The sequence below is a fragment of the Pandoraea commovens genome, from assembly GCF_024704525.1.
Lineage (GTDB): Bacteria > Pseudomonadota > Gammaproteobacteria > Burkholderiales > Burkholderiaceae > Pandoraea > Pandoraea commovens.
This window is the reverse complement of record NZ_CP102780.1, coordinates 2,241,065-2,298,735: the sequence shown is the minus strand read 5'-3', so window position 1 is coordinate 2,298,735 and position 57,671 is coordinate 2,241,065. Positions and strand designations below refer to the sequence as shown.

Sequence of the window (57,671 nt, the reverse complement as noted above, 5' to 3'; positions counted from 1 at the left end):
AATTACGATCACGCTTGGCCTGAGCACGCGCTTCGATACGCGCCTCGACCGACGCACGCACCGCGTCGCCATCGCCCGCCTCATCGCCGCCCGTCGCCCCTTGCAGGAACGACTGCGGATCGCGGCCGAGCAGGCCCAGCGTCGCCGCCAGCCCCTGCAACTGACGCACCAGCACAGGATTGCGCTGCTTGTTGATTTCGCCTGCCAGTTCGAACAACACCGCAATGGCAACCGGCGTGTTGAAGTCGTCGTTCATCGCGGCGGCAAATCGCTGCGCGAACGGCTCGTTCCAGTCCAGCGGTGCACCGTCGCTCGCCGCATCCTTGAGCGCCGTGTACAGACGCGTCAGACCGCCGCGCGCGTCATCCAGATGGGCATCGCTGTAGTTGAGCGGGCTGCGATACTGGGCGCGCAGGATGAAGAAACGCACAACTTCCGCGTCGAACTTCGCCAGCACTTCACGAATGGTGAAGAAGTTGCCGAGCGACTTGGACATCTTCTCGTTGTCCACGCGCACGAAGCCGTTGTGCATCCAGTAATTGACGAACGTCTCGCCCGTCGCCCCTTCGCTCTGCGCAATCTCGTTCTCGTGATGCGGGAATTGCAGATCCGCGCCGCCACCGTGAATGTCGAAATGGTTGCCGAGCAACTGGCAGCTCATGGCCGAGCACTCGATGTGCCAGCCCGGACGGCCAGCGCCCCACGGCGACGCCCACTTCGACTCTTCCGGCTCGGTGTCCTTTGCGCGCTTCCACAACACGAAGTCGAGCGGATCCTGCTTCGCCGTATTGGCCGCCACGCGCTCACCCGCGCGCAGGTCCTCGATGGACTTGCCCGACAGGTGGCCGTACGTCGCGAACTTGCGCACGGCATAGTTCACGTCGCCATCTTCGGCCTGATAGGCGTAGCCGTTGCGTTGCAACGTGCCGATCATGTCGACCATCTGCGGAATGAAGTCGGTAGCACGCGGCTCATGGTCGGGACGCTGAACGCCGAGCGCATCGGCGTCTTCGTGCATCGCAGCAATGAAGCGCGTGGTCAGCTCACGCATCGTCTCGCCGTTCTCGACCGCGCGCTTGATGATCTTGTCGTCGATATCCGTGATGTTGCGCACGTACGTCACACGATAGCCGAGCGTGCGCAACCAGCGCTGCACCATGTCGAACACCACCATCACGCGCGCATGACCAATGTGACAGTAGTCGTACACCGTCATCCCACAGACATACATGCGAACTTCGCCGGGAACGAGGGGTGCGAACGACTGTTTATCTCGCGCGAGCGAGTTGTAGACACGGAGTGAATCCATAGATATGCGCTTGACCGGGCGGCAACAGCGCTGGACGCTGCGACGATATCCCCGTGTGAGACGAGAGCGATATCGCGAGGCGGGCTGCGCGCCGTGCGGTAGAAAAAACGAACCTGCGAACCGCCTCCACCGCCACATCGAGAAATGGCGCGGGCCGGGCGCAGGTGTTTTGTTAGAATGCGGCCGAGTATAGCATCTCTTGCGCACCTCTCAGGTATCCCAAGCACCCACTATGACGCAACGAAGCCGGTCACTTTTGTCTCCCCTGACGCACGTTCCTTCGCGCCTTCTCTCTCATGTGCGCCCGCTCGCCGCTGTCACGCGCAGCACACGCGCACTTACGCTCGCGGCCGCCACGCTCGGCGTGGCCAGCGCGCTGTTCGCGCTGCCCGCCGGCGCGCAGGCGATCACCGATCCGCCCCCGCCCGCGCCGCTGCAAACGCCGCAGCAAGCGAGCGAGTCGGCCATCAACAAGCTGGTCGAAGCGGGCAAATTCAACGATGCTCTGACCAAAATCGACGAGCATTTGAAGCAGTACCCGCGCGACGCGCAGGTGCGCTTCACGCGCGGTCGTGTGCTGATGGAAATGGGCCGTAATGCGGAAGCCATCGACGTCTTCACGGCGCTCACCCAGGACTTCCCGGAACTGCCCGAGCCGTTCAACAACCTGGCCGCGCTCTACGCGCAGGCTGGTGAGTACGACAAGGCCCGCGCCGCACTCGAGAGCGCGATTCGCAACAACCCGAACTTCGCCGTCGCGTATGCGAATCTGGGCGACATCTACGCCAAGCTCGCGCAGCAGGCTTATCAGAAATCTCTGAAGCTTGCGCCGACGGCTCGCGTGTCGAACCGCGAAAAGCTGCTGTCCAATATGCTGACCCCGCAACGCGCCGCGCCTGTCAGTCAGACGCCGTCGCCGCAAAAGCCCGGTGAGGACGCCGCCGTGAAAAACATCGGCAAGTCGGGCAACTAAGCCGGCTGCCGCGACTCGAACTCCGTTCCACCTTCCCCCTTCTCATCGATATAGGGAGACACGCATGTCCTTTCCGAATCGCCTGCGTCGCGCCATGCTCGGCGGCGTTGCCACCGTGGTGGCCGCCGCCGCCCTGACGGGCGCGAGCCTGCCGGCCTTTGCGCAAAATGCGCAGCCGCAGGTGCAATTCAAGACGTCGCTCGGCAATTTCGTGGTCGAAGTCAATCCGAAGGCAGCACCGAAGACGGTCGAGAACTTCCTTCAGTACGTCAACGATGGCTTCTACAACGGCACGATTTTCCATCGCGTGATCAACGGCTTCATGATACAGGGCGGCGGTTTCACCCCGAACATGGACCAGAAGCCCACGCGCGCCGCGATTCCCAGCGAATCGAAGAACGGCCTGAAGAACACCATCGGCACCATCGCCATGGCCCGCACCTCCGATCCGAACTCCGCGACCGCGCAATTCTTTATCAATGTGAAGGATAATGCGTCACTGGATTACCCCAACCCGGATGGCTTCGGCTATACGGTATTCGGCAAGGTGGTGTCCGGCATGGACACCGTCGAGAAGATCAAGGGTGTGGCCACGACCCGCAAGGGCATGTATTCCGACGTGCCCGCCACGACGGTCGTGATCGAATCGGCCAGCGTCGTCAAACGCTGAAAATCCTCCGGCCCGCCGGGATCATTTCATTAGAAGGAAAGCATCATGGTTGAACTGCACACCAATCACGGCGTCATTCGCATCGAACTCGACGCAGCCAAGGCACCGAAGACGGTCGAGAACTTCCTCAACTACGTCAAGAACGGCTTCTACGACGGCACGGTGTTCCACCGCGTCATCAACGGCTTCATGGTCCAGGGTGGCGGTTTCGAAGCCGGCATGAAGCAAAAGCCGACCGAAGCGACCATCGAAAACGAAGCCAACAACGGCCTGAAGAACGACAAGTACACGCTGGCCATGGCCCGCACGAACGATCCGCACTCGGCCACGGCCCAGTTCTTCATCAACGTGAACGACAACGACTTCCTGAACCACAGCTCGCCCACGCCGCAAGGCTGGGGTTACGCCGTGTTCGGCAAGGTCGTCGAAGGCCAGGAAGTGGTCGACGCCATCAAGGGCGTGAAGACCGGTTCGAAGGGCTTCCACCAGGACGTGCCGGTTGAGGACGTCGTGATCGAGAAGGCTGTGATCGTCGCCTAAGCTCGCGTAAGCGCCCTCAAGCGAACTGCGACACTCGATGCCAGTATCGACTGCGCGGTGCCCGCAATGCCCCGTGACACCACGGGGCGACGGGCCCGCGCTTTTCATTTCCGATCTTCACCTCTCACCGGCCCTGCCGCAGACGGTGCAAGTCTTCGAAGACTTCCTGCGCGGCCCCGCGCGTGAAGCGTCCATCCTTTTCATCCTCGGCGATCTGTTCGAATACTGGATCGGCGACGATATGCTCGATGCCGACCGCGACACCGGAAACGTGCCTGCTTCGGCCCCGCCTGCCAGCGAACCGCTCGGCGAGTTCGCGCGCCGCATGACGGCCGCGATGGCGGAACTCTCGGCCAGCGGTGTGCCCATCGCGGTGATGCGGGGCAATCGCGACTTCCTGCTCGGCAAGCGCTTCGCGCGAGCGGCGGGCGCGGTCATGCTCGACGATCCCTGCGTCTTCTCGTTTCTCGGTCAGGCACTCGTGCTCAGCCACGGCGACCAGTTGTGCACCGACGACGTGGGTTATCAGCGCTTTCGCCGCGTCGCGCATTCGCCGCTCGGCAAAGCCTTTTTCCTGACGTTGCCGCTGCGCGTGCGCATGGGGATTGCGGATCGCATCCGCCGACGCAGCGCCGCCAAGGGCGCACATCGCATGGCCTACGCCGATGCTAACGCCAATGCCATCGCGGCGCTGCTCGACGCTGCGGGTGAGCGCACGCTGGTGCACGGCCACACGCATCGTCCTGCACGCCACGTCGACGGGCGACGCGTACGCTGGGTCCTGCCCGACTGGGAATTCGATGTGGACCCGCCACGCGGCGGCTATCTGCAATGGGACACGCATGGCTTACGGGCCGTCGACCTCGCGCCCTCCGCGACATAAGCGTTGCGATGTAAAAACGGCTCGTTGCTGACGAGCCGTTTTTGTTTGGATCCGCGACGACGACGATTCGCCGTCATCGCCCCACCACGTCACATATCCTGAATTTCCTTGCCCAACTTGCGCAACTCGGCGGTATCGATCTTGCTCGCACCGAGCGCTTCGAGATGCGCGCCGAGTTGGTTGAGCGCCGCCACCATGACATCGATTTTGTGCGACTGATCCGTCGCGTTCTCGATCAGACCATGAATCGCGAGCGAGACTGGGTCATCGGCGTTGGGCGTAATGCCGTAGGCCGAGAACTCCGGCTTACACTCGCCCTCACCCACCTTTACGCCTTCGCGCGGCGCCCCGGGACGCACGACGCGCGCCGGGTTGCCCACCGCCGTGCCACCCGCCGGGACCGGTTTGACGACGACCGCGTTTGAGCCGATCTTCGCCCCCTCACCCACCGTAAAGCCGCCGAGCACCTTCGCCCCCGCACCGACGATCACCCCCGCCTCCAGTGTCGGATGACGCTTTGCGCCGCGCGCGAGCGACGTGCCCCCGAGCGTCACGCCCTGATAGATCGTGCAGTCGTCGCCGATCACCGCCGTCTCCCCGATCACCACGCCCATGCCGTGATCGATGAACACGCGTCGGCCGAGCGTCGCGCCCGGATGAATCTCGATGCCGGTCAGAAAGCGAGCGTATTGCGAGATGTAGCGTCCGCTCCATTTGAAACCCGACGTCCAGCAGCGATGCGCCACCCGATGCAACATCACGGCATGCAGACCGGGATAGCAAGTGAAGACTTCCCAGTTGCTACGGGCAGCGGGATCTTTCTGACGAATGGCGGCGATATCTTCGCGAAGACGAGTAAACATAAGCCTGAGTCTGTCCTGTCGTGCGGCGTCCGGCCGTCTTGGGGACGGATCGTCGCGTATTAGCGGGTAATTCCGGGAGTGCAGGAATTCAGCGATGTGCAGTGCGGCGGCCGAGGCAGGCGCCGCATTGCGAAATGGCGAAGCGGTGACGCACGCCGACGAGGCAATGCGTCACGCAGGTCAGCGCAGGGCTAACAACAGTGGACGTGGTAAGGCAGAGAGGCGGCGCAACGCTGGCGCAAACGATTCATATCCGCGAAAGGCGTATAAGCATATGACAGCCGATTGTAGGGCGTTTTCGCGATATTTGCAGCAATCAGCGTCGCACCTTGCGCTCCAGAATGTGCTTCGAGATGCCCCGCAGGATGTTGACCTCTTCGCGCTCCAGATGGCTCTTCGCGAACAGACGGCGCAATCGCGTCATCAGCTTCTTGGGATTGTCGGGGTCGAGAAAATCGAGTTCGACGAGCGCGCGCTCCAGATGTGTGAGCATGCCTTCGACGTCGTCGCGTGTCGCCAGCGCGTCATGCGAAGCGGCATCGGTGACGGGCGTCGCCACCGTCACGACCTGTGGCGCGTCACCGCGCGCCTGCGCCAGACACGCCATGCGCATTTCCCAGGCGATCAGTTGCACGGCCTGCGAAAGGTTGAGCGAGCTATAGACCGGGTTCGCGGGAATGTGCACGAGTGCGTTACACCGGTCCACGTCTGCATTCGACAAACCGGTACGCTCGCTGCCGAACACGAAAGCCACCGCTTCTCCCTGCCCCGCGTGTTGCACTGCGATGGCCGCACTCTCGCGCGGCTCGGCGTTCGGCGGCCCGTACTCACGTGAGCGCGCGGAGAGCGCCACCGCCCAACTCACACCCTGCAAAGCAGTGACGAGATCGGGCACGATCAGCGTGTTGGCGAGCACGTCGTCGGCGCCACTGGCAAGCGCGATCGCTTCCGGATCGCGCAGCACGTCTGCCCCCGCACGCGGCGCGGCAAGCACCAGTCGGCCAAACCCCATCGTTTTGATCGCACGCGCGGCCGAGCCGACGTTGCCCGGATGACTCGTCTCGTTGAGTACGAAACGCACCTGTTCGAACAACGGCGACGGGGAATGGGGAGCGGACGGAGCAGACTGGGACATGAGACGGCGATGGACGGGAATCGGGAATCGGGAATCGGAAGCGGGAGCGGAAACGGCAGCGGCAGCGGACAGCGCAGCACAGGAACCTGCGACGGCGCACAACGGCGCTATTTTGCCTGATTCGGCGCGACGCAGGGCCAAGGCGGGATGCCACGTCGCTGAAATGCCCGGCAAACACCCACCGACAGTGCTACGAACGATGCATGGTGTGCGGCAAAAACTGCAAAAAGGGTCAGAACACGCAGGTTCTGAAGCGCACCCGCCGCATTTTTGCTAAAATACGCGTTTTCGCCCCTGCAAACGAGCCGCCACACAGTGCGCGGCGCTTGTCGGGGCATCGCTCTTGCTCAATTTGTTCGCTTTGTCTGCCACGCTTGCCGACCGGCCCAATGGGGGTCGCGCGTCACGCCAGCGATGGCCTTAACAGGAATCTGTCATGCAGCATCCCATGCTCAATATCGCGGTGAAAGCCGCGCGCCGCGCCGGCTCCATCATCAGCCGAGCCTCCCTGGACATCGAGAAAGTCCAGGTCAGCAAGAAGCAGCACAACGACTTCGTGACGGAAGTGGACAAAGCGGCAGAGCAAGCGATCATCAGCGTCCTCCTCGAAGCCTATCCCGACCATGCCATCCTCGCCGAAGAATCGGGCGAAGAGCACGGCAATTCCGACTCGGAATTCCAGTGGATCATCGATCCGCTCGACGGCACCACCAACTTCATCCACGGCCTGCCCTACTACTGCACGTCGATTGCCCTCGCGCACAAGGGCGTCGTCTCGCAAGCCGTGATCTACGATCCGACCCGCAACGAACTGTTCACCGCATCGCGCGGTCGCGGTGCGTTCCTCGACGGCAAGCGTATTCGCGTCTCGCGCCGTGATCGTCTGGCCGACGGCCTGATCGGCACGGGCTTCCCGTTCCGCGATCTGCAAGGCGTGGAAAACTACCTGAAGATGTTCGGCACGATGACCGAGCATTGCGCGGGTATCCGTCGCCCGGGCGCAGCCGCGCTGGATCTGGCCAACGTCGCCGCTGGCCGCATGGACGGTTTCTTCGAGCAAGGCCTGAACCCGTGGGACATGGCCGCCGGTAGCTTGCTGATCACCGAAGCCGGTGGTCTGGTCGGCAACTACACGGGCGAGTCGGACTTCCTGTTCGAAGGCGAAATCCTCGCGGGCAACCCGAAGATCTACGCACAGATGGTCAAGCTGCTCGAGGGTTATTCGCTCACGAAGCGCCCGGCCCCTTCGGCCAAGTCGGGTACGCTCTCCGTCTCCGCGGAAGGCGGCTCGCAGGCGTAAATACCTGCAAAGTATCAGGGATGCAGCACTCGCGGCGTCCCCAGTAAAAAACCCCGGCGATGCTCACGCATCCCGGGGTTTTTTGTGTCCGGCGCCGCCGTAGCTGCGCCGGAATCTCGTGCGGTGACGTCGAACCGGTCAGGCCGCCAGACGCGCCAGCACCGCATCGCGGCCCAGCAGCTCCAGCACGGCGTCGATGGCGGGCGTGTGCGTGGTGCCCACGACAAGCAGACGCACCGGCATCGCGAGTTGCGGCATCTTCATGCCGTGCTGCGCAAGCGTCGCCTTGAACGCCGGTGAAATGGCTTCCTTCTTCCATTCGGGCAGTGCGGCCAACGCAGCCGCCAGATCCTTCACGGCGGCGCGTGCGGCATCGGTCATGTGCTGCGTCATGTCTTCCGCCGACGGGGCGGGGGCACGGTAGAACATCTCGGCGCTCGCCGCGATGTCCTTGATCGTGTTGGCGCGATCCTTGAACAGACCGACGACACCAGCCAGCGACGGCCCCCCCTCGATCGACACGCCCGCCTTTTGCAGGAACGGCTCGGTCAGCCCGGCCAGACGATCGTTGTCCGCCTGCTTCAGATACTGGTTGTTCAGCCACTGAAGCTTTTCCGGGTTGTGCTGTGCAGGCGACTTGCCGAGATGCTCCAGATCGAACCACGCCACGAACTGCTCGCGCGAGAACACTTCCGCGTCGCCGTGCGCCCAGCCCAGACGCGCCAGGTAGTTCACCACAGCTTCGGGCAGATAGCCTTCTTCGCGGTACTGCACGACGCTCATCGCGCCATTGCGCTTCGACATCTTCTCGCCCTGGTCGTTGAGCACCGTGGGCAAGTGCGCGTACACGGGCCACTTCTTGCCCAGCGCTTCGAAGATGTTGATCTGACGCGGCGTGTTGTTCACGTGGTCGTCGCCACGAATCACGTGCGTGATGTCCATGTCGATGTCGTCGACGACCACGCAGAAGTTATACGTCGGCGTGCCGTCGGGACGCGCAATCACCAGATCGTCGAGTTCTTCGTTCGAGATTTCGATGCGGCCCTTGACCGCGTCTTCCCACACGACGCTGCCGGTCAGCGGATTCTTGAAGCGCAGCACCGGCTGCACACCGGCCGGCGGCTCCGGCAACACCTTGCCCGGCTCCGGACGCCAGCGGCCGTCGTAACGCGGCTTTTCGCCACGCACGCGTTGCTGCTCGCGCAGTTCGTCCAGTTCTTCCATGCTCATGTAGCACGGATAGACGTGACCGCCCGCCTTCAGTTGCTCCAGCACTTCGCGATAGCGATCCATGCGCTGCATCTGATAGAACGGACCTTCGTCGTAATCGAGGCCGAGCCATTCCATGCCTTCCAGAATGACGTCCACGGCTTGCTGCGAGGAACGCTCAAGGTCGGTGTCTTCGATGCGCAACACGAACGCGCCGTTGTTGTGACGCGCGAAGGCCCACGGATAGAGAGCGGAACGGATGTTGCCCAGATGGATGAAACCGGTCGGGCTAGGCGCAAAGCGGGTGCGGACAGTGGTCATGGTTTGGCTTCGGTGCATCGCGTCGGCGACAAACAAAAACGCCCGCAGCGGAGGGATTCGCGCAGGCGGGTCGCCAACATTTGGAAGCCGTCATTATATCAGCCGAGTGCGTGCATTCGCGGCACAGTCCGAGACGGAACTCGGAATTTCCTGAAACCTGCATCGGACGTCGCCCCCGCGCGCGCCCGATGCAGGCCAACGACTCAGGAAAAGCGGGACGGACAGCCCGTCAAAGCTTAGCGAGCGACACCTCGGTGGCCTTGACCAGCGCCACGACCTCGGAGCCTATATCCAGACGCAGTTCGTCGATCGAGCGCGTAGTGATGACCGACGTGACGATACCGCTCGGCGTCTCGACGTCCACTTCCGAGAGGACCGGGCCGCGCAGGATCTCGCGAATACGGCCTTTGAACTGGTTACGCACGTTGATGGCGGTGATACCCATGATGAACTCCTGTGTTCGAAAAGATGTGATCGAGAGGTTGTTGAAAAGCGCGTCGACGCGCGACTAGATCGCCCACCGCACAGCGGCCGCAGGCCACAGCGGCTCGGACACCGGCACATGCGACGACGGCGCGACTTCGGTTTGCAGCACGCGTGCGAGCACCTGGGCTTCGAGCCCGGCAAATTCGACGCTGCCGCGCGCTCGCGGGCGTGCCAGCGACACTGACTGATCGAGCCCCAACTGCCCTTCCTCGATGAGCACGACGCGATCGGCCAGCGCTACCGCCTCCTGCACGTCGTGCGTGACGAGCAGCGCCGTGAAACCGTGCGCGCGCCACAGGCGCTCGATCAGCGCATGCATTTCGATGCGGGTGAGCGCGTCGAGCGCACCGAGCGGCTCATCCAGCAGCAACAAATCGGGTTGATGCACCAGCGCACGCGCCAGTGCCACTCGCTGACGCTGACCGCCCGAGAGCTGACTCGGCCAGTCGTCGGCACGCTCGGCCAGCCCCACTTCACGCAGCACGTCGAGCGCCTTCGCATGCGAAGACTTCGGCAAACCGATGGCGACGTTCTCCAGCACGGTGCGCCACGGCAGCAGACGCGCGTCCTGAAACATGATGCGCGTAGCCACCTTGCCGGAGGCGTCGCCCAGCGCGTGCCCGTCGAGCGTGATGCGCCCGGCGTCCGGCGTCTCCAGCCCGGCGATCAGACGCAGCAGCGTCGACTTGCCGCAACCGCTGCGCCCCACGATGGCGGCGAATCCACCGCGCGGAATCGTCAGTGAGAAGTCCGACAGCACTGAACGTGCGCCGTAACGCTTGCCCACGGCGTCGACACGCAATCCGCCGGACACTTGCGCGTCACTCGCCGGATGCACGACTTTAAGATTCGTCCCCACCGCGCCACGTTGCGCAGCCACGTTCGCCCCGAGCGGCAACCGCGTGCCGAACGGATCGACCTGCGGATCGAGCGACAGCCGGTGTGCGTGGCCGGTGGCGCGCTGCTCGGCCGTCCATTCGGCTTCGATGTCGGCACCCGCGACCGGGGCCAGTTGTTGTGCGCTCATGCGGCGGCTCCTCGTTGAAACGCCGGATGCCAGCGCAACCAGCGAAATTCCAGTTCCTTGGCCAGCACGTCGGCCAGCTTGCCCAGCAGCGCGTACAGCAGAATCCCCACGAGCACGATGTCCGTTTGCAGGAACTCGCGAGCGTTCATCGTCAGATAGCCGATGCCCGATTGCGCCGAGATGGTTTCCGCCACGATCAGCGTCACCCACATCAGGCCGAGCGAAAAGCGCACGCCCACCAGAATCGACGGCAACGCCCCGGGCAGAATCACGTCGCGATACAGCGCCCAGCCGCGCAATCCGTAGCTGCGCGCCATCTCGACCAGCGCCGGATCGACGGCACGAATCCCCGCATACGTATTGAGATACATCGGGAAGAACACACCGATGGAGACGAGGAACAGCTTGGCTTTCTCGTCGATACCGAACCACAGAATCACCAGCGGAATCAGCGCCAGGTGCGGGATGTTGCGCAGCATCTGGAACGACGAGTCGAGCGCCGTTTCCGCCACGCGCGACAGCCCCGTCAGCATGCCCAGCAGCAGCCCGAGACCGCCGCCGATGAGAAAGCCGATAACGGCGCGTCCGGTCGATACACCGATGTCGCGCCAGATCTGCCCTGTGATCGCGAGTTGCCACGCGGCTTCCACGACGGCGGACGGTGCGGGCAGCACCCGCGTCGACAGCCAGCCCTGTTCTGCGGCGAGCTGCCAGAGCGCGACGAGAACGACAGGCACGGCCCACGGTGCAAGGCGGCGAGCGGCACTGCGTCCGTAGCGTTGCAACGTGCCGGGTGCCGCAGCACCGGTAGCGGCGTCGGTGGTGACCCCGGTGGACGAAGTCGTCAGCGTAGATTGGGTCATGCGAATTTCCCCAGGGGCAGCGCGGCCCCAATTCCGTTCAATCCAATGAAGTCGATGTGTATCGGCTGTAAGGTGCGCGAATCAGCTTTGCGACGCCTGCGGCACGATGTTGTTGGCCATCACTTCGCCAATCGGCCCGGACAACGGACCGCGACCGTTGCCAAGCTTCTCGCGTACCTCGCGCGGCAGATGCGGAAACACCAGTTCGGCAAAGCGATACGCTTCTTCGAGGTGCGGATAGCCCGACAGAATGAATGTGTCGATGCCAAGATCCGCGTATTCGCGCAGACGCTGGGCCACGGTCGGGCCATCGCCCACGAGCGCCGTGCCAGCGCCGCCGCGCACGAGTCCTACACCGGCCCACAGGTTCGGTGCGACCACGAGCTTGTCGCGACGTCCGCCATGCAGTGCGGCCATGCGTCGCTGCCCCTCCGAATCCATCTTCGAGAACTGTGTCTGCACACGCGCGATGGTCTCGTCGTCGAGCTTGCTGATGAGCGAGTCGGCGGCGCGCCACGCTTCGTCTTCCGTCTCGCGCACGATCACATGCAAGCGTAGACCGAAGCGCAACGTGCGTCCGAGTTTGGCGGCGCGCGCACGCACGTCCGCGATCTTCTCGGCGACCTCGGCCAGCGGTTCGCCCCACGTCAGATAGACGTCGAGCTGCTCGGCCGCGATCTGACGCGCAGCCTCCGAAGACCCACCGAAATACAGCGGCGGATGCGGCGTCTGCACCGGCGGATACAGCAGCTTTGCGCCCTTCGCACGCAGATGCTCGCCATCGAAATCGACGCTCTCGCCGCGATGCGATTTCTCCAGAATCGAACGCCAGATGCGCAGGAATTCATCCGTCACTTCGTAGCGCTCTGCATGGTCGGCAAAGAAGCCGTCGCCCTCGAGTTCACCGGCATCGCCGCCCGTGACGACGTTGATCAATAGCCTGCCCCCCGACAGGCGATCGAACGTCGCCGCCATACGTGCGGTGAGCGCAGGCGATGCGATGCCGGGGCGAATGGCGACGAGAAACTTCAGGTTACGGGTCCCGCCGATGAGGCTCGACGCCGTCACCCATGCGTCTTCGCAGGAACGTCCCGTGGGCAGCAGAACGCCTTCGTAACCCAGGGTGTCGACCGCGCTGGCGATCTGTCGTGCATAGTCGAAATCGAACACGCGCCCACCGTCGGACGTGCCGAGATAACGGGCGTCGCCATGCGTCGGAATAAACCAGAAGACTTGCATACGGACTCCGGCGCTCAGGCAGCGAGCGTCGCGCTGGCGGCGCCCACACCGTGAGCTCCGCGTGCATTGCGGAGGCCTTCGGCCACCTTACCCGGCCACTGGCGGATCACCTCGCGTTCATGCAGCCATTGCGAGAGCTGATCGACGGTCGCGCCCAGACGTTCGGCGATGGCGGCGTCGAGCGTCGCGCCCTCCTCCTTCGGCACTTGCAGATCGACGGCAAACACGCCTCGCAGGATATGCTGCGCACCGAGCGCCGAAAGCACGGGCTTGAGCGCGTAGTCGAGCGCGAGCAGATGCGCGGGACTGCCGCCGGTCGCGAACGGGGCGACGAGCTTGTCCGCGAGGCCGTCTTGCGGCAGCACGTCGAGGAAGGCTTTCAGCAAACCGCTGTAGGCCGCCTTGTAGACGGGGGTGGCGACGACGACTGCCTGCGCACCGGCCACTTGGGCGAGCGCGTGACGCAGATCGTCGTGGGAGGTATCGGCAGCGAGCAGCGCTGCGGGCGAGAGTGCACGGATATCGATGCGGCGTACCTCGATACCAGCCGAAGCCAGATCGGATTCGACGAAACGCAACAACCGGGCACTGCGTGAGGCAGCCGACGGGCTGCCGGAAATCGTGACGGCGTATGTCATACTTCCCTGCCAAAGACGGGCCGTGGCCCTGTGGAATCGAAGCACTCCGCAGACGCGTGGACGATGCACGCAACGCCTGCGATGCCGACCGGAGGCGTCGATGAGTACGCGCCGTCGGCCACTGGTGAACCAGTGTAACGAGGCGCTCCGCGCGCCCGAACCAATCAATCCGGGATAGCTTTGCGCGTTTTCTCATAACCTGAAGTCATGCACCTTCGCCGCCTTATTCCTTCTGGCGGTGATAATCGCGCCACCTCATTACCATGTCCGCCCCGATCCTCGAGCTTCGCGAGTACCGTGCCACCGATAGCACCGACACACACGACTTCCATCAGGTCGTGATCGGACTGTCCGGACGCATGTCGCTCTCGCTCGATGGCGACGCCACCCAGCACGGACGCGTGGGCGCACGCAACGGCGTGGTCATTCCGGCAGGCGTGCGGCATGGCTATCGGGGCGACGGACCGAACCGGCAGATCGTGCTGGATGTCCCCGCCGCAATTGCCAACGCCACCGGCACGGCACGCACCTTCTCGCGTGAAGCGTTCTTCGCGCTGGATGCCGGGCTGCTGGCGCTGGTGCATCGGGTGAGCGCCAGCGTGGATGCCGGACGTCCGCTCGATGCAGACGACCCCGTCGTGCGGGAATGGCTTGCCGCGCTCACGCCCCGGCTGGCACCGGCACGTCATGCCTCGCGCACTGTGCGACTGGATCTGTCGCAAGTCGACGCGCGCCTGCAAGCCGATCTCGCCACACCGCTCGACACCGCCACGCTCGCGCGGGAAGCGGGCATGAGCGTGCGACATTTCCACGACTGCTTCGTCGCGATGACCGGCGAGACGCCTCATCGGCATCTCATCCGCCTGCGGCTTGCCCGCGCCGCTTCGCTGCTGCTCGATGAAGCGGCGCCGCTCGCCGACATCGCGCTGGACGTCGGCTTCAACGATCAAAGCGCCCTCACCCATGCCTTCCGTCAGCATTTCGGGCTGACGCCCGCCGCTTGGCGACGCGCCCGGACTGCCAACTGACAGCCCTTACGGACCCTCTGCCGACGCTGTCTGCCGGATTTCACAAGCCATTCCCACGCGCGACGCGTTACGCTCCTCTGTTCCTTCCCCCATCGCATCGCGAACGGAGCAGCAAATGACGGATTCCGCACACAAGACCGAGACCCCGAACACCATCGAATGGCAAGATTTCGAGAAGATCGAGCTGCGCGTGGGCACGGTCGTGTCGGCGCGCGTCAATGAAAAGGCGAAGAAGCCCGCGTATGTGCTGGAAGTCGATCTGGGCGAGCTGGGCGTAAAGACATCGAGCGCGCAGATCACGGTGCACTACACGCCGGAGGCCCTCGTCGGCCGACAGGTACTGTGCGTGTGCAATTTCGGGCCGAAGCGCATCGCAGGCGTCGTGTCCGAGGTGCTGGTGACCGGCTTTGCCGACACCGACGGCGCCATCGTCCTGGCCGGTGTGGAGCGCAAAGTGCCCAACGGCGCACGCTTGCACTGATCTTCAGTGACATTCGCCACAACAAGTTCCTGAGTCATTTCGGAATACCGAACGGCATTCGTCCCAAAAATAGCGTCCCCACGACACCAAATACGCGAACTGCGGTCGAAGCTGCGATCTAATTGCTGCCATGCTCGGTCGGGCCACCCAAGGCCCCCGTGGCAGCAATCGACAGACACGCCCTGACGTGTCGGCAGCTTTGGGGGATGACCATCTTGAAATCACTGTTTTATCGCCTCGGGCTTGGGCTCGGCGGACTCGCCCTGTTCTGGGCGCTTGGCATGCTCAGCGCGAACGAGTTCGGCAAGAGTGCGGCGATCATGGCAACGGCCCTGCCGGGACTCGGCGGCCTGTGCCTTCTGCTGCGCGCGAGACCTGCATGGCTCAGCGCTACCACGCTGGGCGTCATCGCCGTGTTCTTTCTCGATGCGGCAACCAAAGGATTCCTGCGCGATTATTTCGGTCTGCGTCCGAATCATCTGCTTGTGTTGCAGGCGGTGTTCAACACCAATCCGGCCGAGACGAGCGAGTTCTTTCGCCATAACTGGCGCGACGTGGCCGAAGCCAGCGCCGTCTTCACGATTCTGATGACGGCAGTGGTCGTGCTGGAGCGCCTCCTGCCGCGCGCGGCGGCTCACCGTCCGCTGCGACGCCGCAGCAAGGTCGCTGTGGCCACACTCTTCACCGGCTTCGTCGCGCTGCATCTGAACCCGACGATGGCCAAGGAAAATCCCGTCCTTTACTGGCCACTTCGTTACCTCGACTACAAGGGACAGTTGGCGCACGCCGACGAATTGCAGCGTCAGCTCGATCGCAACATGGCGCAGCGTGCCGACTGGCATGTGCAGTATCGCGGACCGGAGCAAAAGACGGTGGTGTGGGTGATTGGCGAGAGTTCGAACCGCAACAACATGTCGCTCTACGGCTACGCACGCAACACCACACCGATGCTCGACACGATGCGCGACGATCTCATCGTGTTCCGCGATGTCGTGTCCTCGGAACCGGCGACGATGGCTTCGCTCATGAAGATGCTCACGCCCGCAAACCTCGACGACCCCGACGCCTGGACGAGCAAACCCGACCTCGTGATGCTCGCCAAAGAGGCTGGATTCCGCACGTATTGGATCTCGAATCAGATGCCCAACGACGGGTGGCTCGGGTTAGTCGCCAACCGTGCAGACGAGCGTGTCTTCATCAATAAGGGCGCCGGACGCGGCGAGAACAACTACGACGGCAATCTGCTGCCGGACTTCGAAGCGGCGTTGGCGAGCGACGCCCCGCGCAAGCTCATCGTCGTGCACTTGCTGGGCGCGCACCCGACCTACGATATGCGCTACCCCGACGAGTTCGCGCGTTTCGACAATACCGACGACAGCGTGATGGCCACGCTCGAAGCGCAGGGGCGCTCGCTCTGGGTACGTCATGCGCGAAACGACTACGACAACGCAATCGCTTACAACGACTTCGTCGTCTCCAGTCTGATTCGAAAGACGATGGCTGCAACAGGATCGTCGGACGCGAGTCTGCTGTACAGTTCAGACCACGCGCAAGAGGTCGGTCACACGCGCAATCACTCGGGCCAGTCGGTGGCCGACGCCTCCGGTTACGAGATTCCGATGCTCGTCTGGTCACGCAACGCCGTCGATGCGAAAGCACGCCCGGCGCTGGAGCAGCGACCGTATCAGACCGACCGTCTGGACCACACGATGCTCGGCCTGCTCGACATCGACACGCCGTACTACAACGCGTCGCACGATGTGTTGAGCGATGCATTTGTGCCCACGCCCCGCCGCATCAACGGCCGAGCCTATGTGCCGTCAGGGGTACCGTCAGGGGTACCGTCAGGGCACACAGCCCTCGCGGCCGACGCGGGCTAACAGCGGGGAACGTCAATTCAATAGCAAGAACCGGAGCGTCTGCCAACTCGGATCTGCCTAGACTCCCTTCGTGATATCGATCTCGAAGGGACTTCCATGTCAGACGCTCGACCGCCGCTCTCGCCCTGCCCGACCGCCGCCACAGCCGAGGCGGATACACCCATCGCACCCGACACCGCGTCGCCCGACGAACGCGTTGTTTCGCTCGTCACGTCGCTCTCGCGTGCGAATCTCGCCGCACAGTTCAGTGAACAGATGACGTTGGCCGTCATTCCGATTGTGGCGGTGATTGCGTTGCAGGCGTCCGCAGAGCAGACGGCCTCGTTGCAAGCCGCAACGACGCTGCCCTTCTTGCTGCTCTCCCTGCCTGCAGGTGTGCTCGCCGACCGCTACCGGCGCAAACCGCTGATGATCGCCACAGAGCTGCTGCGTGCCATCGCATTACTGCTGCTGTTCGCGCTGTTCCAGATGAAGTGGCTGTCGCTCACGGCCCTCGGTGCACTGGGCTTCGCGATGGCCTCGGGGACGGTCGTCTTCGGGGCGGCGGCGCCATCGCTTGTGGCCATGCTCGTCGGCCCCGCGCATCTGCTCGCCGCGAACCGGCAGCTCGAAACCGCGCGCAGTATCGCCTTCACCGCAGGGCCAGCCATTGGCGGTGTGCTCGCCGGTGTGGCGTCGGGCATGTTTGCGTTTGCGGCGGCCTTCGCGTTATCGCTCGGCAGCGCGTTCTGGCTGTCACGTCTGCCTGAAGAGGCGCCCCGCGCGCCGTCGCATCGCGACTTCAAGCGCGAACTGGCGCAAGGCATTCGCTTCATCGCGACAAATGCCTATCTGCGATCGATCGTCGCAACGGCCTTCGTGTTCAACACGTCGTGGTATCTACTGCTGGCGATCTTCGCGTACTACGCCATCGACGCGCTCGCATTCTCTGCGCAGGCCGTTGGCGCAGCATTGGGCGTGTACGGCTTCGGGATGGTGTGCGGCGCGATGGGTTACGCGCGCATCGCGCAACGGCTGTCGTTCGGACGACAGATCCTTTTGGGGCCGGTTTGCGCCGCTGGCGCGGCATTGTTGATGGCGTCGACTTCGATGCTGGCCGTCGGCGATAGGCACGGTGTTGCCCACGGGCTGGTCTTCATCGCGTTCTTTCTGTTCGGCTTCGGCCCGATTGTGTGGACGATCTCCACGACCTCGCTGCGCCAGGTGGTCACGCCGGGCGGCCTGATCGCGCGCGTGTCGGCCGCGACGATGACGGCGACGTTCGGTGCGCGTCCGCTCGGCGCTTTTCTGGGTGCGTGGGTCGCTTCGTCGCTCGGCATCAAAGCGTGCCTGATCGCGATGGCCTTGGGTTTCGCGCTGCAACTCACGATCATCCTCCGCTCGCCTGCGGCGCGATTAAGATCGCTCACATCTCTCGTGAGCGTTGCGAGCGGATCGAATGGATCGTCGTGACGCTTGGCCGCTTGGTTGCTTGGTTGCTTGGCCGCATGACGTAGGGAACGCCGAAAAGCAAATGGGGGAAGGATGCGACATCGCATTCTTCCCCCATCGTTTCGTGCAGACGGCAATTGCATCGTCAAACAGATGTGCGCTTGTCGCGCTCATCGCGCTTATCGCGCTTATCGCTTACGCGCCGAGCACTTCCTTCAGCGCATCCGTCAACGCCTGACACTCGCTCTCCGTTCCCACCGTAATTCGCAGGAACTGGGCAATGCGCGCGTGCTTGAAGTGACGCACGATGATCGAACGCTCACGCAACGACGCCGCCAGTTGCGCCGCGTCGTGCGACGGATGACGCACGAACACGAAGTTCGCCGTCGACGGCAGCACGTCGAAACCGAGTGCCGACAGCCGTGCTGTGAGCGCATCGCGGCTCGCGATCACGGCCTGACGCGTCTCGTTGAAATAAGCTTCGTCTTCGACGGCCGCAACGCCCGCCGCTTGCGCAAGGCGGTCGAGCGGATACGAGTTGAAGCTGTTCTTCACGCGCTCCAGTGCTTCGATCAGATCCGGATGACCGATGGCAAAACCCAGCCGCAACCCCGCCAGCGAGCGCGATTTCGAAAGCGTTTGCACAACGAGCAGATTCGGATATTTCGCGATCAGCGTCGCCGCCGTCTCACCACCGAAGTCGATGTAAGCCTCATCGATCACCACCACCGAATCCGGGTTGCCTGCCAGCAGACGCTCGATCTCGCCCGACGCCAGCGCACGCCCGGTCGGCGCGTTCGGATTCGGGAAAATGATGCCGCCGTTCGGCTTGAGGTATGCATCAACGTCGATCTCGAACGTGTCGGTCAGCGGCACGTTCTCGAACGCCACGCCATACAGCCCGCAGTACACCGGATAGAAGCTATACGTGATGTCCGGATACAGGATCGGCTTGTCGTGCTTGAGCAGGCCCTGAAACACGTTGGCCAGCACTTCGTCCGAACCGTTGCCTACGTGAACGTTAGCCACTTCCAGACCGAAACGCGTCGCGATGGCCTGCTTGAAGCGGCGTGCATCCGGGTCCGGATACAGCTTCAAGGCATCGGCATCGGCGCCCAGCGCGTCACGAATGGCGGCGAGCACGCGCGGCGACGGACCGTACGGATTCTCGTTGGTATTGAGTTTGATGAGCCGCTGCATCTGCGGCTGCTCACCGGGGACATAGGGCGTCAGATCGGCGACGCCCGCACTCCAGAATTTGCTCATGACGTGTTCGATCCGCTCAGCTCACGAATCCGCGCGCCAGATCGGCCTGAATGTCGGCCGGCGACTCCAGACCGACGGCCAGACGGATCAGCCCTTCGGTGATGCCCGCTGCGGCACGCGCTTCCGGCGTGATACGGCCGTGCGTCGTGCTGGCCGGGTGCGTGATGGTCGTACGCGTATCACCGAGGTTACCGGTAATCGAGCACACACGGGTGTTGTCGATCAGACGCCATGCGTTCTCGCGCTGCTCGGCAGGCGTCGCGCCCTTGAGTTCGAAGGCGACAATCGCACCGCCCGCCTTTTGCTGACGCTTCGCAAGTTCGTATTGCGGATGCGACGGCAGGCCCGGGTAGTACACACGGCCGATCTGCGGCTGCTTCTCCAGCCATTGCGCGAGTTCCAGCGCGTTAGCCGATTGCTTCTCGACACGCAACGACAGCGTTTCCATGCCCTTGAGCAACACCCACGCGTTGAACGCCGAGAGCGTCGGGCCCGCGCTGCGCACGAACGTGAAGACCTTGCCCATGATGAAGTCCTTCTTGCCGACGATCGCGCCGCCCAGCACACGGCCCTGACCGTCGAGGTACTTCGTTGCCGAGTGCACCACAACGTCTGCTCCGTACTCGATCGGACGCTGCAACACCGGCGTGCAGAAACAGTTGTCGACGACGAACAATGCGCCCGCGTCCTTCGCGATCTTGCCGATGGCTTCGATGTCGGCGATGTCGGTGAGCGGGTTGGACGGCGTCTCCAGGAAGAACATCTTCGTGTTCGGACGGATCGCGGCGCGCCAGGCGTCGAGGTCGGTCGGATCGACAAAGGTCGTCTCGACACCGAAGCGGCTGAAGATCTGCGAGAACACGTTCAGCGTCGAGCCGAAGATGCTCTGCGAACTGACGAGGTGGTCGCCCGCCGACAGGGCCGTCATCACCACCGAGACGATGGCGCTCATGCCCGACGCCGTCGCCATGCAGGCCTCGCCGCCTTCGAGCGCGGCCAGACGGTCCTGGAACATCGATACGGTCGGGTTGGTGAAGCGCGAGTACGTGAACCCTTCTTCCGAATGGGCGAAGCGCTCGGCGGCCTCGGCCGCGCTCTTGAATACGAAGCTCGAGGTCAGGAACAGCGCCTCGGAGTGTTCACCAAACTCGGAGCGTTGCGTGCCCGCGCGCACCGCCAGGGTATCGAAGTCGAAGGAATCCATCGTGTGTCTCGTCATTGGGTCGGCGCACTCGCCGGCCAAAAAAAGAAAAGCCCGTTTCGCTTGTCAGCAAAACGGGCTCGAAATCCATCTGTCTAGGCCTCGCTTTAGCTGTTTCGGGGATATTCCCCCACGTCCGCAAGCTGAAATCAAATCGACGTGAGAAGCAGTGTAGCACGTTGCCGGAGGAGAAGGAAAAACTCCGCCGACCGCTCCGGTGGCCTCGGCAGCCCCGGCCTGACAAGCCTTCCGGCCATGTCAGACCCGGCTGCGCATGGCTCAGAGGCCCAGTTGTGCGCCGCGCGGCTCGCCTTCATCGCCTTCGCTCGCTTCCGCTACCGGCGCCTTCGGTGCCTTGCGTTGCTGCTCCAGACGATTCAGGTACTCGGGCGTGACGTCGCCGGTGATGTAGTTACCGTCGAAGCACGAGGCGTCGAAGTCCGACAGCGCCGGGTTGATATCGCGTACCGCGGCCTTCATGTCCTCGACGTCCTGATAGATCAGTTCGTCTGCGCCGATGATGCGAGCCACTTCTTCGTCGCTGCGATCATGGGCAACCAGTTCGCTGCGCGTGGGCATGTCGATGCCGTACACGTTCGGGAACTTCACGGGCGGCGCAGCCGAGGCGAAGATAACCTTGCGGGCACCGGCGTCGCGCGCCATCTGCACGATTTCCTGGCTGGTCGTGCCGCGCACGATCGAGTCGTCGACGATCAGCACGTTCTTGTCCTTGAACTCGACGCGCATCGCATTGAGCTTCTGACGCACCGACTTCTTGCGCATCGCCTGGCCGGGCATGATGAAGGTACGGCCGACGTAACGGTTCTTGAAGAAACCTTCACGGTAGTTCAGACCCAGACGCTTGGCGACTTGCATCGCAGCGGGACGGCTGGAATCCGGGATCGGCATGACGACGTCGATGTCCTTGTAATCGATCTCGCGGCGAATCTTCTCGGCGAGGTAGTCACCCATGCGCAGACGGGCGTCGTAGACGGGCACGCCGTCGAGCACCGAATCCGGACGGGCCAGATACACGAGTTCGAAAATGCACGGATGCATCGACGATTCCGGCGCGCATTGCTGCGACGTCAGTTCGCCGTCATTGCTGATGAAGATCGCCTCGCCCGGCTTGACGTCGCGCTCGAACGCGAAGCCCATGCCTTCGAGAGCTACCGATTCCGATGCAATCATCCACTCCGTGCCGTTCGGGCCGTCGAAGCGGCCGATACACAGCGGACGAATGCCGTGCGGGTCGCGGAAGGCGAGCAGACCGAAACCGGAGATGATGGAGACGATGGCGTACGAGCCGCGCAGGCGGTTGTGCACCTTGCCCACGGCCTGGAACAGCGAGTCGACGGAGAGGCCGTCGCGCGAGCTTTCCTGCAGTTCGTGCGCGAGCACGTTGAGCAGCACTTCGGAGTCGGACGTGGTGTTGATGTGGCGACGATCGACACGGAACATCTCGTCCTTGAGCTGTTCCCAATTCGTCAGGTTGCCGTTGTGGGCGAGCACGATGCCGTACGGGGCATTCACGTAGAACGGCTGGGCCTGTGCGGCGCTCGACGAGCCTGCGGTCGGATAGCGCACCTGACCGATGCCCACCGTGCCCGGCAAGTCGCGCATGTTGCGCGTGCGGAACACGTCGCGCACCATGCCGTTGCCCTTGTGCATGTAGAAGGACTGGCCATCCGTCGTCGCGATACCTGCGGCGTCCTGGCCGCGGTGCTGCAACAGCAGCAGACTATCGTAGATGAACTGGTTGACCGGGGATTTGGAGACTACACCGACGATGCCACACATGGCATGAATCCTTCAAAAAACATCGAAATCTGCATCAAACGGACTGTATTATCCGTCATTCGGAAACCTTGTGCAGGCCGGTCGATGGCGTGGGCGATCCGTTCGATCCGCCACTGCGCATTCCCCATCCCTGCTGCTGACCATTCGCCGCGTCGCCCGCACCCTGCGCGCTCAATCCTGTCCCCGCGCCACCCATCAGGTTCGACAATCGGGTCGAGACGGCCTTCGTAGCGCCAGCCTTCACTTCATTCACCACTTCGGTCGTCACGCCGCGTGCTACCTGATCGATAGCACCATTCGACGCACCGCTCTGTCCATTCTGTCCGCCCGACGGCTGGCCCGGAGTGCCGGGCTGCACGCCCTGACCACCCTGCCCGCCCTGACCGCCTGACTCAGGCGCGCCGCGATAAGGTTCCATCTGTGGCAAGGGAAGCGTCTTTCCCAATGGATTAACGCTCGGCACGGCGGCGTCAGGCTTGCGCAGGTAGTACTGCACCGGCTCCGGCAGATACGGCATCAGCCGCTCCAGACCTGCCTCGACCCACGGACGCGTCACCGAATGCTGCCAGACCGGTTGTTGCGGCAATGTCGTTAACTTGGCGGCGACCATCAACAACATCAAGAGCAAAATGCCGCGAACAATGCCAAAAAGCATGCCCAACCCGCGATCCGCCGGACGCAGGCCGATCATGTCGGTCATGCGCCCCACGAGCGCGCTGACGATCCCGGCACCGAACACCACGGCCACCAGCACCAGCAGAAAACCCAACGCCCCTTGCGTCAGTTCGCCGCCCGGCAAATCGGCCGGGAGCCAGTGCGCGACGCTCGGACCGAAGGCGCGTGCGACGAAGAACGCCACCACCCAGCCCACGAGGTTGAACAACTCGCGCACCAGACCGCGCAACATGCCCAGCAACATCGAGCCGACCAGAATGGCGATGGCCGCGTAATCCACCACGGTCAACAGACCGCTATGCACCGTATCGCCCAACTCAGCCCGCCTCGGCGACCTGCGCCGTCAGACCAGCATCGCGAATCTTCTTGCCAGCCGCTTCGGCCGACGTGCGATCCGGGAACGGGCCTGCCCGCAGCAGATACAGTTCGCGGCCGTCGACCGAACTCTTGACCATGTAGCTCGGCACGTTCACCAGTTTGAGTTTGACGAGCCACGCCTGCGCACGGTCCTGCGTCGAGAACGCGCCAATACGCACCAGGAACTTGCCGTTCGAGGCAGTCTTCTGCGCGGTATCGTGATTGTCCGGCTTGGCGGCGGGTTTGGCCGCCGTGTTGTTCTGCGCGAACTGCGCGATCGGATCGGCGACGTTGTTGGCTTGCGCGGGCTTCGTCTGCGTCTTGGCAGTGTCGTGCGAGTCCGGCTTGGCCGCCGGCTTCGTATCAGCGTGCTGCTCCGGCTTCTTGACGTCAGGCTTGGTTTCCGGCTTGTGCTCCGGCTTGGCCTGCGCGACCTGCGGCTCAGGCACCACGCTCGGCGCGGGCGACGGGGCCGGTGTCGGCGCAGCGGCAGACGGCGGCACGGCGGTCGGTGCCGGTGCGGGCTTGGCGTTGTTCGCCAGCGTGCTGCTGTCGACCGCCTCTTCGCCCTTGTCGAGCGACGCGTCGGACGACGGAACGGCAGCCGCTTGCGGCTTCACGCGCACGGGCGGTGAGTTGGCGTCTTTACCGGGAATCTGGATGGCGATGTCGTCGGCCGTCGGCTTCGGCTCGGGCGCGAGCACCATCGGCAAAATGATGACGGCCGCGAGCACCAGCGCCAACGCGCCGACCAGACGGCGGCGCGCGCGTTGCTTTTCGGGCAGAAGCGGGTCGAGTTGCTCGTGCTCGCTGTACTCGCCCCCTCCTCCCGCCGTACGGGTGCCGGTGCGGCCGCTCCTGCGGCTACCGCGCTTCGGGGGAACGGCTTCGGCGTCATTCTTGCGGAAGGAAAACAATCCCATAGGCCCTTGGCTCAGGTCGAAACTTGCGTCGTTGGACTGATCATCGCGCATCCGGTGCGTCATGCGCATGACATTTCTCGTAAGCAAATGTCACGGCATACGCGCTTTTGCGCTCAATGGCGTTGCAATTTGCGGTGCGACATCACACCCGCCACCGTAAAGAACGATCCAAAAACCACAATTCTATCATTCTCGCCGCACTGCTCGAGCGCGGCAGCATAGGCTTTCTCAGGGGATTCGAAGGTTTCGACCGAATGATCGGCATCTTCGACAAACCCGACCGCTCGAAGCTTCTCTTCGAGCAGCGCCGGACTCGCGGCCCGCTCCGTCGGCAACGCGCACAAACGCCAGTGATCGACCTTGTCGACCAGATGTCGCAGCACGCCTTCGATATCCTTGTCGGCCATCGCCCCGAACACGGCGTACGTGTACGGAAAGAAGCCCATGCCGTCGAGGTTGTGACCCAGCGCTGCGGCAGCGTGCGGGTTGTGCGCGACATCGAGCACCACGGCCGGACGCCCCGGCAGTACCTGAAAACGTCCCGGCAGCTCGACCGATGCGAGCCCCAGCCGAATGTCCTGCGCCGAGACCGGCAACACGTCGCGCATCGATTCGAGCGCAGCGAGTGCCGCCGACGCATTGAGCAACTGATTCGCGCCACGAAGCGCCGGATAGGCCAGCGCCGGGCGACGCATCTGACGTCCGCCATAGCTCCACTGCTGCTTGTCGCCCTGATAGTTGAAGTCGCGACCGAACAGCCACAGATCGGCGCCGATGCGCTCAGCCTCGGCAAGCAGCGTGGCAGGTGGCATCGGGTCGCCGCAAACCGCCGGTTTGCCCGCGCGGAAGATGCCCGCCTTCTCGATCGCGATGGCTTCGCGTGTGTTACCGAGATACTGCTGGTGATCGATGTCGATGCTCGTGATGACGGCGCAATCCGCGTCGACGATGTTCACGGCGTCTAGTCGGCCGCCCAAGCCCACTTCGAGAATGACGGCATCAAGCCCCGCCGTCGCGAACATATGCATGATCGCGAGCGTGGTGAATTCGAAGTACGTGAGCGAGACCGGCTCGTCGAAACTCGTGCGAGCTTTCTCCACCGCTTCGAAATGCGGCAGCAGCGTGGCGTCGTCGACGATCTCGCCGTTCACGCGCGCGCGCTCGTTGAACGAGATCAGATGCGGCGACGTGTGGCAGCCTACGCGGTAACCGGCCGACAGCAGAATGGCTTCGATGATGGCGCAGGTCGAGCCCTTGCCGTTCGTGCCGCCGACCGTGAAGACGGGACACGGAAATTGCAGGCCGAGGGCGTCTTTCACGCGACCAATGCGCGTGAGGCCCATGTCGATGCCCACAGGATGAGCGGTTTCAAGATGGGCGAGCCAGGCGTCGAGAGTGGAGTATGTCGGCATGATGTGCGGGCAGAAAAACAAAAACGCGGACGTCACGAACGTCCGCGCTTCATATCCTGCTAAGTGATGCTGTCAGGCGCCGCGGGTGCAGCGCTTGCGTGGCGTTGCGTCATTCTACGCCGTTGCACCGCCCTTTGGGGCACGGCAACCACACGCATAACGTCATCGCCAGCGTGAGCACGCGCAAGTCATGTGCGACTCACGCGCGTCAGGCATCGAGTATCAGGCGACGGCGTCTGCCGGCTGACGCTGCATCAGCGCGATCAGTCGCGCGATCTCGTCGCGCATGTCGCGACGGTTGACGATCATGTCGATCGCACCCTTTTGCAACAGGAACTCTGAACGCTGGAAGCCTTCCGGCAGCTTTTCGCGCACGGTCTGCTCGATCACGCGCGGGCCGGCGAAGCCGATCAGCGCCTTCGGCTCTGCGATCACCACATCGCCCAGGAAGGCGAAGCTGGCCGACACACCGCCCATCGTCGGATCGGTCAGCACAGAGATAAACGGCAGCTTGGCGTCGGACAGCTTGGTCAGCATGGCCGTAGTCTTCGCCATCTGCATCAGCGACAGCAGACTTTCCTGCATACGTGCACCGCCCGAAGCGGTCACGCAGATGAACGGCACGCCCTGCTCCAGTGCGTTCTGCGCACCGCGCACGAAGCGCTCGCCGACCACCGAGCCCATCGAGCCGGCCATGAACGAGAACTCGAAGCAGGCGACGACGACCGGCAACGTGTGAATCGCGCCGCCCATCACCACCATCGCGTCGGTCTCGCCGGTGTCGTCCATCGCTTCCTTGATGCGATCCGGGTACTTGCGGCTGTCCTTGAACTTCAGTGCGTCGACCGGCACGATTTCCTGGCCCAGTTCATAGCGGCCTTCGGGATCGAGCAGCGCGTTCAGACGCGCGCGCGAGCCGATACGCATGTGATGGTCGCACTTCGGGCAGACATGCAGATTCGCTTCCACGTCGGCGCGATACAGCACGGCTTCGCACGACGGGCACTTGATCCACAGCCCTTCCGGGATGCTCTTGTTGCGCTGCGTCGGATCGGTTTGCTTGATCTTCGGGGGCAGCAGCTTGTCGAGCCAGCTCATAGTTTCTCCTTGCCAAACGCCCGCCCCAATAAGGGACGGGCGTTTCCGGGGCATTTCAAGGCGACCGTGTAATACGGTCGTTTCAATTCAGCGTTTTACCGAGCAGATCTGCGTCATGCAGCGCCATCCGGGCAAATTTCTGCCGCGAATTTACGCCGATTTGGCGCCCGAGTCGAGCGCCTGACGGATACCGCCGATAAATTCAGCCAGCGATTTTACCGCGTTCTGCCCCTCCAGATCACGCGGCGTGTTTTCCAGACGTTGCACGATGGCGCTGCCGATCACGACAGCATCGGCCACACTTGCCACGGCGCGGGCCGTTTCGGCGTCGCGAATACCGAAGCCCACGCCCACCGGCAGGTCGGCGACCGCCTTGATTTGGGGGATCTTCGACGCCACGCTGTCCAGATCCAGACTCGCCGCACCGGTCACGCCCTTGAGCGAGACGTAATACAGGTAGCCGCTGGCCTGACGCGCCACCGCAGCAATGCGCGCATCGGTCGACGTCGGGGCGAGCAGGAAGATCGGATCGATGCCCTGCGCGCGCACGGCACCGGCGAAGCCTTCGGCCTCCTCGGGCGGGTAATCGACGACCAGCACGCCGTCCACACCTGCTTTAGCGGCACGCTCGGCAAAGGCGTCGAGCCCCATCGCTTCGATCGGATTGGCGTAGCCCATGAGCACGATCGGCGTGCGGTCGTTGGTCTGACGGAAGACGGCGACATAGCCCAGCACTTCGGCCAGGCTTACCCCACGGGCGAGTGCGCGCTCGGAGGCACGCTGAATGACGGGACCGTCGGCCATCGGGTCCGAGAACGGCACGCCGAGTTCGATGACGTCGGCGCCGTTGTCGGCCAGTGCGTGCATCAGCTTGACCGTCCACCCCGGCTCCGGGTCACCGGCGGTAATGAACGGAATGAGGCCCTTTTTACCCTGCGCTTGCAAGGCTTGGAACGTCGCTTGAATGCGGGACATGATCGGAAAGTCTCTGAAGTCGTTGGTTTGCGAGCGCGTGGTAGTGCGCGTTCAGCTCGTAGCCGACGAAACGTCGGCCGTGCAGCGCGCAGGCCACGGCAGTCGTGCCGCTGCCCATGAACGGGTCGAGCACGAGACCGCCGGGCGGGCAACTGGCCAGCACCATGCGCTCGATGATATGCAGCGGTTTCTGCGTCGGATGATCGACGCGTTCGGGGTCTTGCCGGTGCAATCGCGAGATCGACCACAGATCCTTGGGGTTATAGCCCAGCTCCAGCCACTTGCTGCCTTCGAAGATACGGCGCGAGCGCGCCTTCTTCGTGGCGGCATCGTACGGCACGCGCACGGCGTCGAGGTCGAAGTAATAGTCCTTCGAGATCGCGAAAAAACCGATGTTGTCGTGCACGGACGAGAATCGCCGCGTACTGCCACCCATGCTGGGCACGCGGCGATCCCAGATGATCTCGTTGATCATCAGCATGCGCTGCTTGAGAAAGACGAACAGTTCCGGGGCGTACTGCCACGTGCAGAACAGGTAGAGCGAGCCGCGCGGCGCGAGCTTCGGAATCGCCGCTTCGAGCCAACCGTACGTCCAGCCGAGGAAGTCCTCGCCGGAGCGCTTGTCGGAGTCGTTGCCGTAGTCCTTGCCGAGCCCGTAAGGCGGGTCGGCCAGGATCAGGTCGACGCTGCCGTCTTCCAGTTCGTGCAGATGTTGCAGGAAGTCCGCATGACGCAATGTGATATCGCCCGGCGCCCAACGCGCGCGCAACTCCCCGGCCGCCTCCATGGCCTCGAGACGTGCGGCGGCGGCTTCGGTGGCGTCCATGGGACGCTCGGTCCCGAGGACGTCATTCTGTGCCTTGCGATCAGTCAGATCGGTCATGCTGGTTCTGTTGTCCTTAACCTTAGGATCGATGGAGTCTCGCCGCGCCGCTCAGGTGCCCGAGGGTTCCGGCTTGGCCAGCGCCATTACGGTGTGCATGTCCTTGTCGCCACGCCCCGAGAGATTGACCAGAACGATCTGATCCTTCGGCAGCGTCGGCGCAAGCTTGCACGCGTAAGCGAGCGCATGGCTCGACTCCAGCGCAGGGATGATGCCCTCGATCCGGCAGCAATCGTGGAAGGCCCGCAGCGCTTCGTCGTCGGTAATGCCCACATACTCGGCGCGCTTGATGTCGTGCAGCCAGGCGTGCTCGGGACCGACACCGGGGTAGTCCAGACCGGCCGAGATCGAATGCGTCTCGGTGATCTGGCCGTTGGCGTCCTGGAGCAGATAGGTACGGTTGCCGTGCAACACGCCGGGCGTGCCGCCGATGATCGACGCGGCGTGACGACCGGTCTCGATGCCGTCGCCAGCCGCTTCCACGCCCACGAGCTTCACGTCCGGCACGTCGATGTACGGGTAGAAAATCCCCATCGCGTTCGAACCGCCGCCCACGCAGGCCAGCACGTAGTCGGGCTGACGCCCCGCGAGTTCAGGCATCTGCACCTTGCACTCTTCGCCGATCACGCTCTGGAAGTCGCGCACGAGCATCGGGTACGGGTGCGGACCTGCCACGGTGCCGATGATGTAGAACGTGTTTTCGACGTTCGTCACCCAGTCGCGCATGGCTTCGTTCAGGGCGTCCTTGAGCGTCTTGGAGCCGGATTCCACAGGCACGACGGTCGCGCCGAGCAGTTGCATGCGGTACACGTTGGCGGCCTGACGCTTGACGTCTTCCGCCCCCATGTACACCACGCACTCCATGCCGAAGCGCGCCGCGATGGTCGCCGTGGCCACGCCGTGCTGCCCTGCGCCGGTCTCGGCGATCACGCGGGGCTTGCCCATGCGACGTGCGAGCAGCGCCTGCCCGATCACGTTGTTCACCTTGTGCGCGCCCGTGTGGTTCAGGTCTTCGCGCTTGAGGTACACCTGCGCGCCGCCCAGTTCCTGGCTCCAGCGCTTGGCGTGATAGATCGGCGACGGACGGCCGACGTAGTGCTTCAGTTCGTAATGGAATTCTTCGAGGAAGGCCGGATCGTGCTGATACTTGGCATAGGCCGCACGCAATTCGTCGAGCGCGTGGATCAGCGTCTCGGCCACAAAGACACCGCCGTATTGGCCGAAATGGCCGCTGGCGTCAGGTAAATCGTACATGGTCGTCACTCATCGGTTGCCGGAGGGCGGGAGAGCAGGAGAACTAGCCCCTGCGGCCACCCCGGCGGGTTGCTTCACTGAGCGTCGGCAGCGAGAACCGCTTGCACGAACGCCGTCATGCGGGCGTGATCCTTCACGCCCCGCGACGCCTCCACACCGCTCGACACGTCGACGGCATAGGGCGCCACCCGGCGGATGGCTTCAGCAACGTTGTGTGCGTTCAAGCCACCACTCAAAACGGCCCGACGCGCGATGTCTTTTGGAATAAGTGACCAATCGAAAACCTTTCCTCCACCGCCGTAGCCCTCGACCAGGGCATCGAGCAAGATGCCTTGCGCGGCGGTGTATGTATTGGCGAATTGTAGCAAATCGCCACTGTCTTTCGTGTCCGGGCCAATACGCATGGCGCGCATGTACGGACGGTTGCCCGCCGCCGCCGACAACGTCGCGCATTGCTCGGGCGATTCGTCACCATGAAATTGCAGCGCGGTGAGGGGAACGGCGTCCACGGTGCGGGCAATCTCGTCGGCACTCGCGTTGACGAACAGCCCCACAAGGCTCACATATGACGGCACCCGGCGGGCCAGTTCGGCCGCACGCGCGAGGTCCAGGTAACGCGGGCTCGGCGGGTAAAAAACGAAACCGATGGCGTCGACGCCCAGCGCCACGGCGTGGTCGATGTCGGCAGCCTGCGACAGGCCGCAGATCTTGATACGCGTACGAGACTTCACAGCATTCGGGGATTTCATGACTTGGCCCACGGCATCGGGAACGGCCACGCAGCCCAATTGGGCTCGGGTACGTCGAATCGCTCAGGATACCCGACGCGCGCCAGATACAGGCCGTCCGGCATGAAGGTCGGCGCCGCCTGACGGCGGTCGCCGCTTGCGAGCACATGCGTCATCCAACTGGCGGGCTGACGGCCACGACCGACCGCCACCAGACACCCCATGATGTTGCGCACCATGTGATGCAGGAATGCGCTCGCACGGAAGCGGAAGAGGAAGAAGTCGCCGTGCTGCTCAATATCGATGGCGTACAGATGCTTTACCGGTGTCTTGGCCTGACATTCGGACGAACGGAACGCCGAGAAGTCATGCTCGCCGACCAGCGCCTGACTCGCCTCACGCATCGCCTCAAGATCGAGCGGCGTATGCAGCCAGCCGCAACGGCCTTCAAGCAACGGCGAGCGCACCGGATTCGCGTACAGGACGTAGAAGTACGTGCGTTCGAAAGCGGCGAAACGGGAGTGAAAATCGTCCGGCATCGCCTTCGCCCACTGCACGGCGACGGTCTTCGGCAGGAAGGCGTTCACGCCGCGCACCCACGAGAACATCGCGCGATCCAGATCGGTATCGAAATGCACCACCTGACCGATGCCATGCACGCCGGTGTCGGTGCGGCCCGCGACCGTGGTCGGCAGCGCCACACCGCCGAATTCCCGCAGCGCGGCTTCGAGCGTCTGTTGCACGGTGTTGCCGTGCGGCTGCGACTGCCAGCCGGAGAACGCCGTGCCGTCGTAATGGATGCCCAGTGCGATTCGCATATGAAAAAGAAAAATGGGCGCTCAACCAACGAGCGCCCCAAACTACGGTCAATCAGTCTTGTTCGGGTCACGTCTCGCAACGCCCCGGCAGGCGCGTTGCGAGACGTGATGATCAGGGATTACTTGCCCAACTCAGCCAGCCGCGAGCGCGCGACGGATTGCTGCGCAGCGTCGCCACCGGCAATCACCTCTTCGAGCAACTCGCGCGCGCCGTCGTCGTCACCAATCGTCTGGTACGCCGTCGCCAGTTCGAGCTTCGTGTGGAACTCGTCCGGCACACCGGGTTCGGTCGCAGCCGCAGCGCTCGGTCGGGTCTCGACCTGATGCGGGACGATCGCTTCCGGCGCGTGCGCCGATGCCTCCGGTGCTGCAGTCTGATGCTGCGGCGCTGCGGGCACTTCGGCGTAAGGCGTCTGCGGTGCCGACGTCTCCAGCGTCTCGTGTTCGACCAGCGCTTCCTCGCCAGTCACGTCCGGGAGCGCCGGGGCGCTGACGAATGCCGGTGTAGCGGCGGGCTGTGCGTCGTCGCCCTTCAAATCGAGGCTGAAGTCCGACAAATCGAACGACATCGGACGCAGCGACGGTGCTTCATGCGCCGCATCGGTATAGCTACGCGGTGCTTCCGTGGCGCTGGCGGCCTGCTGCATCGCGGCGTCGAAGTCTGCGTCACTCAGCTCATCGTCGAGGTCGGCCATGTCAGTCATATCGCCGGAATCCGCCGCGTGAGCGGCGTCCAGTCGCGGGTCGCCCGGAGGCGCCATCGTGAACTGCACCGAGCCGATGCCCTTGCTTAGTGACGGCAAGGCGTCACTCGAAATCGTGCCGACGTTCGCGGGCTGGCCCGGAATGCCCAGATCGAGATCGCCCAACATGCCCGCCACACCGCCTTCGGGGGTGGCATCCACATGCTCAACATGCGACGGCGTCTCGGCGGCAACACCACCGGTCGCGGCAGCCGCACCCAGCGCTTCGAGCGACGTCAGTGCATCGTCGGCGTGTGCGTCGTGGGATGCCTGCGGCGCAGACGTCCGACCGGCTTCTTCGGCAAACGCCGCATCCCAATCGATTTCCGGCTCGCTGGCGGCTTCTGCCACCGGCTCCGGCTCGTGGGTCGGCACTTCATTCACCACCGGCTCAGCGGGGGCGTCGAAGGCTTCGGACGCGACTTGCTCGGCGCGTGCTGCGTCCTGCGACTCGCCCAGGCCTTCGGCATGCGCCGCTTCAGCCAGTTCGTCGGTCACCGGGGCTTGCTCGGCGTCCCACGCATCCAACTCGTTCGAGGCCGCGGCCGCGGAATCCAGAGCGAATTCATCGTGTGCGTCGTGTGCGTCGTGTGCGGCCGCTTCCGTCTCCGGCTCGGTCCACGTTGCGTCAGCTTCCGGATGCAGATGTTCGTCGGCCTCTGCCTGATTCGCGGCGTACAGCGCGGCAGCACCGGCGGCACCCGCAGCGGCGACGCCCGCAGCCGTCGCAACGCCGTGCGACGTCGGCTCAACGGCGTCAGCTGCTTGCGGCTTGTCTTGCGAGGACGTGGGCTCGACATTGCCACCCTGACCGTCACGACCATCGTCGTATGGTCCCGGCTGGCCGACCGGCGGCTCGGCGCGGCGGCGGCGCATCAGCCACCACAGGCCAAGCAACACCACCAGCACGCCAGCGCCAGGCAGCACATACGGATTCTGCGTGACTGCACCCCAGTTCATGGCGGCGTTCGGCGTCGGCTTGGATTCGGCAGCCGGTGCGCTGGCCGCCGCGGCTGCGGAGGCCGCAGCGACATCACTTGCCGGAGCGGCAACCGCCGTTGCCTCGGAGGCGGTCGCATCCGCCGATGCAGCCGATGCGGCATCGCTCGCAGCCGCCCCGGAGGCCGCTGCTGCCGTCGCATTGCTCGTGGCAGCATCTGCCGTCTTTGCGTTGGCATTCGTGTCATTCGCCGCCGCGCTCGTCGTCGGCTTGGTGCCTGCGGCCGCAGGTGCGGTCGTCTTGCCATCGGCGGATTTCGCCGTCTTCTCTTGCGCAGACGCCCCGGAAGCGGTGGCGGCCTGCTGCTCCAGATTAGCGACGGCCTGATTCTTCATCGCCAACAGCTTCTGGAGATCTGCTACGTTCTTCTGCAACTCATTCACCCTGCCCTGAGCCTCGGTCTGAGCCTTGCCCTGGGCGATTTGCTCTTCTTCGTTGCCGCCGGCACGGCCCGCCGTGCCTCCCTTACCGGGTCGCGACAACTTCAACTCATCGCGTGTGGCGGGGGCGGCAGCTTCCGGTGCCTTGCCCGCCTCGATCGCGCCCTGTGCACTGCGGCCACCGGCCGGTGCTGCCTGCTGCGCCGTGGAATCGGCCAGCCGCGCGCGATACGCGTCAAACTGTTCCCGCGCGGCGGACACGAACTTGCGTGCCTGCGCAGGCGGAATGCTCTGCACTTGCGCATCGGCGGGACGATTCAACGTCGCCCCCTGGCGCAAACGGTTGGGATCGTTGCCGATGAACGCCGAACGATTCGACTCGAACAGCGCGGTCATCATCTGGGCCAGCGTCGTGCCACCTTCCCCGCCCGTGTACTCGCGCGCAATCGACGACAGCGAGTCGCCGCGTGTCACCGTGCGAGCGTTCTCGCCCGATGCAGCGGCAGCACGTTGCTCCGCACCGTTACCAGCGGGTGCCGGCGCGGCAGGCGCAGCAGCGGCGGCTGAGCGAGACGTGGAAGCCGATGCGTCGGCACCGGCGGCAGAATTGGCCGCAGCAGCAGGCACGACAGCCTGCGGCTGCGCAGCACTGGCTTCCGGAATGGCCGACAGCGTCACCGCGTTCGACTGACGCCCCGTGCGCCATTCGAGCACCAGCAACAAATCGAGGAACGACGTGCTGACCGGCTCAGCCGAATCGACATGCACGAGATACGTGCCGCTGTACCCCGCGTCGCGACCGCCCGTGGGCGTCACCGACACGGACAGCTTGTCGAGCGTCGGGTCGTAGCGCAGCCCAGCCTGCTTGAAAGCATCTCGCGGCGCGAGCTTCACCGACAAGCCATCGGCCTCGGCCTGCGAGACATTGCCCAGCACGATCACGGCGCGCAACGGCTGGCCCGGACCCGAGCGAACCTGTTGCGGACCGAACTCGGCCGCGCCGGCGTTCAGGAGCCCGAGGCTCCACAAGACAGCCGCCGCCGCACTCAAGCGAAACGAATTGCGGGACGAATTTGCGCGCTTGCCGGTCGAGTATTTCCGCACTGTGTCTTGTCTAGCCTGTCAGTCGTTTGTCACTGGTCACTCATGCAATACGAGTGGCCCCCAAAGCGCGGACGGCGGCCTCGCGGGCCGCCGTTCTTCACGCCTTACCGATACGCTGCAACGCTTACGCGTCGAGCAGGATCCGCAGCATGCGGCGCAGCGGTTCTGCCGCGCCCCACAACAGTTGATCGCCCACCGTAAATGCCGACAGGTACTCCGGACCCATCGACATCTTGCGCAAGCGCCCCACCGGGATCGTCATCGTGCCGGTCACTGCCGCAGGCGTCAAATCGGTCATCGACGCGTCGCGCGTGTTCGGCACCACCTTAACCCAGTCGTTCGCCTGGCCGATGATGTCGGTCAGTTCGTCTAACGGCACATCTTTCGTAAGCTTGATGGTCAGCGCCTGGCTGTGGCAACGCATCGCACCGATACGCACGCACAGACCGTCGACCGGAATGGCACGCGTGCCCGGGAAGCCGTCGCCCAGACCCAGAATCTTGTTGGTCTCGGCACCGCCCTTCCACTCTTCCTTCGACTGACCGTTGCCCAGATCCTTGTCGATCCAGGGAATCAGGTTACCACCGAGCGGCACGCCGAATTGCTTCGTTTCGTCAGCCGTCAGCGCGTGTTGCTTGGCGAGGACCTTGCGGTCGATCTCGAGAATCGCCGAGTGCGGATCGTCGAGCAGCGCCTTGACTTCAGCATTGATCGAGCCGAACTGCGTGAGCAGCTCGCGCATGTGTTGTGCACCGCCACCCGATGCCGCCTGATACGTCATCGACGTGAGCCAGTCGACCAGACCGTGCTGGAACAGACCGCCCAGGCCCATCAGCATGCAACTGACCGTGCAGTTGCCGCCGACGAAGTTCTTCGTGCCCTTGGTGAGCGCGTTCTTGATGACGTCGAGGTTGACCGGATCGAGCACGATGATCGCGTCGTCCTTCATGCGCAGCGTCGACGCTGCATCCACCCAGTAACCGTTCCAACCCGCTGCACGCAGCTTCGGGAAGATTTCTGTTGTGTAGTCACCGCCCTGGCAGGTAATGATGATGTCGCATTTTTTCAGCTCATTGACATCATTGGCGTCTTTCAGCGAAGTTTCGTTCTTCGCCATCGACGGGGCTTTGCCGCCCGCGTTGCTGGTGCTGAAAAACACCGGCTCGATCAAGGCAAAGTCGTTCTCCTGCTGCATACGCTGCATCAGAACCGAACCGACCATGCCCCGCCAACCTACCAGACCTACGGTTTTCATTTATCCACTCTCTTATCGTTGCAATTGCGCCAAGGGGCGTCTCCCGACGCCCCATCAACGTTAAAGCGCAGCAACCACTGCTGCACCCATTTCGCGCGTACCGACCTTGGTCGCGCCTTCCTGCCAGATGTCGGGCGTGCGCAACCCCTGCGCCAGCACCTTCTTCACGGCGTTTTCGATACGGTCGGCCTGTTCGGCACGACCCAGCGTGTAACGCAGCATCATGGCTGCCGACAGGATCGTCGCCAACGGATTGGCCACGCCCTTACCGGCGATATCGGGGGCCGAACCGTGCGACGGCTCGTACAACCCCTTGTTATTGGCATCCAGCGACGCCGACGGCAGCATGCCGATCGAACCCGTGAGCATCGCGGCCTCGTCCGACAGGATATCGCCGAACATGTTACCCGTCACCACCACGTCGAAGTTCTTAGGTGCCTTGACCAGTTGCATCGCGGCATTGTCGACGTACATATGCGACAGCTCGACCTCCGGATACTGCTTCGCGACCTCGATCATCGTGTCGCGCCACAGTTGCGACGTCTCCAGCACGTTGGCCTTATCCACCGAGCAAAGACGCTTATCGCGCTTGGCCGCGGCCTGGAAAGCCACGTGCGCGATACGCTCCACTTCGGGCACGCTATAGCGCATGGTATCAAAACCTTCGCGTGCACCTTCGAAAGCCCCATCCGGCGATTGACGGAAGCCCTTGGGCTGACCGAAGTAAATGTCGCCATTCAGCTCGCGAATGATCAGGATATCAAGACCTGCGACGATCTCCGGCTTCAGGCTCGATGCGTCGGCCAGTTCCTTGTACAGGATGGCCGGACGGAAGTTGGCGAACAGCTGAAGGTGCTTGCGCAGCCCCAGAATCGCCTGCTCGGGACGCAGTGCGCGCTCCAGCGAGTCGTACTTCCAGTCGCCCACCGCGCCGAACAGAATGGCGTCAGCCTCCTTGGCCAGCTTGAGCGTGGCGTCCGGCAGCGGATGCCCCGCTGCCTCGTAGCCTGCACCACCCACCGGCGCTTCTTCCAGCTCGAACTTCTCGCCAAGCGCGTTGAGCACATTGACGGCTTCCGTCACGATTTCCGGACCAATGCCGTCACCCGGCAACACAGCGATTTTCATGCAATCTCCTTGGATGTGCCTTGCCTACGCGGGACTTAGCCCGGCAGACGCGTTGCGAGCCACGGCTGCTTGGCGAGCCGCTCGGCCTCATAGGCGCGAATCTTGTCGGCGTGACGCAGCGTCAGGCCAATATCGTCGAAACCGTTCAACAGGCAGTACTTGCGGAACGGCGCGATGTCGAACTCATAAGCGCGACCGTCGGCCGTGATGACCGCCTGCTTGTCCAGATCGATGGTCAACTGATAGCCGTTGAACGCGGCCGTCTCGTTGAACAGATGGTCGACCTGCATCTCGGACAGCGCGATCGGCAGCAGCCCGTTCTTGTAGCAGTTGTTGAAGAAGATGTCGGCGAAGCTCGGCGCAATCACGGCACGGAAACCGTATTGCTGCAATGCCCACGGGGCGTGCTCACGCGAGCTGCCGCAGCCGAAGTTCTTGCGCGCGAGCAGCACCGTTGCGCCCTGGAAGCGCGGCTGATTCAGCACGAAATTCGGGTTGAGCGGACGCGTGCTGCAATCCTGGCCCGGCTGACCGACATCGAGATAACGCCACTCGTCGAACAGGTTCGGGCCGAAACCCGTGCGCTTGATCGACTTCAGGAATTGCTTGGGGATGATCGCGTCGGTATCGACGTTTTCGCGATCCAGCGGTGCCACCAACCCCGTATGGACGGTAAATTTTTCCATCACGAACCACCTGATCAAAACAGTTCGGCTGAGGCCTGTCGCTTGTACAGCGGGCCGTCAAACCTGAAATTTGTAGGTGTGCGTGCGAGGCGTCCGCCTGCGCGACGCACACCGTCGCATCACTTCTTCGCGGCGTTTTCGAGCGCCGAGCCAGCGGCTTGCGTGTCTTTGCCGAGGCCCGCCATCGTGTTGCAACCCGCCACGCCCAACAGCAGCACCGCACCGATCAGCATCCACAGTTTCTTCATGGTCTTGTCTCTATCAAAGAAAATGTCCGACAACGGATAAATCGATGCTCGCCCGTCAGACGAGACGACGCACGTCGACGAAATGGCCTTCGATGGCGGCGGCCGCCGCCATCGCCGGGCTCACCAGGTGGGTACGTCCACCCGCGCCCTGACGGCCTTCGAAGTTACGGTTCGACGTGGAAGCGCAACGCTCGCCCGACTCCAGACGGTCGGCGTTCATCGCCAGACACATCGAGCAGCCCGGCTCACGCCATTCGAAACCGGCGGCCTTGAAGACCTGATCCAGCCCTTCCTGCTCTGCCTGATGCTTGACCAGCCCCGAGCCCGGCACCACCATCGCCAGACGCACGTTCGACGCCACACGTCGGCCGAGCTTCTTCACGACGTACGCCGCCGCACGAATGTCTTCGATGCGCGAGTTGGTGCACGAGCCGATGAACACCTTGTCGACGTTGATGCTCGACATCGGGGTATCCGGCGTGAGCGCCATATATTCGAGCGCGCGCTCCATGGCGCTGCGCTTGACCGGGTCCTTTTCCTTCTCGGGATCCGGCACGCGATCTTCAATGCTCACGACCATTTCCGGCGACGTCCCCCAGCTCACCTGCGGACGCAGCGTGTTGGCGTCGATCTCGACCACATGATCGAACGCCGCACCGGCGTCGGTATGGAAGCCGCGCCAGTAGGCTTCGGCCTGCTGGAACTCCACCCCGGTCGGCGCAAACGGACGGCCCTTCACGTAGTTGATGGTCGTATCGTCAACGCCCACCAGACCCGCGCGCGCACCGGCTTCGATCGCCATGTTGCACACGGTCATGCGGCCTTCCATCGTGAGCGAGCGAATCGCCGAACCGGCGAACTCGATGGTGTAGCCCGTGCCGCCGGCCGTGCCGATCTTGCCAATGACGGCCAGCACGATGTCCTTCGCCGAGCAGCCACGCGGCAGCGTGCCCTCGACCTTCACGAGCATGTTCTTGCTCTTCTTCATGAGCAAGGTCTGCGTCGCGAGCGTGTGTTCGACTTCCGACGTACCGATACCGAACGCCAGCGCACCGAAAGCGCCGTGAGTGGACGTATGCGAGTCGCCGCACACGACCGTCATGCCAGGCAGCGTTGCGCCCTGCTCCGGCCCGATCACGTGCACGATGCCCTGACGGACATCATTCATCTTGAATTGGGTGATGCCGAAGTTATCGCAGTTCGCGTCGAGCGTATCGACTTGCAAACGCGAGACCGGATCGGCAATGCCTTGCGTGCGGTCGGTGGTCGGCACATTGTGATCCGACACCGCGAGGTTGGCGGACAAACGCCAGACCGGACGCTGCGCGAGTTTTAGACCCTCAAACGCCTGCGGACTGGTCACCTCATGCAACAGATGACGGTCGATGTAGAGCACGGTCGTGCCATCGTCCTCGGTATGCACGACGTGTGCATCCCACAACTTGTCATACAGCGTCTTGGCCATGATAAAAACTCGGGGGCGCAATGTAGTTCTGAGAACGCAAATTACGGTTCTGTGAACTTTTGATTATGCCATAGCGCTTTCGCGCCGGCGGAATACGAAATCCCCGGGAAACCGGGCGGTAAACGCACGATGAACCGGGGATTTGTGCGAATCACGGCAGCTTGTGCCGTGGATTCGAATATAGCGCAACGAAGGCTCGTTGCGGGCCGCACCGCCTTGCCGTTTCGGCAAGGTTGCGGTGCCGGCACGGCAAGCGGGGGCCGTGCCGGACGCCTCGACAGGCTTAACGCTTGCCGATCGGCGCGACTTCGCGCGGCGTGTGGCCGATGAACAGCTGACGCGGACGGCCGATCTTCTGATCCGGCTCGCCGATCATTTCGTTCCACTGCGCGATCCAGCCCACGGTGCGGGCCAGCGCGAAGATGCAGGTGAACATCGACGTCGGGATGCCCAGCGCGCGCTGAACGATGCCCGAGTAGAAGTCGACGTTCGGGTACAGCTTGCGCGACACGAAGTATTCGTCTTCCAGGGCGATCTTCTCAAGCTGCATGGCCAGCTTGAACAGCGGGTCGTCGTGCAGGCCCAGTTCGTTGAGCACTTCGTAGCACGTCTCGCGCATCAGCTTGGCACGCGGGTCGTAGTTCTTGTACACGCGGTGACCGAAGCCCATCAGCTTCACGCCCGAGTTCTTATCCTTCACTTGCTTGATGAATTCGGGGATCTTGTCCGGCGAACCGATCTGCTCGAGCATGTTCAGCGCGGCTTCGTTCGCACCACCGTGCGCCGGGCCCCACAGACATGCGATACCGGCAGCGATACAGGCGAACGGGTTCGCACCCGACGAACCGGCCAGACGGACGGTCGACGTCGAAGCGTTCTGCTCGTGATCTGCGTGCAGGATCAGGATACGGTCGAGAGCGCGCACCAGCACGTCGTTGACCTTGTACTCTTCGCACGGGTTGGCGAACATCATGCGCATGAAGTTCGCGCTGTACGACAGGTCGTTGCTCGGGTACACGAACGGCTGACCGATGCTGTACTTGTACGCCATGGCGACGAGCGTCGGCAACTTGGCGATCAGACGAATCGCCGAGACTTCGCGGTGATTCGGGTTATTGATGTCGAGCGAGTCGTGGTAGAACGCCGACAGAGCACCCACCGAACCCGTCAGCACGGCCATCGGGTGAGCGTCGCGACGGAAGCCACGGAAGAAGAAGTTCATCTGCTCGTGAACCATCGTATGACGGGTCACCGTGTCGACGAAGTCCTTCTTTTCTTCGGCGTTCGGGAGTTCGCCCTTGAGCAGCAGGTACGAGGTCTCGAGGAAGTCGCAGTTGGTGGCCAACTGCTCGATCGGGTAGCCGCGGTACAGCAGCTCACCCTTGTCGCCATCGATGTAGGTGATGGCCGAATTGCACGACGCCGTCGACATAAAGCCGGGGTCATACGTGAACTTGCCGGTCTGGCCGTACAGCTTGCGGATGTCAATCACATCCGGGCCCATCGTTCCCTGATAAATCGGCAGCTCTACGCTGGGCGAATCGTCGGAGAAAGATAGGGTGGCTTTAACATCAGACGGAGTCATATCGCTTCCTCAAAAAAATTCCAAAACCCCTACACGGCACGCAAAAGCGCCAGCAGGCGCTGCACGTCCGGCCCGTCCAGATCCGCCTCGGGCTCTTTACGCGCTAGCAGCAGATCCATCAAATCGTTGTCGCTCAAATCGAGCAGCTTTGTGAGGGCGCCCACATCCTCGTCAGTCAGCGAAGCTTCGTACTTGGCGAAGAATCGTTCGAGAATGAGGTCGTTTTCCAGCAAACCGCGGCGTGCCCGCCAGCGCAGGCGGGCACGTTTTACCGGATCGGACTGGTGATTGGTATCCGGCATGATCGTTGGGTCAGACGGCGCGACGCACCATCAGCTCCTTGATCTTGCCGATGGCCTTCGTCGGGTTCAGACCCTTCGGGCACACATCCACGCAGTTCATGATCGTGTGGCAGCGGAACAGGCGGTACGGATCTTCCAGATTGTCCAGACGCTCGCTGGTCGCCGTGTCGCGGCTATCCGCGATGAAGCGGTAAGCCTGGAGCAGACCGGCCGGGCCGACGAACTTGTCCGGGTTCCACCAGAAGCTCGGGCACGACGTCGAGCACGATGCGCACAGAATACACTCGTACAGACCATCGAGCTCATCACGCTGTTCGGGCGACTGCAGACGCTCCTTCTCCGGTGCCGGCTCGGGATTGATCAGGTACGGCTTGATCGAGTGGTACTGGTTGAAGAAGTGCGTCATGTCGACGATCAGGTCGCGAATGACGGGCAGACCCGGCAACGGCTTGAGCACGATCTTGTGCGGCAGATCGTTCATGTTGGTCAGGCAGGCCAGACCATTCTTGCCGTTGATGTTCATAGCGTCCGAACCGCACACGCCTTCGCGGCACGAGCGGCGGAAAGCGATGCCTTCGTCGATCTTCTTGAGCTTCACCAATGCGTCGAGCAGCATGCGCTCGTGACCGTCGAGTTCGACCTCGTAGGTCTGCATGTACGGTGCGGCATCCTTGTCCGGATCGTAACGGTAGACTTCAAAAATGCGTTTCATGATCTTGCGAATCCCTTAGAACGTCCGCGCCTTGGGCGGAACCGAGTCGACGGTCAGCGGCTTCATCTGCACCGGCTTGTAATCCAGACGGTTGCCTTCGCTGAAGAACAGCGAGTGGCGCATCCAGTTGGCGTCGTCGCGCTCCGGGTAGTCGCTGTGTGCGTGCGCACCGCGGCTTTCCTTACGGGCTTCCGCTGCGATCATGGTGGCCTTGGCCACTTCGATCAGGTTGTCGACTTCCAGCGCTTCCATACGCGCCGTGTTGAACACCTTCGACTTGTCCTTCAGGTGGACGTGCGACACGCGCTCGGCCACTTGCTTGATCTCGTCCACGCCTTCCTTGAGCAGGTCCGAGGTACGGAACACGCCGGCGTGCTTCTGCATCGTCGCGCGGATGTCGTTAGCGATGTCCTGTGCGTACTCGCCCGAGCTGGAGGCTTCCAGACGGCCGAGGCGCGCCAGTGCATTGTCGCCAGCATCGGCGGGCAGCGGCTTGTGGTCGCCGTGGTTCTTGACGAAGTCGACGATGTGGTTACCGGCGGCACGGCCGAACACCACGAGGTCGAGCAGCGAGTTCGTACCCAGACGGTTGGCACCGTGGACCGACACGCACGAGCACTCGCCCACAGCGTAGAAGCCGTTGACGGGCACCGACGAGCCGTCCTTCTGCAGCACGACCTGACCGTTGTAGTTCGTCGGAATACCGCCCATCTGATAGTGGATGGTCGGCACGACGGGGATCGGTTCCTTGATCGCGTCGACGTTGGCGAACTTCAGTGCGATTTCGCGAATCGACGGCAGGCGCTTCATGATCGTCTCGGCACCGATGTGCGAGAGGTCGAGCAGCACGTAGTCGCCGTTCGGGCCGCAGCCACGGCCTTCCTTGATTTCCTGGTCCATCGAACGCGACACGAAGTCACGCGGCGCCAGATCCTTCAGCGTCGGAGCGTAGCGCTCCATGAAACGCTCGCCGTTCGAGTTACGCAGAATACCGCCTTCGCCGCGCACACCTTCGGTGATCAGCACGCCCGCGCCGGCCACGCCGGTCGGGTGGAATTGCCAGAATTCCATGTCTTCGAGCGGAATGCCTGCACGCGCAGCCATGCCCAGACCGTCACCGGTGTTGATGAACGCGTTGGTCGAAGCGGCGTACACACGGCCGGCACCGCCGGTCGCGAACAACGTGCACTTGCCTTCGAGCAGGTAGACTTCGCCGGTTTCGAGTTCCAGTGCCGACACGCCGAGGACATCGCCCTCTTCGTTGCGGATCAGGTCGAGCGCCATCCACTCCACGAAGAAGTGGGTCTTGGCTGCGACGTTTTGCTGGTACAGCGTGTGCAGCAGGGCGTGACCGGTACGGTCAGCGGCCGCGCAAGCGCGCTGGACGGGCTTCTCGCCGTAGTTCGCCGTGTGGCCGCCGAACGGGCGCTGGTAAATCGTGCCGTCCGGGTTACGGTCGAACGGCATGCCGAAGTGTTCCAGCTCGTAGACAGCGTTCGGTGCCTGACGGCACATGAACTCGATCGCATCCTGGTCGCCGAGCCAGTCGGAGCCCTTGATGGTGTCGTAGAAGTGGTAATGCCAGTTGTCTTCGCTCATGTTGCCAAGCGAAGCGCCAATGCCGCCTTGAGCAGCAACGGTATGCGAACGGGTGGGGAACACCTTGGACAGCACTGCCACCGACAGACCGGCCTTGGCCAGTTGCAGCGAAGCGCGCATGCCCGAACCACCTGCGCCCACGATGACGACGTCAAAGCGGCGGCGCGGCAGCGAATTTTTAATTGCAGCCATTCTTTACACTCTCCACAAAATCTGCGCGGCATAGCCGGCACAAGCCAGCAGCCAGACGATCGTCAGCGCATACAGCGCCAGTCGCACACTGACGGGCTTGACGTAGTCCATCCAGATGTCGCGAATGCCGACCCACGCGTGATAGAACAGCGCGAGCAGCGTAACGAACGTGGCCAACTTCATCCATTGATGCGAGAAGATGCCGGCCCAGCCTTCGTAGGAGAAGTTCTTGGCGGTGAAGAACCACACCAGCAGGATCACCGTGTACACGGCCATGATCACTGCGGTCATGCGCTGCGCAATCCAGTCGCGCAGGCCGTAGTGGGCGCCGACGACCAGGCGCTTGGAACCGATATTGTTCTGTGCCATCTTAGAACGCTCCGAACAGCTTGAGGGCGACGGCCAGCGTCAGCACCAGCGACACGGCCAGCACGACTACAGCCGAATTCTTGCCGCCTTCCTTGCTCACTGCGTCGTGATTGAAGTCCATGCGCAGGTGGCGCACGCCAGCACAGAAGTGGTGCAGGAAGCCCCACGACAACGCCAGGATGACGAGTTTGACAAACCAGTTGGAGGCGACGCTTCGAAGCGTTTCGAAGGTCAGTTCCGACGTGAGGCTCTGTTCGAACAGATACAGCGCGAACGGCAACAGAAGGAACAAGATGACACCGCTAATACGGTGCAGGATCGAAACGATACCAGCCGGCGGGAGACGGTACGAGACAATCTGTCCGATACCGATATTCCTGTAGACTGGCCGCTCTTTTTTTACCACTTCAGCCATGCTAGACCCCATGTAGTTACATCAGCCCCGGATTTTAGCGCCGATTCTAGTGCATTGCACCATACCGGTTCCAACGCTCCGGAAATTCCTGCCAACGGCGCACGACACGCCGCCCCCAAGCCTCGACTTTCAGGCACTTGCCGGCCACGACACCGGCGCATCCCTGGGGAAGTCGCCCTACCCTCTCAACAATTTCACGTCAGACTCGACTTCATCTTCAACTTAGTTCGTTCTGATAATGATGTTCCGTGGTGACATACCAACCCCGGCGCACTTCCACCGGTTTGTCTCCATAAGTGTAGGAAACGCGCTCCACACTCAGAAGAGGAAAACCCTTCGGCACCTTCAGCAGATCCGCCGTCATGTCGTCTGCGGCCACGGCGCGGACTTTCTCCACGGCGCGGATCATGCGCGTACCGAATTCGTCTTCGAACAGGCCGTACATCGGCCCCTTGTATTCATTGAGCTTTTCCGCCGTCAACCCACGGAACAGCGAACCCGGCAGCCAGATTTCGTCGAGCACCGTCGGACGGTCCGAGAAATCCATCATGCGACGAATCAGAATCACGCCGTCGCCTGCGCGCAGATCCAGCTGACGTGCGATTTCCGCCGGTGCGCGCATACGGCGGCACTCAATCAGGCGGCTGGGCGGGTGATGGGGTTCGCCCGAGTCGGGCGCGAGACGCAGAAACCGGAACTGCACCCGGTCTTCATGATGGGTGGCGACAAACGTGCCTCGACCTTGACGGCGCACCAGCAGGTTCTCGGCCGCCAGCTCGTCGATGGCTTTGCGCACCGTTCCCTGACTGACCTTGTAACGGCCTGCCAGATCGACTTCGCTGGGAATGATTTCGCCGGGCTTCCATTCGCCGGCTTGCAGGCTCTGGGTAATGAGCCCCTTGATCTGCTGGTACAGCGGACTGAAGGTCGGCGACGCTCCGGCGGTCACGCCACCCTGCACAGCCGATGCAGCCGGGGAGACCTGAGCGACATCGCGCGCGCTGTCCGATCGCTGCGGCGCGTCGACAGGCGGCGTGGTGTTGGATGTGTCGCGAACGTTCGCATTCATGGCGGGGATTTGACCACAAATCAAGACCTTCGTCCATCGAATAACAGCAATAATCCTATGTCTTATATAAGACATAAGATAGAGTTGACATTCGTTCTGGCGACTCCTACACTGGCGCGGGCTAACAGGGGCCTGCGGCCCGCAGCGGCTATCTTATAAGATAAGAGCGTCCGGTGCTTCGCACATGTCGACGGCAGCACTCCCCGCGCAGCCCGCAAGCTTCCGTAGGTCAAGGAATTTTAGAAGCTTCATGTGACGCGGCGCTGTCAGCCTGGCAAAAATTGCCACCCGGACGGTGAGCCCATCCTGAGCTTCGCAGGATTATTTGTACACGTCTGGAGAGATTCTCATGGCAAAACCCGCAATGCGTGTCGCCGTCACCGGCGCCGCTGGCCAAATCGGCTACTCCCTGCTCTTCCGTATCGCCAATGGCGACATGCTCGGCAAGGATCAGCCCGTCATCCTGCAACTGCTCGACCTCCCGCAAGCTCAAGCCGCCGTCAAGGGCGTCGTGATGGAGCTCGAAGACTGCGCGTTCCCGCTGCTGGCCGGCGTGGTCGTGACCGACGCCCCGAAGGTCGCCTTCAAGGATGCCGACGTCGCCCTGCTGGTTGGCGCCCGTCCGCGCTCGAAGGGCATGGAACGTAAGGATCTGCTCGAAGCGAACGGCGCTATCTTCACGGTGCAGGGCAAGGCCCTGGACGAAGTCGCCAGCCGCAACGTCAAGGTGCTGGTCGTCGGCAACCCGGCGAACACCAACGCCTACATCGCCATGAAGTCGGCCCCGAATCTGCCGAAGGAAAACTTCACCGCGATGCTGCGCCTGGATCACAACCGTGCCCTGTCGCAACTCGCCGCCAAGACCGGCAAGCCGGTCGCGAGCATCGAAAAGCTGGCCGTGTGGGGCAACCACTCGCCGACGATGTACGCCGACTACCGCTTCGCCACGATCGACGGCCAAAGCGTGAAGGCCACGATCAACGACGACGTGTGGAACAACGACGTGTTCCTGCCGACCGTCGGCAAGCGCGGCGCCGCCATCATCGAAGCCCGTGGCCTGTCGTCGGCCGCTTCGGCTGCCAACGCTGCCATCGACCACATCCATGACTGGGTGCTGGGCTCGAACGGCAAGTGGGTCACGATGGGTATCCCGTCGGACGGCTCGTACGGCATCCCGGAAGACGTGATCTACGGCGTGCCGGTGATCTGCGAAAACGGCAAGTACAAGCGCGTGGAAGGCCTCGAGATCGACGCCTACTCGCGTGAAAAGATGGACTTCACGCTCAAGGAGCTCGAAGAAGAGCGCGCTGGCGTGGCCCATCTGTTGGGCTGATTTCCCAGGAATACCCCGGGAGCCGGCCCCGCGCGATGCCAAAAGCGTCGCAACGGGCCGAAACTGCGCCGGCGGCTACCCCCAGTGCCGGCGCAACTCCCCCCGCATCAAAAGCAGCACCCGTAAGTTCCTCGAATCCAGAGTGACGACGTAACGTACCCCGGTAGCACGCCAACTTGCTACGACGTTATGATCCCGCCACTCCCTCACGCATCATCGAGCGATTTCTTGGCCAAGCGAATGCAGCGTCCGATTGCCGCAAGCAGCGCACTGCCCCGGATCTCCGGCGCCTGCGTAATGCCCGCGGCGAACGCAATGAACGCCTTGCTGAACGCCGGACTGAACGCCGGACTGAACGCCGTCAAGCCCCCACCCTCGCGTTCGTTTCGCCAAGCACTCCGCCCGCAGCGCTTCCCGCACTCTTGTCGGGACGGTTTTGGACCGAAGCGCCGCCAGACTCGGCGAATTGCCGATATCGTGACTTTCCGCACCGCAACACAATCCATCGCGACGCCGGCACTTACCGCCGTCGCTTGTTGCGCTTGCGTGAAAGGAATTGAAAAAATTTGTGTGGTGACGTCGAACGACGCAGACTTCGTACGATAATCTGCGCTTTTGCAAACGACGGTTCTTACCCTCTGGAGAGACTCACCATGAAGAAGCTTTGTCTGACTGCGCTGGTTGCCCTGTGCTCCGTTGCCCTCGTCCCGACGGCATTTGCCGCCGAGCCGGCGAGCAAGACCACGACCAAGAAGGCCGCTCCGAAGAAGAAGGCCCCGGCCAAGAAGAAGGCCGCTGTCGCTGCAGCCCCTGCGCAACCGGACGAAGGCTCGGAACTCTGGAGCTGCAAAGAGAACAATAAGTTGTACATCAAGGGTGACATGAAGCGCGACCAGATCCTGACGATGTTCTGGGAAGGCCGCAACTACCGACTGCCGCGTCAGCAAACGACGACCGGCGCGGACCGTTTCTATGACGCAGCAAGCGGCATGGATCTGGTCGTGATTCCGACCAAGGCCATGCTCTTCACGCACCGCGATGGCGGCAACCGCCTGGCTGACGAGTGCATGACGCAAGCGATGTCGGAGCAGAACAAGACAGCACCGACGCAATCGAACGAGTTGATCAAGGTGACCAACTGAGCAGGCGCCGGGTCGACACCGGCGCAGTTCACGTGATGCGCCAGCCGCTTTCCTGTTGCACTGTTGCACATTTGGTTTCACCGGAACATCGGGAGTCTTCGCAGTACCCGGCACGCCGGACGCATGACCTACCGGCATCGTAGCGGGCACCCAGGCAGGTGCCTGCACGATACCGGCCCCCACTAATAGCTTCACCACGCTTTGTTTTTCTGTATCACTCAAGGAAAGATCATGGCCCACAACCTCCACAAAACGCTTAAAGAGTTCAAGCTCGGCGGCAACAAGAAAGGCAAGTTCTACTCGCTGCCCCAACTGGGCAAGGCCCTGGGTGTGAATGTCGAACGCCTGCCGGTGTCGATCCGCCTCGTGCTCGAGTCCGTGCTGCGCAACTGCGACGGCAAGAAGGTGACCGAAGAGCACGTCAAACAACTGGCCAACTGGAAACCGAACGCCGAGCGCACCGACGAAATTCCGTTCGTCGTCGCGCGTGTCGTGCTGCAGGATTTCACGGGCGTGCCGCTGCTGGCCGACCTGGCCGCCATGCGTAACGTCGCCGAGCGTCAGGGCACGAACCCGAAGCGCATCGAGCCGCTGGTGCCGGTGGATCTGGTGGTCGACCACTCGGTCACGATCGATCACTTCCGCGAGAAGAAGGCGCTCGATCTGAACATGAAGCTGGAATTCCAGCGCAACAACGAGCGCTACCAGTTCATGAAGTGGGGGATGCAGGCGTTCGACACGTTCGGCGTCGTGCAACCGGGCTATGGCATCGTCCACCAGGTGAACCTGGAATATCTGGCACGCGGCGTGCACAAGAAGGACGATGTGTTCTATCCGGACACGCTCGTCGGCACGGACAGCCACACGACCATGATCAATGGTATCGGCGTGGTGGGCTGGGGTGTGGGCGGCATTGAAGCCGAAGCCGGCATGCTGGGTCAGCCGGTGTACTTCCTGACGCCGGACGTCGTCGGCGTGGAGCTGACGGGCCGTCTGCGCGAAGGCGTGACCGCCACCGACCTGGTGCTGACGATCACGGAAATGCTGCGTCGCGAGAAGGTCGTGGGTAAATTCGTCGAATTCTTCGGCGAAGGCACGTCGAGCCTCGCACTGCCGGACCGCGCCACCATCGCCAACATGGCGCCGGAATACGGTGCGACGATGGGCTTCTTCCCGGTCGACGAAAAGACGATCGATTACTTCAAGGGCACGGGTCGCACGAAGGCCGAAATCGACGCGTTCGAATCGTACTTCAAGGCCCAGAACCTCTTCGGCGTGCCGAAGACGGACAGCATCGATTACACCAAGACGCTCAAGCTGGACCTCGGCACGGTCGCACCGTCGCTGGCAGGCCCGAAGCGTCCGCAAGACCGCATCGAAATCGGCAACGTGAAGTCGACGTTCAAGGACCTGTTCACGAAGCCGGTCGCCGAGAACGGTTTCAATCTGACGCAAGAACAACTCGACGCTACGTACAAGACGGCCAGCGGCATCGACGTGAACAACGGCGACGTGCTCATTGCTGCCATTACGTCGTGCACGAACACGTCGAACCCGAGCGTGCTGCTCGCTGCCGGTCTGCTGGCGAAGAAGGCTGTGGAAGCCGGTCTGAAGGTCGCACCGCACATCAAGACGTCGCTCGCCCCGGGAAGCCGTGTGGTCACCGAGTATCTGCACGCAGCCGGTCTGCTGGGATACCTCGAGAAGCTCGGCTTCGGCGTGACGGCTTATGGCTGCACGACCTGTATCGGTAACGCTGGCGATCTGACGGCCGAACTGAACGAGACGATCACGAAGAACGACATGGTCGCGGCCGCCGTGCTGTCGGGCAACCGTAACTTCGAAGCGCGTATTCACCCGAACATCCGCGCCAACTTCCTCGCCTCGCCCCCGCTGGTCGTGGCTTACGCCATCGCTGGCAACGTCACGCGTGACCTGATGACCGAACCGGTCGGCAAGGGCAAGGGTGGCCGCGATGTCTTCCTGGGCGACATCTGGCCGACCAGCGAAGAAATCCACAAGCTGATGAAGTTCGCCATGAACGCAAAGGTGTTCAAGGCCAACTACGACTCGGTGAAGGAACCGAGCCCGCTGTGGGCGAAGGTCAAGGGCTCGAAGGGTCAGGTCTACGATTGGCCGACGTCGACCTACATCGCCGAGCCGCCGTTCTTCGACGGCTTCTCGATGGAACCGAACGCCGACATCAAGCCGATCCAGGGCGCACGCGCACTGGGCGTGTTCGGTGACTCGGTGACGACGGACCACATCAGCCCGGCAGGCTCGATCAAGGAAACGTCGCCGGCTGGCAAGTGGCTGCTGGAAAACGGCGTGCTCAAGGCCGACTTCAACAGCTACGGCTCGCGCCGCGGTAACCACGAAGTGATGATGCGCGGCACGTTCGCCAACGTCCGTATCAAGAACCTGATGATTCCCGCAAAGGCCGATGGCTCGCGTGTGGAAGGCGGCCTGACGATTCACCAGCCGAGCGGCGAACAGCTCTCGATCTACGACGCCGCAATGAAGTACGTCGGCGAGAACACCCCGACGGTGGTGTTCGGTGGCGAAGAGTACGGCACGGGTTCGTCGCGTGACTGGGCAGCCAAGGGCACGCAACTGCTGGGCGTGAAGGCAGTCATCACCCGTTCGTTCGAACGTATCCACCGCTCCAACCTGGTCGGCATGGGCGTTCTGCCCCTGCAATTCAAGGGTTCGGACAGCGTGGAATCGCTCGGCATCACGGGCGAAGAAACGTACGACATCGAAGGTCTGACGGCCGACATCAAGCCGCAGCAAGACGTCACGCTGGTGATCCATCGCAAGAACGGCGAAACGCAAAAGGTGCAAGTCCTGCTGCGTATCGACACGCCGATCGAAGTGGATTACTACAAGCACGGCGGCATCCTGCCGTTCGTGCTGCGTCAATTGCTTGCAGCGGCTTAAGGGAGATTTTGCGCACGTCGTAACGACATAGCGCATCATCGCCTTCAACGAAGGAAGAAAGCCCGGCGAACAACTTTGTTGCTCGTCGGGCTTTTACCTGTTACGAGGCGCCTTCCTCAAGTGCACCCTAGCAAGGCACTCGCCGCTGCGATATCCGCCTCGACAAGCGATGCGGTACTCGCTTTCAGCTTCAGGCTTCCAATCAATACCCGATACCGAGCTTGGGCAAGTTCGCGACGTACGCGGTAGAGCTTGTATTGCGCATTTAGCACATCGACGCTTGGGCGAACATGGTACTCATACCCAACTTGGTTCGATTCGAGTGCTGTTTGAGCGGACGTTTCCCCGACCTCAAGGGCGGCAATACGCATCAATCCGGTCGTCACGCTCAGATAGGCCTTTTGTGCTTCGAGCCCTGCTACGCGCCGCGCTTCCGTCAGTTCGTCCGACGCCTGTTCGACCAAAGCCAACGTCTCGCGAACCCGACTTTGGACTGAAAATCCGGAGAAAATCGGAATTTGAATCTGAATGCCGACCCGGCTCTCGTCCCTCGCCCCGCTCCAATATGGCGAGCCACCATAGCGACTGCGGCTCTCCCGACTCGCGATCAGATCAACGCTCGGCATGTGTCCGGCATAGGCCTTTGCTGTTTCCCTTTTCGCAACCTCCATCGCAATGGCACTCAACTGCACAGCATAAGCATACTGCTCAGCGTGTTCCACCCAGACGCTCGCATCGCTCGGGACCGGAGTTGGTAAAGGGTCTTTGAATTGCGGCATAGCTCCGCGCTGAACTTTACGACCGATAACCAATGCGAGCGAACTTTGCTTCAGGTCGACGGCGCCTTGCGCGTCGATTTCATCAGCGATTGCCTGATCGAGACTGGCCGTAGCTTCATGAACATCAACAATCGTCGTAACGCCTTGCGATACGCTGGCTTTCGCTTGCGCCAGTTGCTCGGCAACGGCAACGCGTTGCGCCTTTGCCAATGACGCAACGTGCTGCGCCTCCAGAAACTCGAGATAGGCCTCTGCGACTCGCAGCATGAGCTCCTGATTTGCCTTTGCAAGCGTGACATCCGCCTTCGTCACCAAGAGAACGCCACGCTGATAGCCGTGCCATGCTTCCACATTGACAATGGGCTGCTTGAGGGAAATGGTATATCCAGTTGCAATCTGAGCAGTTGAGCCGATCTGGGACGTTTCCGACGACTCCTGCATCGCACGGCCTTGCACTTCAACTGTAGGCAGCCACCTAGCTCTCGCTTGAGGCAATGCTTCTCTCCCGGCCGCATGGGCTGCCCGAGCGGCAGAAATTCGCGCATCGAAATGCAGTGCCTCACGATATAGGGTCAACAGTTCTGTCGCGAATGAACATTTGGGTATGGCAGCGCAAAAACACAGGGCCAGACCGCAAAACACGCGGCCGACCGCGCGCTTCGCAAACAACGGGCGCGCATGAAACGTGAACATCATTATTGGGATTTGAAACTTCGATATCTGAAAGTGATCGCTCCGATTCAAGACTATCGTTGCGATATGCAGGCAGATCGCGAAGCGCCGCCGTTCAGGCGACGCTCCGAGAGAGACCCGGTCAGCCTACCCAGCGACCGTCATTGCCAGTTAGCCGCCAGCAACGGCGTGAGTGCCGTTCGATAGTCGGCCGGTAGTGAGGTCTGCCCGGCGGCAGGTGGTGAAAACTCAGCCATCGCGTTCACGAGTAGCTCCACCTGACTTGCCGTCATTGCCCGACCATCAGCCAGCCTGACCTGATCCAATCGAAAATCCGAACCCGCGTACCATTCTCGAATCGTTACACGGTCTTGCGCCCCCAAGACACTGATTTCGAGATTGTCACCCTCTCGCTTGAGCCATATCTGGTCTGCATCGATATCACCGCCTAACTGTAGTACGTCGAGCTTGGCATGACCGACATCATGGTTATAGATCGCATCGTCGCCGGAACCTCTGCCGAAGAGGTAGGTGTCCGAGCCGGCGCCCCCGATCAGGTAATCGTTTCCGGCCCCACCGTCCAGCCAGTCGTCGCCATCGCCGCCAAGCATGCGGTTATCACCCGCGTTACCAATCAAACGATTGGCTAGCGCATTACCCGTGGCGTTGATCGAAGCCGTCCCTGTCAAAGTTAGGTTCTCCACATGCTCGCCAAGCGTGAAGGATACTGACGAACGCACTGTATCCATCCCCTCACCGTCGCGCTCCACCACGCGATCCGCCGTATCGTCGACGATGTAGACGTCATCCCCTTTCCCGCCGATCAATAAATCTGCGCCAGCGCCTCCATCCAAAGTATTGGCCGCGTCGTTTCCGATAATGCGATTTACTTTGGCATTGCCGGTCCCGTTGGTCGCTGCGCCACCGATCAACTCCAACGCCTCAACTTCGCGAGGCAGCGTGTAGCTGATGCTCGACTTCACAGTATCGAAGCCTCCACCTGCGTGTTCAATGACGCGGTCACCTGCGTCATCGACGAAGTAGGTGTCGTCACCGGTCCGGCCCTCCATGACATCGGCACCCGCAAAACCATCGAGAACATTCCCTCCCGCGTCGCCAACAAGCGTGTCGTTGCCACTGGTGCCCGATATGCGGACGTTCGTCTTCAACGTGTCGTGTTGCCCGAAAATGAAGTTCCTCTCGGAAAGAAACGCCTGATTGACGCCACGAAGCGTGATGTACTGCGTTCCGGAAGCCATCGGCCCCAGGAAGACACGTAAGAATTGCTGGCCGGCAATGACGACGTTACTAAACGTCAGATCCTTGAACGACGAGACCGCTCGAATTTTCGAAAGATCGATCTTCTCTCCAAAATTGAAGGGTTCGAAGTCGTCGATCAGGTTTTTCATCAGGCCATTCGATGCCGTCGGACTTCGATCTTCAACGACCACAAAGCGATCAGCGCCTTGCCCCCCAGCAACGGCAGCTCCGGTAAGCGAGCCTCCTTGAAACGTCAGACTCGGTGCGAACAAGTCGCCGTCGGCGAATTCCGCTAGCCCCTGATCTCCCTCAAGATAGAGGATGTCGTCACCGGCATCGCCGTTGAGATAGTCCAGCCCCTCATCACCCCACAAGATGTCATTGCCGGGGCCACCGCGCACGACATCGTTGCCTGCGCCGCCGTGAAGGATGTCGTTTCCGCCCACAAGGTCATCGGTTGAGCGCTCGCCAACCAGCACGTCATTTCCGGCACCACCGAAGATGATGTCATCACCATTTCCGCCGAACACGCGATCGTCGCCGCCACCAGCCCAGTAGTTCACCCCGTTATCCGGCAAAACCGCTTCGCTATCCGAGGAGTTACTCCCGAAGGCAAACATCCTGCCATTGACGATATCCGCAACGCGCAGCCCTTCTTCCACCGTCAGGAAATCGAGGGCTGACAATTGACTCGCATCGACGTTCTTCAGAATTAGTGTTTGCCCGTCAGGCAATCCGATATGCGCGTCCGCTTCCAACTGGGTGAACGTGAGACGCGTGAAGATGTCGGCACCCAGCGCCGACAAAACGATGCGATCTTCTCCGACGGAGAAATCGGTGATCGTATCGTTCGAACCCGAAGCATGTTCGACCACGAAGAAATCCGGGCCGGTGCCGCCCGTAAGCGTATCGTTACCGCTTCCGCCGAATAGGATGTCCCATCCTCCGTTGCCGTTGAGCGTATCGTTGCCTTGCCCCCCGACAAGAACGTTGGCGTTGTCATTGCCAATCAAGACGTCGTCAGACTCACCGCCGATGACGTTGGCGAAGTTGGCAGAGTTTTGGATGGTTAGCGCTTTGCCTGCGATGGTGCCATTTCCCGCAAGAAGGTCAATCCGGCTCCCGCTTGATACGGCAGCAACATTGATTGTGTTGATACCGCCATTACCGTCCTCAAGGACGTCACGACCATTTCCTGTGACGTTGGCGAATTCATCGGTGTACACGTACTGATCATTTGCTGTGCCCTGCCTCCCCATGGCATTCATGCTCCAATCGATCAAGACGCCTGTGTCGCCCGAAGCTGCATCGATAACCTGCAGCGTCCAATCACCGTCGGCAGGCTCCCCCCGATGCCGCGCAGACCCGAATACGAAATCGAGCATATTGGAGTCCCCGAAACTGGAATCCCCTCGGGATGTGGCGTCGCCCGGCACGAGCCCAGGACGATCCATCAGAATCGACTCAGTGCCCGACGGTGAAATCAATTTGATAATCAGATCGCCCGGACGAGCGTGCGTGAGACGAACCCGCACTTCTACGTGCTCGGTCGTTGCGCCGACCCCGGACATGCGCAACGTGTTTTTGATCCCGGCCATATCCCCATCTGGAATGGCGCTCATACCGCCAACGGACGTAGGACTCTTGATCGCCCCGTAAAGATTGCCCGCTGTCTGCTGATCAATCCAGTTTTCAGCGAGACGAACAGCTGCCCGAGCGTCGACTTGCCCATAACCATAGTCATGACTGACGTGCATGCCGCCGCCGTTCCACCGTGTGGCACCGTTGGTCTGCCAATCTGTGTTGGGGTCATCAACCTTGCGCGCCGTGAGTGCGAGAATTTCTTGCACGTCGCGATAACCCAAGCGAGGATTCGCTTCCAACATTAATGCGACGATGCCCGACACGATTGGCGTTGCGAAACTGGTACCTTGAACCGTTTTTGCGTCGGATCCGAACGTAGAGCCGTTAGCGTTTTGCTGCAAACTTGATGTCGAAGTGACGTTCGATCCCGGTGCGCTGACAAGGATGCTCGCCCCGCGTGACGAAAAAGGCTGTTCGCTAACCTGCGCCAGACCGAGATCCGTCTTCGCATTGATTGCGCCGACAATAATGCTCGAACGGGAGTTGGAAAGACTGCTGTAATTTGCATTTCCGCCCTTCGCACGATCATTGCCTGCGGCCATCACTATTACCGTGCCAAGGCCTTCGCGCCCGTGGTTGAGGGCGTCCGCGTACTCTGGTGACAATGCACCGATTTCAGCCCGATCGAATTTCAAGGTGAAGCGCTCGCGCGATCCCCAGCTGTGATTCACCACGTCGTACTCTTTCATGCGCGCCAGGGACGACATGTCTTTGGCCGCAAGCCAATGCCCCCCCAAAGTTGCGCCGTATGCCACACCGACGCCACCGGTGCCGTTTCGCGAGGCCACCATAACCCCCGCTACCAGCGTCGCATGTTCCGAGATTTTTCCGTCGTCTCCGGCACCCGCCTGTCGCTCTGGAGAGGCTTGTGCCAACCATTCCGAATCGATGTTGTCCTTCAGATCGCTATGGCGATAGTCAAGGATTTCCTTGCTGGTGCCGAATGAGCCGTTGGTTTCGAATTGTCCGATGCGCACCCCTTTGCCACTGTAATCCTTCCATACCGGCAGAATGTTCGCATCGCCTAAATACCATTGATCGGTAACTTGTTCATCCGATGGCAAATCCGTCGTCTTCAGAAACACCGCCGCCTTGGCGGCTGCCGCCTCACCCGTGCTGATTTGCGTGATTACGGCTGCGGGATTGCCTTTGGCGTCGGCCACCGTGTACTTGAAACTCATAATGCCGCTGAACGTGGCATCAGGCGTGAACACAACGTCACCGACATCCGTCAATGCAACGGTTCCGCCAACGGCCTCCATCACCGACGAAATCTGCAACGAATCGCCTTGAAAATCGATATCGTTGGCAAGCAACTGCTCTTTTGCGATCAGATGAATGCCGTTGCGCTCAAGTCGCTTGCCGTGCTTGTCTTGCGTAAGAACGTCTTTCACCGGCATCGGATTTTCCAATCCAACGCCGCTACTGCTCGGAATGTCTACTAACGTGATATCGGAGAAGTTCGCCTTCTCGACGTTCTTCACGAAATCCGTGCCGTCGCGCCCGGTGACCGTATCGCTGATCCAGACGCCGCCCTCTCCTGGCGTAATGCGATATTCGGAAAGGCGGCCTGACAGCTCAATGATGTCGACGCCATCACCACCGTCTATTGTGTCGTCACCGCTCCCTCCTCGCAGCACATCATTCCCAGCACCTCCGAATAGCGTGTCATCGTCTGCACCGCCGTCCAGATAGTCGTCGCCCTCGCCACCGAGCAAACGGTCGCGACCTCGATGACCCCGGATGACATCGTTGCCACTACCGCCATCGATGACGTCATCACCGTCTTCGCCCGAAAGGGCGTCGTTGCCCGCCCCGCCGACAATGATGTCGTTGCCTGCGCCACCTGAAATGAACACACTGCTTCGCCCACCACCGATGAGCACATCATCTCCTCGCCCGCCATGCACGATCTCGACTTCGCTTTGCGCCAGATCGAGCGTAACGCCCCGGTCACCGACAACATGCACGATGTCGGTGCCA

General features: G+C 62.3%; 49 protein-coding genes (2 of these 49 running past the window's edge). 13 read left to right on the top strand and 36 right to left on the bottom strand.

The window, feature by feature from the left end; translation table 11 throughout:
* Window positions 1-1,309, bottom strand: the 5' portion of a protein-coding gene (gene cysS, locus NTU39_RS10745; RefSeq protein ID WP_150664899.1) for a cysteine--tRNA ligase. It extends 95 nt beyond the left edge of the window; the window shows 1,309 of its 1,404 coding nt (coding positions 1-1,309); its start codon is at window positions 1,307-1,309; its stop codon lies beyond the left edge, outside the window.
* 298 nt (window positions 1,310-1,607) lie between these two features.
* Between cysS and NTU39_RS10740 the strand changes: the two genes are divergently transcribed.
* The 4 genes from NTU39_RS10740 to NTU39_RS10725 all read left to right on the top strand — a co-directional run bounded on the left by NTU39_RS10740 (window position 1,608) and on the right by NTU39_RS10725 (window position 4,375).
* On the top strand, window positions 1,608-2,282 hold the full coding sequence (locus tag NTU39_RS10740; protein WP_257959806.1) for a tetratricopeptide repeat protein: 675 nt from the start codon (window positions 1,608-1,610) through the stop codon (window positions 2,280-2,282).
* Between the two features lie 94 nt (window positions 2,283-2,376).
* Window positions 2,377-2,952 (top strand): peptidylprolyl isomerase, encoded by a 576-nt coding sequence (locus NTU39_RS10735; protein ID WP_150665000.1) that lies wholly within the window; start codon window positions 2,377-2,379, stop codon window positions 2,950-2,952.
* Between the two features lie 45 nt (window positions 2,953-2,997).
* A complete protein-coding gene (locus NTU39_RS10730; RefSeq protein WP_150664897.1) occupies window positions 2,998-3,492 on the top strand; it encodes a peptidylprolyl isomerase in 495 nt (164 codons plus the stop codon).
* Window positions 3,493-3,637: 145 nt separating this feature from the next.
* Complete coding sequence (locus NTU39_RS10725) at window positions 3,638-4,375, top strand: UDP-2,3-diacylglucosamine diphosphatase (RefSeq protein ID WP_257959805.1); 738 nt, start codon at window positions 3,638-3,640, stop codon at window positions 4,373-4,375.
* 89 nt (window positions 4,376-4,464) lie between these two features.
* On the opposite strand, the gene cysE is transcribed toward NTU39_RS10725, so the two are convergent.
* A complete protein-coding gene (gene cysE, locus NTU39_RS10720; protein ID WP_150664895.1) occupies window positions 4,465-5,238 on the bottom strand; it encodes a serine O-acetyltransferase in 774 nt (257 codons plus the stop codon).
* 316 nt (window positions 5,239-5,554) lie between these two features.
* Entirely contained in the window at window positions 5,555-6,373 is an 819-nt protein-coding gene (locus NTU39_RS10715; RefSeq protein ID WP_150664894.1) for an RNA methyltransferase, read from the bottom strand.
* Between the two features lie 436 nt (window positions 6,374-6,809).
* Between NTU39_RS10715 and NTU39_RS10710 the strand changes: the two genes are divergently transcribed.
* Window positions 6,810-7,673, top strand: a complete 864-nt coding sequence (locus NTU39_RS10710) for an inositol monophosphatase family protein (protein ID WP_150664893.1) — start codon at window positions 6,810-6,812, stop codon at window positions 7,671-7,673.
* Window positions 7,674-7,811: 138 nt separating this feature from the next.
* Here the strand turns inward: NTU39_RS10710 and gltX are convergent, their stop codons facing one another.
* From gltX to ssuE, 6 genes are all read right to left on the bottom strand, one after another.
* The gene (gene gltX / locus NTU39_RS10705; protein ID WP_150576821.1) at window positions 7,812-9,203 is read right to left on the bottom strand and encodes a glutamate--tRNA ligase; all 1,392 of its coding nucleotides are present in this window, start codon (window positions 9,201-9,203) and stop codon (window positions 7,812-7,814) included.
* Between the two features lie 229 nt (window positions 9,204-9,432).
* Complete coding sequence (locus tag NTU39_RS10700) at window positions 9,433-9,648, bottom strand: TOBE domain-containing protein (RefSeq protein WP_039399140.1); 216 nt, start codon at window positions 9,646-9,648, stop codon at window positions 9,433-9,435.
* A 63-nt stretch (window positions 9,649-9,711) separates the two neighbouring features.
* Window positions 9,712-10,716, bottom strand: a complete 1,005-nt coding sequence (locus NTU39_RS10695; RefSeq protein WP_257959804.1) for an ATP-binding cassette domain-containing protein — start codon at window positions 10,714-10,716, stop codon at window positions 9,712-9,714.
* Window positions 10,713-11,579 carry an aliphatic sulfonate ABC transporter permease SsuC gene (gene ssuC / locus NTU39_RS10690; protein WP_257959803.1) on the bottom strand — a complete coding sequence of 289 codons (867 nt, stop codon included), beginning with the start codon at window positions 11,577-11,579 and terminating at the stop codon, window positions 10,713-10,715. Before ssuC ends, NTU39_RS10695 begins: the two co-directional genes overlap by 4 nt.
* An 81-nt stretch (window positions 11,580-11,660) precedes the next feature.
* Window positions 11,661-12,818: an FMNH2-dependent alkanesulfonate monooxygenase gene (gene ssuD, locus NTU39_RS10685; RefSeq protein ID WP_257959802.1), complete on the bottom strand. Its 1,158-nt coding sequence runs from the start codon at window positions 12,816-12,818 to the stop codon at window positions 11,661-11,663.
* 14 nt (window positions 12,819-12,832) lie between these two features.
* The gene (gene ssuE / locus NTU39_RS10680) at window positions 12,833-13,456 is read right to left on the bottom strand and encodes an NADPH-dependent FMN reductase (protein WP_257959801.1); all 624 of its coding nucleotides are present in this window, start codon (window positions 13,454-13,456) and stop codon (window positions 12,833-12,835) included.
* Window positions 13,457-13,719: 263 nt separating this feature from the next.
* Between ssuE and NTU39_RS10675 the strand changes: the two genes are divergently transcribed.
* From NTU39_RS10675 to NTU39_RS10660, 4 genes are all read left to right on the top strand, one after another.
* The gene (locus NTU39_RS10675; RefSeq protein WP_257959800.1) at window positions 13,720-14,484 is read left to right on the top strand and encodes an AraC family transcriptional regulator; all 765 of its coding nucleotides are present in this window, start codon (window positions 13,720-13,722) and stop codon (window positions 14,482-14,484) included.
* 115 nt (window positions 14,485-14,599) lie between these two features.
* A complete protein-coding gene (locus NTU39_RS10670) occupies window positions 14,600-14,965 on the top strand; it encodes a tRNA-binding protein (protein WP_257959799.1) in 366 nt (121 codons plus the stop codon).
* Between the two features lie 215 nt (window positions 14,966-15,180).
* Entirely contained in the window at window positions 15,181-16,845 is a 1,665-nt protein-coding gene (locus NTU39_RS10665; protein WP_257959798.1) for a phosphoethanolamine transferase, read from the top strand.
* A 96-nt stretch (window positions 16,846-16,941) separates the two neighbouring features.
* The gene (locus tag NTU39_RS10660; protein ID WP_257959797.1) at window positions 16,942-18,297 is read left to right on the top strand and encodes an MFS transporter; all 1,356 of its coding nucleotides are present in this window, start codon (window positions 16,942-16,944) and stop codon (window positions 18,295-18,297) included.
* 174 nt (window positions 18,298-18,471) lie between these two features.
* On the opposite strand, the gene hisC is transcribed toward NTU39_RS10660, so the two are convergent.
* The 25 genes from hisC to NTU39_RS10535 all read right to left on the bottom strand — a co-directional run bounded on the left by hisC (window position 18,472) and on the right by NTU39_RS10535 (window position 45,927).
* Entirely contained in the window at window positions 18,472-19,542 is a 1,071-nt protein-coding gene (gene hisC / locus NTU39_RS10655) for a histidinol-phosphate transaminase (protein ID WP_257959796.1), read from the bottom strand.
* A gap of 16 nt (window positions 19,543-19,558) precedes the next feature.
* A complete protein-coding gene (locus NTU39_RS10650; RefSeq protein WP_257959795.1) occupies window positions 19,559-20,746 on the bottom strand; it encodes an O-succinylhomoserine sulfhydrylase in 1,188 nt (395 codons plus the stop codon).
* Window positions 20,747-21,022: 276 nt separating this feature from the next.
* Entirely contained in the window at window positions 21,023-22,543 is a 1,521-nt protein-coding gene (purF, locus tag NTU39_RS10645; protein WP_150664883.1) for an amidophosphoribosyltransferase, read from the bottom strand.
* Between the two features lie 55 nt (window positions 22,544-22,598).
* The gene (locus NTU39_RS10640; RefSeq protein WP_257959794.1) at window positions 22,599-23,534 is read right to left on the bottom strand and encodes a CvpA family protein; all 936 of its coding nucleotides are present in this window, start codon (window positions 23,532-23,534) and stop codon (window positions 22,599-22,601) included.
* Window position 23,535: 1 nt separating this feature from the next.
* The gene (locus NTU39_RS10635) at window positions 23,536-24,567 is read right to left on the bottom strand and encodes an SPOR domain-containing protein (RefSeq protein ID WP_257959793.1); all 1,032 of its coding nucleotides are present in this window, start codon (window positions 24,565-24,567) and stop codon (window positions 23,536-23,538) included.
* A gap of 44 nt (window positions 24,568-24,611) precedes the next feature.
* Window positions 24,612-25,910 carry a bifunctional tetrahydrofolate synthase/dihydrofolate synthase gene (folC, locus tag NTU39_RS10630; protein ID WP_150664880.1) on the bottom strand — a complete coding sequence of 433 codons (1,299 nt, stop codon included), beginning with the start codon at window positions 25,908-25,910 and terminating at the stop codon, window positions 24,612-24,614.
* Between the two features lie 222 nt (window positions 25,911-26,132).
* The gene (gene accD / locus NTU39_RS10625; protein WP_150664879.1) at window positions 26,133-27,008 is read right to left on the bottom strand and encodes an acetyl-CoA carboxylase, carboxyltransferase subunit beta; all 876 of its coding nucleotides are present in this window, start codon (window positions 27,006-27,008) and stop codon (window positions 26,133-26,135) included.
* A gap of 150 nt (window positions 27,009-27,158) precedes the next feature.
* Window positions 27,159-27,983 carry a tryptophan synthase subunit alpha gene (trpA, locus tag NTU39_RS10620; RefSeq protein WP_039399155.1) on the bottom strand — a complete coding sequence of 275 codons (825 nt, stop codon included), beginning with the start codon at window positions 27,981-27,983 and terminating at the stop codon, window positions 27,159-27,161.
* Window positions 27,937-28,809: a DNA-methyltransferase gene (locus NTU39_RS10615; protein ID WP_039403618.1), complete on the bottom strand. Its 873-nt coding sequence runs from the start codon at window positions 28,807-28,809 to the stop codon at window positions 27,937-27,939. The genes trpA and NTU39_RS10615 overlap by 47 nt, the downstream gene beginning before the upstream one ends.
* A 108-nt stretch (window positions 28,810-28,917) precedes the next feature.
* On the bottom strand, window positions 28,918-30,120 hold the full coding sequence (trpB, locus tag NTU39_RS10610; protein ID WP_150664878.1) for a tryptophan synthase subunit beta: 1,203 nt from the start codon (window positions 30,118-30,120) through the stop codon (window positions 28,918-28,920).
* 74 nt (window positions 30,121-30,194) lie between these two features.
* Window positions 30,195-30,869 carry a phosphoribosylanthranilate isomerase gene (locus NTU39_RS10605; protein WP_150664877.1) on the bottom strand — a complete coding sequence of 225 codons (675 nt, stop codon included), beginning with the start codon at window positions 30,867-30,869 and terminating at the stop codon, window positions 30,195-30,197.
* The gene (truA, locus tag NTU39_RS10600) at window positions 30,866-31,666 is read right to left on the bottom strand and encodes a tRNA pseudouridine(38-40) synthase TruA (RefSeq protein ID WP_150664876.1); all 801 of its coding nucleotides are present in this window, start codon (window positions 31,664-31,666) and stop codon (window positions 30,866-30,868) included. The genes NTU39_RS10605 and truA overlap by 4 nt, the downstream gene beginning before the upstream one ends.
* Before the next feature lie 119 nt (window positions 31,667-31,785).
* Window positions 31,786-34,818 (bottom strand): motility hub landmark protein FimV, encoded by a 3,033-nt coding sequence (locus NTU39_RS10595; protein WP_257959792.1) that lies wholly within the window; start codon window positions 34,816-34,818, stop codon window positions 31,786-31,788.
* Between the two features lie 199 nt (window positions 34,819-35,017).
* Window positions 35,018-36,148 carry an aspartate-semialdehyde dehydrogenase gene (gene asd / locus NTU39_RS10590; RefSeq protein WP_150664874.1) on the bottom strand — a complete coding sequence of 377 codons (1,131 nt, stop codon included), beginning with the start codon at window positions 36,146-36,148 and terminating at the stop codon, window positions 35,018-35,020.
* 60 nt (window positions 36,149-36,208) lie between these two features.
* On the bottom strand, window positions 36,209-37,276 hold the full coding sequence (gene leuB / locus NTU39_RS10585) for a 3-isopropylmalate dehydrogenase (RefSeq protein ID WP_150576797.1): 1,068 nt from the start codon (window positions 37,274-37,276) through the stop codon (window positions 36,209-36,211).
* A 35-nt stretch (window positions 37,277-37,311) separates the two neighbouring features.
* A complete protein-coding gene (gene leuD / locus NTU39_RS10580; RefSeq protein ID WP_039403621.1) occupies window positions 37,312-37,962 on the bottom strand; it encodes a 3-isopropylmalate dehydratase small subunit in 651 nt (216 codons plus the stop codon).
* Between the two features lie 119 nt (window positions 37,963-38,081).
* A complete protein-coding gene (locus NTU39_RS10575) occupies window positions 38,082-38,210 on the bottom strand; it encodes an entericidin A/B family lipoprotein (RefSeq protein WP_023596599.1) in 129 nt (42 codons plus the stop codon).
* Between the two features lie 55 nt (window positions 38,211-38,265).
* Complete coding sequence (gene leuC, locus NTU39_RS10570) at window positions 38,266-39,675, bottom strand: 3-isopropylmalate dehydratase large subunit (protein ID WP_150576795.1); 1,410 nt, start codon at window positions 39,673-39,675, stop codon at window positions 38,266-38,268.
* 283 nt (window positions 39,676-39,958) lie between these two features.
* On the bottom strand, window positions 39,959-41,260 hold the full coding sequence (gltA, locus tag NTU39_RS10565; RefSeq protein WP_150664873.1) for a citrate synthase: 1,302 nt from the start codon (window positions 41,258-41,260) through the stop codon (window positions 39,959-39,961).
* A gap of 29 nt (window positions 41,261-41,289) precedes the next feature.
* Complete coding sequence (locus NTU39_RS10560; protein ID WP_039399170.1) at window positions 41,290-41,562, bottom strand: FAD assembly factor SdhE; 273 nt, start codon at window positions 41,560-41,562, stop codon at window positions 41,290-41,292.
* A gap of 10 nt (window positions 41,563-41,572) precedes the next feature.
* Complete coding sequence (locus NTU39_RS10555; RefSeq protein ID WP_150664872.1) at window positions 41,573-42,277, bottom strand: succinate dehydrogenase iron-sulfur subunit; 705 nt, start codon at window positions 42,275-42,277, stop codon at window positions 41,573-41,575.
* A gap of 12 nt (window positions 42,278-42,289) precedes the next feature.
* The gene (gene sdhA, locus NTU39_RS10550) at window positions 42,290-44,065 is read right to left on the bottom strand and encodes a succinate dehydrogenase flavoprotein subunit (protein WP_150664871.1); all 1,776 of its coding nucleotides are present in this window, start codon (window positions 44,063-44,065) and stop codon (window positions 42,290-42,292) included.
* Between the two features lie 3 nt (window positions 44,066-44,068).
* Window positions 44,069-44,434 carry a succinate dehydrogenase, hydrophobic membrane anchor protein gene (gene sdhD / locus NTU39_RS10545; RefSeq protein ID WP_039399175.1) on the bottom strand — a complete coding sequence of 122 codons (366 nt, stop codon included), beginning with the start codon at window positions 44,432-44,434 and terminating at the stop codon, window positions 44,069-44,071.
* 1 nt (window position 44,435) lies between these two features.
* Window positions 44,436-44,849 (bottom strand): succinate dehydrogenase, cytochrome b556 subunit, encoded by a 414-nt coding sequence (gene sdhC, locus NTU39_RS10540; RefSeq protein WP_039399176.1) that lies wholly within the window; start codon window positions 44,847-44,849, stop codon window positions 44,436-44,438.
* Window positions 44,850-45,066: 217 nt separating this feature from the next.
* Window positions 45,067-45,927 (bottom strand): GntR family transcriptional regulator, encoded by an 861-nt coding sequence (locus tag NTU39_RS10535; protein ID WP_373275399.1) that lies wholly within the window; start codon window positions 45,925-45,927, stop codon window positions 45,067-45,069.
* A 340-nt stretch (window positions 45,928-46,267) separates the two neighbouring features.
* Between NTU39_RS10535 and NTU39_RS10530 the strand changes: the two genes are divergently transcribed.
* The 4 genes from NTU39_RS10530 (at window position 46,268) to acnA (ending at window position 51,333) form a co-directional block, all read left to right on the top strand.
* Window positions 46,268-47,251 carry a malate dehydrogenase gene (locus tag NTU39_RS10530; protein WP_257959790.1) on the top strand — a complete coding sequence of 328 codons (984 nt, stop codon included), beginning with the start codon at window positions 46,268-46,270 and terminating at the stop codon, window positions 47,249-47,251.
* A 315-nt stretch (window positions 47,252-47,566) separates the two neighbouring features.
* Window positions 47,567-47,857, top strand: a complete 291-nt coding sequence (locus NTU39_RS10525) for a hypothetical protein (RefSeq protein WP_150664869.1) — start codon at window positions 47,567-47,569, stop codon at window positions 47,855-47,857.
* Window positions 47,858-47,904: 47 nt separating this feature from the next.
* Entirely contained in the window at window positions 47,905-48,393 is a 489-nt protein-coding gene (locus NTU39_RS10520; protein ID WP_257959789.1) for a hypothetical protein, read from the top strand.
* A gap of 231 nt (window positions 48,394-48,624) precedes the next feature.
* On the top strand, window positions 48,625-51,333 hold the full coding sequence (gene acnA / locus NTU39_RS10515) for an aconitate hydratase AcnA (RefSeq protein WP_150664867.1): 2,709 nt from the start codon (window positions 48,625-48,627) through the stop codon (window positions 51,331-51,333).
* Window positions 51,334-51,449: 116 nt separating this feature from the next.
* On the opposite strand, the gene NTU39_RS10510 is transcribed toward acnA, so the two are convergent.
* Entirely contained in the window at window positions 51,450-52,808 is a 1,359-nt protein-coding gene (locus NTU39_RS10510; protein WP_150664866.1) for a TolC family outer membrane protein, read from the bottom strand.
* A 137-nt stretch (window positions 52,809-52,945) separates the two neighbouring features.
* On the bottom strand, window positions 52,946-57,671 hold the 3' portion of the coding sequence (locus NTU39_RS10505; protein ID WP_257959788.1) for an SPM autocatalytic domain-containing protein. 2,057 nt of this gene lie beyond the right edge of the window; only the last 4,726 of its 6,783 coding nucleotides appear in the window; the start codon falls outside the window, past its right edge; it ends in the stop codon at window positions 52,946-52,948.

Excerpts from the sequence above, each read along its gene's own strand:
- NTU39_RS10660 (WP_257959797.1), top strand. The coding sequence starts at position 16,942 with ATGTCAGACGCTCGACCGCCGCTCTCGCCCTGCCCGACCGCCGCCACA.
- NTU39_RS10735 (WP_150665000.1), top strand. The coding sequence starts at position 2,377 with ATGCTCGGCGGCGTTGCCACCGTGGTGGCCGCCGCCGCCCTGACGGGC.
- ssuE (WP_257959801.1), bottom strand. The coding sequence starts at position 13,456 with ATGACATACGCCGTCACGATTTCCGGCAGCCCGTCGGCTGCCTCACGC.
- sdhD (WP_039399175.1), bottom strand. The coding sequence starts at position 44,434 with ATGGCACAGAACAATATCGGTTCCAAGCGCCTGGTCGTCGGCGCCCAC.
- leuC (WP_150576795.1), bottom strand. The coding sequence starts at position 39,675 with ATGGCCAAGACGCTGTATGACAAGTTGTGGGATGCACACGTCGTGCAT.
- NTU39_RS10675 (WP_257959800.1), top strand. The coding sequence starts at position 13,720 with ATGTCCGCCCCGATCCTCGAGCTTCGCGAGTACCGTGCCACCGATAGC.
- NTU39_RS10530 (WP_257959790.1), top strand. The coding sequence starts at position 46,268 with ATGGCAAAACCCGCAATGCGTGTCGCCGTCACCGGCGCCGCTGGCCAA.
- NTU39_RS10520 (WP_257959789.1), top strand. The coding sequence starts at position 47,905 with ATGAAGAAGCTTTGTCTGACTGCGCTGGTTGCCCTGTGCTCCGTTGCC.
- NTU39_RS10700 (WP_039399140.1), bottom strand. The coding sequence starts at position 9,648 with ATGGGTATCACCGCCATCAACGTGCGTAACCAGTTCAAAGGCCGTATT.
- leuD (WP_039403621.1), bottom strand. The coding sequence starts at position 37,962 with ATGGAAAAATTTACCGTCCATACGGGGTTGGTGGCACCGCTGGATCGC.
- NTU39_RS10715 (WP_150664894.1), bottom strand. The coding sequence starts at position 6,373 with ATGTCCCAGTCTGCTCCGTCCGCTCCCCATTCCCCGTCGCCGTTGTTC.
- NTU39_RS10510 (WP_150664866.1), bottom strand. The coding sequence starts at position 52,808 with ATGATGTTCACGTTTCATGCGCGCCCGTTGTTTGCGAAGCGCGCGGTC.
- NTU39_RS10525 (WP_150664869.1), top strand. The coding sequence starts at position 47,567 with ATGAACGCCTTGCTGAACGCCGGACTGAACGCCGGACTGAACGCCGTC.
- purF (WP_150664883.1), bottom strand. The coding sequence starts at position 22,543 with ATGTGTGGCATCGTCGGTGTAGTCTCCAAATCCCCGGTCAACCAGTTC.
- gltX (WP_150576821.1), bottom strand. The coding sequence starts at position 9,203 with ATGACCACTGTCCGCACCCGCTTTGCGCCTAGCCCGACCGGTTTCATC.
- sdhC (WP_039399176.1), bottom strand. The coding sequence starts at position 44,849 with ATGGCTGAAGTGGTAAAAAAAGAGCGGCCAGTCTACAGGAATATCGGT.
- NTU39_RS10710 (WP_150664893.1), top strand. The coding sequence starts at position 6,810 with ATGCAGCATCCCATGCTCAATATCGCGGTGAAAGCCGCGCGCCGCGCC.
- NTU39_RS10560 (WP_039399170.1), bottom strand. The coding sequence starts at position 41,562 with ATGCCGGATACCAATCACCAGTCCGATCCGGTAAAACGTGCCCGCCTG.
- NTU39_RS10695 (WP_257959804.1), bottom strand. The coding sequence starts at position 10,716 with ATGAGCGCACAACAACTGGCCCCGGTCGCGGGTGCCGACATCGAAGCC.
- NTU39_RS10730 (WP_150664897.1), top strand. The coding sequence starts at position 2,998 with ATGGTTGAACTGCACACCAATCACGGCGTCATTCGCATCGAACTCGAC.
- sdhA (WP_150664871.1), bottom strand. The coding sequence starts at position 44,065 with ATGGCTGCAATTAAAAATTCGCTGCCGCGCCGCCGCTTTGACGTCGTC.
- accD (WP_150664879.1), bottom strand. The coding sequence starts at position 27,008 with ATGAGCTGGCTCGACAAGCTGCTGCCCCCGAAGATCAAGCAAACCGAT.
- trpA (WP_039399155.1), bottom strand. The coding sequence starts at position 27,983 with ATGTCCCGCATTCAAGCGACGTTCCAAGCCTTGCAAGCGCAGGGTAAA.
- NTU39_RS10615 (WP_039403618.1), bottom strand. The coding sequence starts at position 28,809 with ATGGACGCCACCGAAGCCGCCGCCGCACGTCTCGAGGCCATGGAGGCG.
- cysE (WP_150664895.1), bottom strand. The coding sequence starts at position 5,238 with ATGTTTACTCGTCTTCGCGAAGATATCGCCGCCATTCGTCAGAAAGAT.
- NTU39_RS10605 (WP_150664877.1), bottom strand. The coding sequence starts at position 30,869 with ATGAAATCCCCGAATGCTGTGAAGTCTCGTACGCGTATCAAGATCTGC.
- NTU39_RS10635 (WP_257959793.1), bottom strand. The coding sequence starts at position 24,567 with ATGCGCATGACGCACCGGATGCGCGATGATCAGTCCAACGACGCAAGT.
- ssuD (WP_257959802.1), bottom strand. The coding sequence starts at position 12,818 with ATGCAAGTCTTCTGGTTTATTCCGACGCATGGCGACGCCCGTTATCTC.
- folC (WP_150664880.1), bottom strand. The coding sequence starts at position 25,910 with ATGCCGACATACTCCACTCTCGACGCCTGGCTCGCCCATCTTGAAACC.
- hisC (WP_257959796.1), bottom strand. The coding sequence starts at position 19,542 with ATGAGCAAATTCTGGAGTGCGGGCGTCGCCGATCTGACGCCCTATGTC.
- gltA (WP_150664873.1), bottom strand. The coding sequence starts at position 41,260 with ATGACTCCGTCTGATGTTAAAGCCACCCTATCTTTCTCCGACGATTCG.
- NTU39_RS10650 (WP_257959795.1), bottom strand. The coding sequence starts at position 20,746 with ATGGATTCCTTCGACTTCGATACCCTGGCGGTGCGCGCGGGCACGCAA.
- NTU39_RS10670 (WP_257959799.1), top strand. The coding sequence starts at position 14,600 with ATGACGGATTCCGCACACAAGACCGAGACCCCGAACACCATCGAATGG.
- NTU39_RS10575 (WP_023596599.1), bottom strand. The coding sequence starts at position 38,210 with ATGAAGAAACTGTGGATGCTGATCGGTGCGGTGCTGCTGTTGGGCGTG.
- trpB (WP_150664878.1), bottom strand. The coding sequence starts at position 30,120 with ATGTACGATTTACCTGACGCCAGCGGCCATTTCGGCCAATACGGCGGT.
- asd (WP_150664874.1), bottom strand. The coding sequence starts at position 36,148 with ATGAAAACCGTAGGTCTGGTAGGTTGGCGGGGCATGGTCGGTTCGGTT.
- leuB (WP_150576797.1), bottom strand. The coding sequence starts at position 37,276 with ATGAAAATCGCTGTGTTGCCGGGTGACGGCATTGGTCCGGAAATCGTG.
- acnA (WP_150664867.1), top strand. The coding sequence starts at position 48,625 with ATGGCCCACAACCTCCACAAAACGCTTAAAGAGTTCAAGCTCGGCGGC.
- truA (WP_150664876.1), bottom strand. The coding sequence starts at position 31,666 with ATGCGAATCGCACTGGGCATCCATTACGACGGCACGGCGTTCTCCGGC.
- ssuC (WP_257959803.1), bottom strand. The coding sequence starts at position 11,579 with ATGACCCAATCTACGCTGACGACTTCGTCCACCGGGGTCACCACCGAC.